Annotated in this window: 33 protein-coding genes; 16 read left to right on the top strand and 17 right to left on the bottom strand. The window is 69.2% G+C overall.

Going from position 1 to position 47,593, the window contains the following annotated elements; genetic code table 11:
• The 6 genes from CS1GBM4_RS19925 to CS1GBM4_RS19950 all read right to left on the bottom strand — a co-directional run.
• Positions 1-3,260 (bottom strand): type I polyketide synthase (locus tag CS1GBM4_RS19925; RefSeq protein WP_186420503.1); only part of this gene is annotated, 3,260 nt, incomplete at its 3' end.
• Complete coding sequence (locus CS1GBM4_RS19930) at positions 3,253-5,256, bottom strand: amino acid adenylation domain-containing protein (protein WP_186420504.1); 2,004 nt, start codon at positions 5,254-5,256, stop codon at positions 3,253-3,255. The genes CS1GBM4_RS19930 and CS1GBM4_RS19925, both read right to left, overlap by 8 nt.
• Positions 5,257-5,413: 157 nt before the next feature.
• Positions 5,414-6,271 carry a methyltransferase, TIGR04325 family gene (locus tag CS1GBM4_RS19935; RefSeq protein ID WP_186420505.1) on the bottom strand — a complete coding sequence of 286 codons (858 nt, stop codon included), beginning with the start codon at positions 6,269-6,271 and terminating at the stop codon, positions 5,414-5,416.
• A gap of 3 nt (positions 6,272-6,274) precedes the next feature.
• The gene (locus tag CS1GBM4_RS19940; RefSeq protein ID WP_186420506.1) at positions 6,275-6,694 is read right to left on the bottom strand and encodes a hypothetical protein; all 420 of its coding nucleotides are present in this window, start codon (positions 6,692-6,694) and stop codon (positions 6,275-6,277) included.
• A gap of 66 nt (positions 6,695-6,760) precedes the next feature.
• Positions 6,761-8,170 (bottom strand): mannose-1-phosphate guanylyltransferase/mannose-6-phosphate isomerase, encoded by a 1,410-nt coding sequence (locus CS1GBM4_RS19945; RefSeq protein WP_186420507.1) that lies wholly within the window; start codon positions 8,168-8,170, stop codon positions 6,761-6,763.
• A 36-nt stretch (positions 8,171-8,206) separates the two neighbouring features.
• Positions 8,207-9,535 (bottom strand): polysaccharide biosynthesis/export family protein, encoded by a 1,329-nt coding sequence (locus CS1GBM4_RS19950; RefSeq protein ID WP_186420508.1) that lies wholly within the window; start codon positions 9,533-9,535, stop codon positions 8,207-8,209.
• Positions 9,536-9,825: 290 nt separating this feature from the next.
• Here CS1GBM4_RS19950 and CS1GBM4_RS19955 point away from each other — a divergent pair, with 290 nt between their 5' ends.
• From CS1GBM4_RS19955 to CS1GBM4_RS20010, 12 genes are all read left to right on the top strand, one after another.
• On the top strand, positions 9,826-10,806 hold the full coding sequence (locus CS1GBM4_RS19955; protein ID WP_186420509.1) for a UDP-glucuronic acid decarboxylase family protein: 981 nt from the start codon (positions 9,826-9,828) through the stop codon (positions 10,804-10,806).
• Between the two features lie 2 nt (positions 10,807-10,808).
• On the top strand, positions 10,809-11,636 hold the full coding sequence (locus CS1GBM4_RS19960) for a WecB/TagA/CpsF family glycosyltransferase (protein WP_186420510.1): 828 nt from the start codon (positions 10,809-10,811) through the stop codon (positions 11,634-11,636).
• Between the two features lie 72 nt (positions 11,637-11,708).
• Positions 11,709-12,719 (top strand): NAD-dependent epimerase/dehydratase family protein, encoded by a 1,011-nt coding sequence (locus CS1GBM4_RS19965; protein ID WP_186420511.1) that lies wholly within the window; start codon positions 11,709-11,711, stop codon positions 12,717-12,719.
• Between the two features lie 46 nt (positions 12,720-12,765).
• On the top strand, positions 12,766-14,241 hold the full coding sequence (locus tag CS1GBM4_RS19970; protein ID WP_186420512.1) for an exopolysaccharide biosynthesis polyprenyl glycosylphosphotransferase: 1,476 nt from the start codon (positions 12,766-12,768) through the stop codon (positions 14,239-14,241).
• 89 nt (positions 14,242-14,330) lie between these two features.
• Positions 14,331-16,511 carry a polysaccharide biosynthesis tyrosine autokinase gene (locus CS1GBM4_RS19975; protein ID WP_186420513.1) on the top strand — a complete coding sequence of 727 codons (2,181 nt, stop codon included), beginning with the start codon at positions 14,331-14,333 and terminating at the stop codon, positions 16,509-16,511.
• Positions 16,508-16,804, top strand: coding sequence for a hypothetical protein (locus tag CS1GBM4_RS19980; protein WP_186420514.1), 297 nt, complete (start codon positions 16,508-16,510; stop codon positions 16,802-16,804). Before CS1GBM4_RS19975 ends, CS1GBM4_RS19980 begins: the two co-directional genes overlap by 4 nt.
• 287 nt (positions 16,805-17,091) lie before the next feature.
• Positions 17,092-19,530 (top strand): right-handed parallel beta-helix repeat-containing protein, encoded by a 2,439-nt coding sequence (locus CS1GBM4_RS19985; protein WP_186420515.1) that lies wholly within the window; start codon positions 17,092-17,094, stop codon positions 19,528-19,530.
• 195 nt (positions 19,531-19,725) lie between these two features.
• On the top strand, positions 19,726-21,459 hold the full coding sequence (locus CS1GBM4_RS19990) for a type I secretion system permease/ATPase (protein ID WP_244607319.1): 1,734 nt from the start codon (positions 19,726-19,728) through the stop codon (positions 21,457-21,459).
• A 17-nt stretch (positions 21,460-21,476) separates the two neighbouring features.
• A complete protein-coding gene (locus CS1GBM4_RS19995; RefSeq protein WP_244607320.1) occupies positions 21,477-22,862 on the top strand; it encodes an HlyD family type I secretion periplasmic adaptor subunit in 1,386 nt (461 codons plus the stop codon).
• A gap of 151 nt (positions 22,863-23,013) precedes the next feature.
• A complete protein-coding gene (locus tag CS1GBM4_RS20000; RefSeq protein ID WP_186420516.1) occupies positions 23,014-24,411 on the top strand; it encodes a mannose-1-phosphate guanylyltransferase/mannose-6-phosphate isomerase in 1,398 nt (465 codons plus the stop codon).
• A gap of 536 nt (positions 24,412-24,947) precedes the next feature.
• Positions 24,948-25,661, top strand: a complete 714-nt coding sequence (locus CS1GBM4_RS20005; RefSeq protein WP_186420517.1) for a hypothetical protein — start codon at positions 24,948-24,950, stop codon at positions 25,659-25,661.
• 153 nt (positions 25,662-25,814) lie between these two features.
• Complete coding sequence (locus CS1GBM4_RS20010) at positions 25,815-28,613, top strand: autotransporter outer membrane beta-barrel domain-containing protein (protein WP_186420518.1); 2,799 nt, start codon at positions 25,815-25,817, stop codon at positions 28,611-28,613.
• A gap of 547 nt (positions 28,614-29,160) precedes the next feature.
• Here CS1GBM4_RS20010 and CS1GBM4_RS20015 read toward each other — a convergent pair.
• The 6 genes from CS1GBM4_RS20015 to CS1GBM4_RS20040 all read right to left on the bottom strand — a co-directional run bounded on the left by CS1GBM4_RS20015 (position 29,161) and on the right by CS1GBM4_RS20040 (position 35,602).
• Positions 29,161-29,625 (bottom strand): MerR family transcriptional regulator, encoded by a 465-nt coding sequence (locus tag CS1GBM4_RS20015; RefSeq protein WP_186420519.1) that lies wholly within the window; start codon positions 29,623-29,625, stop codon positions 29,161-29,163.
• 345 nt (positions 29,626-29,970) lie between these two features.
• Positions 29,971-30,297: a hypothetical protein gene (locus tag CS1GBM4_RS20020; protein WP_186420520.1), complete on the bottom strand. Its 327-nt coding sequence runs from the start codon at positions 30,295-30,297 to the stop codon at positions 29,971-29,973.
• The gene (gene ctaD / locus CS1GBM4_RS20025) at positions 30,294-32,843 is read right to left on the bottom strand and encodes a cytochrome c oxidase subunit I (protein ID WP_186420521.1); all 2,550 of its coding nucleotides are present in this window, start codon (positions 32,841-32,843) and stop codon (positions 30,294-30,296) included. Before ctaD ends, CS1GBM4_RS20020 begins: the two co-directional genes overlap by 4 nt.
• Positions 32,840-33,814 (bottom strand): cytochrome c oxidase subunit II, encoded by a 975-nt coding sequence (gene coxB / locus CS1GBM4_RS20030; RefSeq protein WP_186420522.1) that lies wholly within the window; start codon positions 33,812-33,814, stop codon positions 32,840-32,842. The genes ctaD and coxB overlap by 4 nt, the downstream gene beginning before the upstream one ends.
• The gene (locus tag CS1GBM4_RS20035; protein WP_186420523.1) at positions 33,811-34,968 is read right to left on the bottom strand and encodes a c-type cytochrome; all 1,158 of its coding nucleotides are present in this window, start codon (positions 34,966-34,968) and stop codon (positions 33,811-33,813) included. The genes coxB and CS1GBM4_RS20035 overlap by 4 nt, the downstream gene beginning before the upstream one ends.
• Complete coding sequence (locus tag CS1GBM4_RS20040; RefSeq protein ID WP_186420524.1) at positions 34,949-35,602, bottom strand: cytochrome c oxidase assembly protein; 654 nt, start codon at positions 35,600-35,602, stop codon at positions 34,949-34,951. The genes CS1GBM4_RS20035 and CS1GBM4_RS20040 overlap by 20 nt, the downstream gene beginning before the upstream one ends.
• A 261-nt stretch (positions 35,603-35,863) precedes the next feature.
• Between CS1GBM4_RS20040 and chvE the strand changes: the two genes are divergently transcribed.
• From chvE to CS1GBM4_RS20060, 4 genes are all read left to right on the top strand, one after another.
• A complete protein-coding gene (gene chvE / locus CS1GBM4_RS20045; RefSeq protein ID WP_186420525.1) occupies positions 35,864-36,925 on the top strand; it encodes a multiple monosaccharide ABC transporter substrate-binding protein in 1,062 nt (353 codons plus the stop codon).
• 91 nt (positions 36,926-37,016) lie between these two features.
• Positions 37,017-38,546: a multiple monosaccharide ABC transporter ATP-binding protein gene (gene mmsA, locus CS1GBM4_RS20050; protein ID WP_186420526.1), complete on the top strand. Its 1,530-nt coding sequence runs from the start codon at positions 37,017-37,019 to the stop codon at positions 38,544-38,546.
• Between the two features lie 11 nt (positions 38,547-38,557).
• The gene (gene mmsB / locus CS1GBM4_RS20055) at positions 38,558-39,742 is read left to right on the top strand and encodes a multiple monosaccharide ABC transporter permease (protein WP_280177741.1); all 1,185 of its coding nucleotides are present in this window, start codon (positions 38,558-38,560) and stop codon (positions 39,740-39,742) included.
• Between the two features lie 57 nt (positions 39,743-39,799).
• The gene (locus CS1GBM4_RS20060) at positions 39,800-40,570 is read left to right on the top strand and encodes a FadR/GntR family transcriptional regulator (RefSeq protein WP_186420528.1); all 771 of its coding nucleotides are present in this window, start codon (positions 39,800-39,802) and stop codon (positions 40,568-40,570) included.
• Positions 40,571-40,736: 166 nt separating this feature from the next.
• Here CS1GBM4_RS20060 and CS1GBM4_RS20065 read toward each other — a convergent pair whose 3' ends face one another.
• The 5 genes from CS1GBM4_RS20065 to CS1GBM4_RS20085 all read right to left on the bottom strand — a co-directional run.
• Positions 40,737-41,834: an ABC transporter substrate-binding protein gene (locus tag CS1GBM4_RS20065; protein WP_186420529.1), complete on the bottom strand. Its 1,098-nt coding sequence runs from the start codon at positions 41,832-41,834 to the stop codon at positions 40,737-40,739.
• A 134-nt stretch (positions 41,835-41,968) separates the two neighbouring features.
• Positions 41,969-42,865: a 2-dehydropantoate 2-reductase gene (locus tag CS1GBM4_RS20070; protein WP_186420530.1), complete on the bottom strand. Its 897-nt coding sequence runs from the start codon at positions 42,863-42,865 to the stop codon at positions 41,969-41,971.
• Positions 42,862-44,022, bottom strand: a complete 1,161-nt coding sequence (locus CS1GBM4_RS20075; RefSeq protein ID WP_186420531.1) for an alpha-hydroxy acid oxidase — start codon at positions 44,020-44,022, stop codon at positions 42,862-42,864. The genes CS1GBM4_RS20070 and CS1GBM4_RS20075 overlap by 4 nt, the downstream gene beginning before the upstream one ends.
• A gap of 276 nt (positions 44,023-44,298) precedes the next feature.
• Positions 44,299-45,885 (bottom strand): sulfite reductase subunit alpha, encoded by a 1,587-nt coding sequence (locus CS1GBM4_RS20080; protein ID WP_186420532.1) that lies wholly within the window; start codon positions 45,883-45,885, stop codon positions 44,299-44,301.
• The coding region (locus tag CS1GBM4_RS20085) for a NirA family protein (protein WP_186420533.1) at positions 45,882-47,593 on the bottom strand (1,712 nt) is incomplete at its 5' end. The genes CS1GBM4_RS20080 and CS1GBM4_RS20085, both read right to left, overlap by 4 nt.

Consider the following 47,593-nt stretch of genomic DNA (forward strand, 5'->3'; position numbering starts at 1 on the left):
GGCGCCAGCGCGGGCGAGGCCTGCGGTGCCGGCGCTGCGCTCTGGGCGGCCGGTGCCGCGGCCTGGCCGCTGAAGGCCTGGAGCTGGCGTTCCATCAGGCGCGCCATCACGTCGAGCTGCTCGCGCATCAGCGCATCCAGGCCCGAGCCGCTCGGCCGCCCGGTCGCGATCGCCGGTGCGGCGACGGCGGGAGAAGGAGCGGGGGCCGCCGGCGCAGCCGGTATCGCGGCCTGAGCGGCGGCCGCCGGCTCCGCCGCCTCCTGGGGGCGCAGCGCGGCGATGTGGCGCGTCACCTCCTCGACGCTGGGCAGGTCGTCGAGGAGCTGGCGGAAGCGGATCTGGACGCCGAACGTGGTCTGGAGGCTCTGCGCGGCCTGCGTCAGCAACAGCGAGTCGAAGCCGAGCTCGACGAAGCTCGCCTCCGTTTCGCCCTCGCCGAAAGGACGCCCCGACAGGTTCTCGAAGATCGCCGCGACCCGGCTGCCGAGCTCCGAACGGCCTAGCGGGATATCGGTGTCAGCGTGGCGGTCCATGGCCGGTTCCTGCGCGGGTTGAGTGGGAAGAGGCTGAGCGGGCGCGGCCGCGGGCACGGCCGGGGCGGCGGGGATCGACGACGCGGGAGGTTCGATCCAATGCCGGCTGCGTTCGAACGGATAGGTCGGGAGCGAGACGCGACGCGGCCTGCCGCCGGCCTGGTAGGCCGGCCAGTCCGGCGCGATGCCGACGGTCCACAGGCGCCCGAGCGCTGCGGCGAGCATGCCCTCGGCGTCGCCCTGGGCATCGGGCAAGCAGGAAATGGCGGCCCGGCCCGCGCCGGCGCCCTGCAGTGCGAAACTCGCCAGCGCGGCGCCGGGGCCCACCTCGAGCAGGACGGGTGACAGGCCACGCGCCAGCGTGGCGATGCCGTCGGCGAAGCGCACGGGCTCGCGCGCGTGCCGCGCCCAATAGGCGGGATCGGTGGTCTGCGCCGCCGTGACCCAGTCGCCTGTCACGCCGGAGATGTAGGGCAGCTCGGGCTCGCGGAGATCGATGGCCGATACCGCCTCGGTGAAAGGCGCGATCAGCGGGTCGAGCATGCCGGAATGGAAAGCGTGCGAGGTCTGCAGGCGCCGGTGCGTGATCCCGCGCTGCGCGAGCGCGGCTTCCAGCGCCGCGATCGCCTCGAACGGGCCGGCCAGCACGCTCATGCCGGGCGCGTTGACCGCGGCCACACAGATGCCGCCGCTCGCCAATGCCGCCGCCTCGGCATCGGGCAGGCGCACGGCCAGCATCGCACCGCCCGGCAGGTCCTGCATCATGCGGCCGCGCGTCGCGACGAGCGACAGGGCATCCTCCAGCGAGAAGACGCCGGCGAGGCAGGCCGCGGCGAACTCGCCGACGCTGTGGCCGATCATGGCGGAAGGCTGGAGGCCCCAGCTCATCAGCAACTGGGCCAGCGCGTATTCGACCGTGAAGATCGCCGGCTGGGCGAGCACCGTTGCCGACAGCCGCTCCGGATCGCCGCCATTGCTCGGATAGAGAACGCCGCGCAGGTCGAGCCCGAGGCCGGGCTTCAGCACTTCGCAGCAGAGGTCGACCGTCCGGCGGAAGACCGGCTCGCCCGCATAGAGTTCCCGCGCCATCTGGGGGTATTGGGCGCCCTGTCCGGGGAACATGAAGACGAGGTCGCCGGCGCCAGTCACCGCGGCGGCGCGATCGGCGTTGTGCTTGCGCAGGGCCGCGGCGGCCTCGGCATGGCTGCAGGCGGCGACGGCGAGGCGGTGAGGGAAGGGGCGCCGCCCCGTCTGCGTGGTGAAGGCGATGTCGGAGAGATCCTGCTCGGGATGGGCTTCGAGATGCTCCGCGAGACGGTCCCGTGCCGCAGCGAGCGCGGTCGCGCTGCGGGCCGAGAGCACCAGGATCTGGTTGCGGCGGGCCGGCGCCGCGGCCTCGCTCGCGGGCGCCTGCTCCAGCACGAGATGGACATTGGTCCCGCCGACCCCGAAGGCGCTGACGCCGGCGCGACGCGGGCCGTTCCGGTCCGGCCATTCCTGCCTGTGGTCGGCGATGAAGAACGGGCTCTCCGGCAACTCCAGCGCCGGGCTCGGCCGCGTGACGTGCAGGCTCGCCGGCAGGATGCCGGCCTTGACCGCGAGCGACGCCTTGATCAGGCCGGTGACGCCGGCCGCGGCGTCGAGATGGCCGATGTTGGACTTCACCGAGCCGAGCGCGCAGAAGCCGCGCTCCTCCGTCGTCAGGCGGAAGGCGGCGGTGAGGCCAGCGACCTCGATCGGGTCGCCCATCGGCGTGCCGGTGCCGTGGCATTCGACATAGCCGATCGAGCCCGCATCGATGCCGGCCGCGGCGTGGGCCATCGCGATCGCGGCGGCCTGGCCGTCGACGCTCGGCGCGGCGAAGCCGACCTTGCCGGCGCCGTCATTGTTGACGCCGACGCCGCGGATCACGGCGTAGATCTGGTCGCGGTCGGCGAGCGCGTCCTCGAGCCGCTTCAGCACGACAAGGCCGGCGCCGCTGCCGAAGATCGTGCCGTTGGCACCGCTGTCGAAGGCGCGGCAATGCCCGTCGGTCGAGACCATGCCGCCCTCCTGGGCGAGATAGCCGCGCCGTTGCGGAAAGGTGATCGAGACGCCGCCGGCCAGGGCCATGTCGCAGCCATGGCAGAGCAGGCTCTGCACGGCCTGGGCGACGGCCAGCAGCGAGGTCGAGCAGGCGGACTGGACGGCGACGCAAGGGCCGGTGAGGCCGAGCTTGTAGCCGATGCGCGTCGCGGTGAAATCAGCGGCGGAGCCGACCAGCATCGGCAGGTTGCCGATCTGGAAGTTCGAGGTGTAGTCGGCGACGGCGGACCGGTCCCGGAACAGATTGTGGAGCAGGTAGGTGCTGGAGGTGGCGCCGGCGAAGACGCCGATGCACTGGCCCGGCGCGGCGGGATCGTAGCCGGCGTCCTCGAGCGCCTCCCAGGCGCATTCCAGCAGCAGGCGCTGTTGCGGATCGGTGAGCGCCGCTTCGCGCGGCAGCATGCCGAAGAAGGGCGCGTCGAACAGCTCGACGCCGTCGAGGATCGGCTTCGCCGGGATGAAGTTCGGGAGCGCCCGCGTCGCCGCGTCGAAACCGTCCTCGAGCTCGGCGGGGTCGAAGCTGGTGACGGATTCGACGCCGTCCAGCAGGTTCTGCCAGAACCTGGCGATATCCGGCGCGCCGGGAAAGCGGCCGGCCATGCCGACGATCGCGATCGCACGCTCGGGAACCTGGTCAGTCATGCGAGCCGCCTGTCGTCACGCTTTCGGGAAGGGATGCCGGCAGGCCGCGCGAGCGCAGTCCGCGTTCGCGCGCCGCGGCGAGGCTGCCGAGCGCGCCGGGCTTCCGCGGCGCCAGATGGCCGGCGAGGGCGCGCACGTTCGGATAGCGGTAGAGATCGACCAGGGCGAACCAGGGCAGATCCCGGACGAGGCGCCGGTGCAGTTCGGCGACGAGCAGGGAATTGCCGCCGAGATCGAAGAAATTGTCGTCGATGCCGACGAGGTCGATCTGGAAGATGTCGGCGACGGCATCCGCGAACCGCCGTTCCAGCGCGGTGCGCGGCGCGGCATAGGGGGCGGCGGTTTCCGGCCGTGCCCGGCCGGGGGCCGGCAGCGCGCCGCGGTCGAGCTTGCCGTTCACGGTCAGCGGAATATCCGGCACGAAGACGTAGGCCGCCGGCACCATGTGCTCGGGCAGGGTCTCGCCGAGATGCGCCTTCAGCGCGGCGGAGGAGGGGCGCTCCGCGCCGCCGGCCACGAGATAGCCGACGAGGCGCTCCTGCCCCTCGTCGCAGCGCAGCAGCACGGCGGCCTGCCTGATGTCCGGATGGGACATCAGCGCCGTCTCGATCTCGCCGAGCTCGACGCGGAAGCCCCGGATCTTCACCTGCTGGTCGGCCCGGCCGAGATATTCGTAATCCTGCTCGTCGACCTGGCGCGCGAGGTCGCCCGAGCGGTAGAGCCGCGCGCCGGGCCGGTGCGGGTGCGGCACGAAGCGCGCCGCGGTCAGCTCCGGGCGGTTCAGGTAGCCGCGGGCGAGCCCGGCCCCGGCGACGAAGATTTCGCCGATCTCGCCGCGCGGCACCGGACGCATGCTGTCGGCGTCGAGCAGCAGAAGCTCCAGATCCGGGATCGGCCGTCCGATCAGGCTCGACGGACGGGCCAGGTCGGCGGGAGACAGCGGCCGGTAGGTGACATGGACCGTCGTTTCGGTGATCCCGTACATGTTGACGAGGTGCGCATGCTCGCCGCGGCGGCGGTACCAGTCCGCCAGGCGCCGCGGGTCCAGCGCCTCGCCGCCGAAGACGACGAGCCGCAGCGAGAGCCGGTCGCGCCCGCCGCGGTCCTGATCGGCCCGGTCCAGGGCGGCGAAGGCCGACGGCGTCTGGTTGAGCACCGTGACGCCCTCGTCGGCGAGCAGGCGCAAAAAGGCGGCGGGGTCCCGCGTCGTGCTCTCCGGCACGATCACGAGACGCCCGCCGTGGAGCAGCGCCCCCCAGATCTCCCAGACCGAGAAGTCGAACGAGACGGAATGGAACAAGGTCCAGACATCGGCCGGCCGGAATCCGAACCAGGCCTGCGTCGCACCGAAGAGCCGCGTCACCGCGGCGTGTTCGACGGCGACGCCCTTCGGTCTGCCGGTCGAGCCGGAGGTGTAGATCACATAGGCGAGGTCGCCGGCCGCCGCCCTGCGCCGCGCCGGCTGGCCGGGAGCAGCCTCGGCGCCGCCGGGCTGCCGGGGATCGAGCCGCCGGCGGCCGGGCGGCAGCCAGTCGGCGTGGTCCGATGCGATGATGATCGAGGCGTCGGCGTCCTCGACCATGAAGGCGAGGCGCTCGCCCGGATAGGCCGGATCGAGCGGCAGATAGGCGGCGCCGCTCTTCAGGATCGCGAGCAGCGCGACGATCAGGTCGAGCGAGCGCGGCAGGCAGAGGCCGACGATCGTGCCGGGGCCGGCGCCCATCGCGGCCAGCGCTTCGGCCAGCTGCTCGGCGCGATCGTCGAGTTCGGCATAAGAGAGGCTGGTCGGGCCGAAGGACAGCGCGACAGCGCGCGGCTGGGCGGCGACTTGCGCGGCGAAGAGGTCGACCAGGGTCGCCGCGGGTGGGGCGACGCCTTCCTGGTGCCGGGCGAAGGCTGAGGCGGCGGTCCCTGCGGGAACGGGAGCGGCGAATGCCCCAGGCCGGCGACGACGCGAAGCCTGGCGGGCAGCTTTCCTGTCGGTGGTCTGTGTCATGCCGGAAGGCTATGCGCCCGGGCCGCGCGACGACATTGGAGCAGTTGGAGTAACGCCATCTCGCCAGGGTTGCGGCGTGCGGCGCGCGAACGACGGACGCATGGCGTGCGCAGCCGGACGAGGCACGCCCGAAGGTCCGTGGATCAGGGAAGCGGAGTCAGCGGCCCAATCGGAAGTAGAGCCCGGAATAGGTCTCGACATGGCATTCCGGATGGAACGGCACGTCGAGGCTGCGCGGCTTCTCCCAGGAATCGACGAGCCGGTAGCCGAGCGCGCGCAGCCCGTCGACGAAGCCCGCCCGTGACGCGACGCTGTAGGGGCAGAAGGAGACCTGCCCGGTCCGGGTGATGACGGACTGGATCGTCACGAAGGAGTGGCGCGGGTGGAGCGGCGTGCGCTGGACGATCAGGTGGCGCGGCCGCTCGGCCCAGGCGCTCAGCCGCTCGTGCAGGAAGTTTTCCGGGAGGTATTGCAGCGAACCCGCGGCGAGCAGGATGTCCATGCCGCAGCCGTCGTCGACGGTGGTGGTGAAGCGCAGGCGCTGGTCGGGCTGCCGTGCGGCGAGCGCCTGTCCGGCGCCGATGATGTGCGGCAGGTCGAAGACGGCCCAGCGGAAATCGTCCGGGAAAGCGAGGTACTGATCATATTGACGGAAGGCGTGCCCGACATAGCCGCCGAGATCGAGCAGCGTCCGGGCTCCTTCGTCGAGAGCGCCGCGCAGCCAGAACAGGACGGGATATTCGGTGGCCGGCATCGGCTCGAAGCCGCCGGCCGCCGTGGTGTAGTGGTCGATGTCCGCCATCGCGGCATGATCGAAGCCGGCGAGGCCCGGCGGAAGGGCGCGCTCGGCGGCATCGAAACCGGCATAGCTGCCGCTGTAGCCGCAATGATATCTGCCGGCGCGAAAGCGGGCCTCGTAGAGCTTGCGGCGCAATGCGGCGAGACCCGGCCCGGCGAGCGGGGCCCTGCCGGCGCTCAGGCGCAGGCTCTGTTTCCAGGCGGCGATCACCGACATGGATCAGGCCTCGCCGGCGCGTCTGGCCTCGGGGCGGGGGCCCGCCTTGCCCTGGGGCGAGACCTCGGCCGTGCCAGGGGCTTCCGGCCGCGGCGCGAGCGCGCGCCCCAGCAGCCGCGCCGCCGGCTCGGCGAAGAGCACCGCCAAAGCGAGCAGCAGCAGGACCACCGTCGATCGGAACCGGCTCGGAGCCGGGGCGGGCGGGGCCGGCGGCGCCGGCGGGCGAGGCCGTGACGTTTCGCTCGGGGCGGGCCGCAGCGGCACCCGCGTGGTCGGTCCGAACACCGCCCTGGTCAGCTCCGCGCCTCCCTTGTCGACGGGGAGCCAGTGCCTCGCGAAGGCCGAATGCGGAACCGCCGGAAGCGACGGGGCGGTGCGCGCCTTGCCGCCATCCTCCCGGCTGTGCTTCTCCGAATTCGTCAAGGATCCCTCCGTCTTGGCCAAGGGAGAGCCTTCTCTCCCGATCCGGCCGGGTTCCCGGCGTCGCCTTCAGATCTGTTGCCGCGCCTCGTCGATGCGGATGACGTCGTCCTCGCCGAGATAGCTGCCGTTCTGGACCTCGATGAGCTCGAGCGGCTCGGTGCCGCTGTTCTCCAGCTGATGGGCGGCGCCGAGCGGAATGAAGATGTGCTCGTTCCTGCCGAAGCGACCGATGGTCTCGTCGACCGTGACGGTGGCGGTGCCGCGCACGACCACCCAGTGCTCGGAGCGGAAGCGATGCTTCTGCAGCAGCAGGCGGCCTTTGGGCGCAACCCGGATCCGCTTGACCTGGAAGCCGTCGCCAGCGTCGACGATCTGGTAGGACCCCCACGAGCAATGAACGCTCGCATGCGTCTCGGCCTGGCTGCAGCCCTTGCTGCGCAGCAATTCGACGACCTGCTTGACCTCGGCCGCCCGGTTGCGGTCGGCGACCAGCACCGCGTCGCGATTGGCCACGACGATGAGATCCTCGACGCCGAGGACCGACGTCATCGGCCCGTCGGTCGAGACCAGGCAGTTGTGCGCGTCGACCAGCTCGACATTGCCATGGCGGGCATTGCCGCTGCCGTCATGGTCGCTCAGCGCCCAGAGGGCGTCCCAGCTGCCGATGTCGGACCAGCCGCATGTCATCGCGACGACGGCGGCGCGGTCGGTGCGCTCCATCACCGCGAAGTCGATCGAGCGCCGCTGCGCCGCGGCGAAGCCATCGAGCGCCAGCGCGAAGGCGCCGTCCTCGTCGCTCCCGTTCGCGACCGCCGCTTCGACGGCGTTCACCGTCGCCGGCTCGAAGGTGCGGTACTCCGCGATCAGGTCTCGTGCCCTGAACAGGAAATTGCCGGAGTTCCACAGCCAGCCCCGGCGCAGATACTCCGCCGCATACCGCTCCTTCGGCTTCTCGATGAAGCGGGCGACCCGCCGGGCTTCGCCCTCGAGGATCAGTCCGGGTTCGATCCAGCCATAGTCGGTGCAGGGATGCCGTGCGGCCACGCCGAAGGTGACGAGGCGGCCGGCCCGGGCGGCGGGAACGCCGCCGGCGACGGCCTGGCGGAAGGCCGCCCGGTTGGTCACGATATGGTCGGAGGCGACGACGAGGACGACGCCGTCGGCCTGCCTCGCTTCCGCGACCAGGCAGCCGGCGAGGATGGCCGGGCCCGAATCGCGCCGCTCCGGCTCGAGGACGATCTCGGCCTCGGCCCCGATCTCGGCCAGCTGCCGCTCGGCCAGGACGCGATGAGCGCGGTTTGTCAGGACGATCGGCAGGTCGAACAGCTCGTGCTGCAGGCGCAGGACCGTGTCCTGGAACGTCGAGCGTTCGCCGAGCAGCATGGCGAACTGCTTGGGCAGCGAGTTGCGGGAGGTCGGCCACAGCCGCGTCCCGGCGCCCCCGCACATGATGATCGGACGTATCTTGGCGGGCATCTGGGAGGACCCTCTCGGCGGACGCCGCAATAGCGGTCATTGCTGGCTGGCGAGACCCGTGAGCTTGCGCAGCGGCGTCTGGGCCTCGCCCGGAAGCTGTCCCTCGATCGGCCGCGCCCTCGGTGAGAGCTGGACGATGTCGCCCGGCTGCAGCGGCGTTTCGAACTTCGCCTGGATCGTCACCGGCGTCAGGCCGGCCTGCCGCGTGATCCTGATGTCCCAGTCGGCCGCCACGCCGGAGCCTTCGCTCGCGACCAGCCTGCGGCGCCGGCTCTCGGCGATCTCGCGGGCGACAGGAACGCTGCGTTCGACCTCGAGGATCTTCTGCCTGGTCTCCTGAAGCTCGAGTACGACGCGGCGCATATAGGTGTTGTCGAGCTCGCGCAGGCGCAGCGTCAGCTCCCCGAGCGCCGTTTCGTTCTTGGCGAGCTCGGCCCTGATGCGCGCGGCATCGCTGCGGGCGCGGGCATGTTCGCGCTCGCGCTCGACCTGGACGGTGCGCAGCCCATGGCCGGTCGTCGCCAGCTTGTTGTACTCGGTCGATTGCTCGCGCGTCAGCTCGACCTGGCGCTCGGCCAGCTCGGCCTGCTCGGTCAGCGCCGTCCTTTCCGATCCGAGCCGGGAGATCTGCTGGCTGAGCAGCTCGCGCTCGCCCTCGCGCGCCCGGCGCTGGAAGTCGAGGATCTCCTGCTCGCCGGCGAGGATCTGGGCGCTCGCCGCGGTTCGCGCGTCGGCCACGAGCTGCTTCACGCCGTCGCGCTCGGCTTCCAGCCGCAGGCGCCGTGCGATCAGGGTCTGGAGGGAGGCGTTGAGCAGATGCTCGCGCTCGTCGGCCAGCAGGAGCTCCGATTTCAGCAGGGAGAGCGACTCGTCGCCGACACGGTAGCCGCCGGCCAGCGCGACGGCTCCCAGGACATTGAGGCCGTGCCGGAACGGATAGGTTCCCGGCGAACGCACCTCGCCCATGATGTAGACCGGCTTCAGCTCGGCGACGCGCAGGCTGACGACGGCATCGCGGAGATAGCCGTCCATCAGCGCGCTGCGGATCCGCGCCTCGGCTTCCGGGGCGGTCAGCCCCGCGATCCTGATCCGCCCGGCGAGCGGCATGTTGACCGCGCCCGTCCCGTCGAGGACGAAGTCGCCGGAGAGGTCCGTCTGGCCGAAGACGGAGATCGTGACCTTGTCGCCGATCGCGAGCGTCTCGGCGGCGTCACGCTCCGCCGCCGCGGCCACCGCGATCAGGCCGAGCAGCGCGACGAGCAGCGCCAGGACGGCGGGCCAGAAGCGATGCCTGCCGGAGGGGCCGGAGCGCGGCTGCGTTCCGGCGGCGAGGTGAGCGTTCAGGGAATGGATCGACGTGTCCAAGGCTTGCTCCGACCGTCCTGCCCAAAGCGTGGCGACGAGATGCGGGCAGGATGTCAGCACCCGCGCCGCTTTCCGCATTGGCATTCGGGCCAAGGCGCGTCGCCACGGGATTAATCCCATTGTCGAGCGCGGTGGCATCCTCCCCTCGGCCCGCCATCGCCGCGTCGCGTGGGAAGTAGCCCTTCCTCGTTGCCGCCGGGAGGCTCACCTCCCAAAGCGTCCTTTGAGAACGGGGTGCTTGCGGCAAAGCTTTCGGCTCCTTCCGGTGCACGGTCAGGCGGAGCTCAGACATGCAGAAGCGTATCCTCGTCACTGGCGGCGCCGGGTTCCTCGGCTGCCATCTCTGCGAGCGCCTGGCCGCCCAGGGCCATCAGGTCCTGGCGGTCGACAACTACTATACCGGGCGCCGCGAGAACCTGAGCGCCCTGCTGGGCCAGCCCAATTTCGAGATGCTGCGGCACGACGTGACCTTCCCGCTCTATCTCGAGGTCGACGAGATCTACAATCTCGCCTGCCCGGCCTCGCCAGTGCACTATCAGCGCGACCCCGTGCAGACCACGAAGACCAGCGTGCTCGGGGCGATCAACATGCTCGGCATGGCCAAGCGGCTGGGCATCCCGATCCTGCAGGCCTCGACCAGCGAGATCTACGGCGATCCCGACGTCCACCCGCAGGTCGAGGATTATCGCGGCCTCGTCAGCATCAGCGGGCCGCGCGCCTGCTATGACGAGGGCAAGCGCTGCGCCGAGACGCTGTTCTACGATTACAAGCGGCGGCACGGCGTCGAGATCCGCATCGCCCGGATCTTCAACACCTACGGTCCCCGCATGAGCCTGCAGGATGGCCGGGTCGTCTCCAACTTCATCGTCCAGGCCCTGCGCAACGAGCCGATCACGCTCTATGGCGACGGCCGCCAGACGCGGGCCTTCTGCTTCGTCGACGATCTCGTCGAAGGCCTGATGCGCCTGATGAACGTGACCAAGCCGCTGGACGGCGCGGTCAATCTCGGCAACCCCGTCGAGACGTCCATGGCCGAGATCGCCGAACTGATCGTCTCGCTCACCGGCTCGCGCTCGCAGATCGTCTACCGGCCGCTGCCCCAGGACGATCCGCGCCAGCGCTGCCCGGACATCAGCAAGGCGCGCGAGCTGCTGCACTGGACGCCGAAGGTGTCGCTCCAGGAAGGGCTCGGCCGGACGATCGCCTATTTCGACGCCGTACTGTCGAAGATGCACGACCCGGTGCTGCGGGTCGGTGCGAAGGCGAGCTGACGATGCCCGAAGCTCCCGGAGCGGCTGAAGCCCCCTTGCCGCGGGCGCGGATCATGGGCGTGAACGTCAGCGCCATCACCATGGCCGACGCGCTCCGCACGGTCGAGGACTGGATCGGCCGGAAGGCGCACAATTATGTCTGCATCACCGGCGTCCATGGCGTGATCGAGAGCCAGTCGGACCCCGCGCTCCTGGAGATCCATGAGCGGGCCGGAATGGCCACTCCCGACGGCATGCCCCTGGTCTGGATGGCGCGCAAGCTCGGGCATCGCCAGACCGAGCGCGTCTACGGCCCGGAGCTGATGCTGCGCCTCTCGGCCCTGTCGGCGGAAAAGGGCTACCGCCAATACTATTTCGGCGGCGCCCCCGGCCTGGCCGAGCGCCTGCGCGACCGTCTGGCGGAGCGCTTTCCGGGGCTTGCCGTGGCAGGCACATTCTCGCCGCCCTTCCGGCCCGCCTCGGCCGAGGAGGACGAGGAGATCGTGCGCATGATCAACGCGGCCCGGCCCGATATCGTCTGGGTCGGGCTCAGCACGCCGAAGCAGGAATACTGGATGGCCGGGCATCTCGGCCGCATCGACGCGCCGGTCATGATCGGCGTGGGGGCCGCCTTCGATTTCCTGGCCGGCACCAAGCGCCAGGCGCCGGCCTGGATGCAGAAGCGCGGCCTTGAATGGCTGTTCAGGCTACTGTCGGAGCCGCGGCGGCTCTGGCGCCGCTATGGCAGGATCGTCCCGCACTTCATGGTCGGCGCCGGCCTGCAGCTGCTGCGGCAGAAGGCGGTGTGCGCGGCCGACCCCGAGAGCCGGGCTGCCCCAAAAGGGGTATAGTTCGGTTTAACCACCTGATTTCAAAAGATAAAAACGCTATCGCTGAATTCCGGTTCTCAGTGGAGCGAAGTAATGTCCAGAAAATCTGTACTGGTCACGGGCGCTGGCGGATTCATCGGCTTCCATCTCGTCAATTACCTCAAGGATCGCGGCTACTGGGTCAGGGGCGCCGACCTCAAGGACCCGGAGTACCAGGCCAGCTCGGCGGATGAATTCCGCATTCTGGACCTGCGCGAGATGGAGGATTGCCGCGAAGCCGTCCGCGGCATGGACGAGGTCTACAATCTCGCCGCGGACATGGGCGGCATCGGCTACATTTCCGGTGCGCACGCCTCGATCACCTACAACAACACGATGATCAGCGCGCAGATGCTGAAGGCGGCGCACGACGCCAAGGTCGAGCGCTTCCTGTTCTCGTCCTCGGCCTGCGTCTATCCGCAGCATCTCCAGGACGTCCCGTCGGTGGTGCCCCTGAAGGAGGAGGACGCCTTCCCGGCCGATCCGGAGCCCGGCTATGGGCTGGAGAAGCTCTACACCGAGAAGCTGTGCGAGTATTTCGCCGAGGATTACGGCTTCAAGACCCGCCTCGTCCGCTTCCACAATGTCTACGGGCCGCTCGGGACCTGGGACGGCGGCAAGGAGAAGGCGCCCGCCGCCATCTGCCGCAAGGTCGCGCTGGCGAAGTCCGGCGACGCGATCGAGGTCTGGGGCGACGGCAAGCAGACCCGCTCCTTCATGTACATCGATGACTGCGTCGAAGGCATCTACCGCATCATGCGCTCGGACTACTCCAAGCCGCTCAACCTCGGCACGGACGAGCTGGTCGACGTCAACGGGCTGGTCGACATCGTCGCCGAGATCGCCGGAAAGACGATCCACAAGCGGCACAACACCAACCGCCCGCAGGGCGTCCGCGGCCGCAACAGCGACAACAACCGCCTGCGCGAGGTGCTCGGCTGGGAGCCCTCGATCCACCTGAGACAGGGCCTGGTCCCGACCTATGCCTGGATCTCGGGGGAGGTGAAGGCGAGAGCCGAGCGCGAGGCCGGGGTCGAGGCGATTCCGACGATCGCGGCGCAGTAGCGCGCCGCTCCGCCCGCGCAGCCAGCCAACCTCCCGAGAGCTCGCCATGCCCGACATCGTCACGACCGTCGTTCCCGCTTCGATCGGCATGGCAAAGCCGGGCCGGCGGCTCGGCGCCAATGTCCCTCCGGCGACGCGGCGGCGGCTCGTCGCCGCCGCGCTGCTGGTCGGAGATCTCGTCACATTGACGATCGTCGCCGGCGTCCTCCAGCTCGGCGCGGCCATCGCCGCGTCCGATACGGACACCAACATGGCGGGGCTGATCGTGCTCTGGGCGCCGGCGCTGTGCGGCGCGCTGGCCGGCTTTGGGCTGTACGGCTCGGAGCGGTCCGAGCCCGTCGACCGCCTGCGCAGGCGCACGCTCGGCAACGTCGTGGCCGCCGCATTGATGCTCGTCTGGCTCCTGGTCTCCCAGCCGTCCGGTCATCTCTGGGGCTACGTCGTCGGCGGCGCCGGTCTGACGGTGCTGCTCGGCTATTATGTCGAGGCCCTGATCCGAGGCGCGCTGCTGCGGCGCGAGCTGTGGACCGCCCCCACCGTGCTGTACGGCGCGATGCCGGCCTGCATGGCCCTGGCGCGCGACCTGGCCTCGCGGCCCGAGCTCGGTCTGAAGCCGGTCGCCATCCTCTCTGAGGAGGACACGGACGCGCGCGCCGACGCGGCGGAGATCGCGGACCTGCCCGTGATCACCCCCGGCCAGGCCAATATCCTGTCGCCCGGGATCGAGGTCGCCCTGTGCGCGTCGGGCGATCTCCAGGTCGAGAAGGCGGACTGGCTGGCGCGCCTGCCCCTGCGCCAGATCTTCGTCGTCCACGACGCCTCGGCGCTGCAGGTGCTGAACCCCCGGCTGCGGGCGATGGGCGGGCTGCTCGGCCTCGAACTGCGCAGCGCCATCCACATGCCGCGGAACCTGCGGCTGAAGCGGGCGCTCGATCTCGTCGTCGCCATCCCGCTCGCCCTCCTGGCGCTGCCGGTGGTCGCGGTGCTCGCGCTCGCGGTGAAGGCGGTCGACAACGGGCCCGCCTTCTACGCCCAGCCGCGGGTCGGCCGGAACGGCAACGTCTTCAACGTGTACAAGCTGCGCAGCATGTATGCCGACGCCGAGGACAGGCTCGCCGCGCATCTGGAGGCCGACGGCGCGGCGCGCCACGAATGGGAGCGCTTCTTCAAGCTCTCGAACGACCCCCGGATCCTGCCCGGGATCGGGCCGTTCATTCGCCGCTCCAGCCTCGACGAGCTGCCGCAGCTCTGGAACGTGCTGCGCGGTGAGATGAGCATCGTCGGGCCGCGGCCGTTTCCCGCCTATCACAACCAGTGCTTCGATACCGCCTTCCAGGCGCTGCGGACCAGCGTCCCGCCTGGCCTGACCGGGCTCTGGCAGGTGACGGACCGCAGCGACGGCGACCTCGCCGTCCAGAAGCGGCAGGACAGCTTCTACATCCACAACTGGTCGTTCTGGCTCGACTTCTACGTGCTGCTGCAGACCGTTCCGGCCGTTCTCCACGGACGGGGCGCGAAGTAACGCGTGCGGCTTCTGCCGGAGCCGGCCTCGCGCGGGCCGCCGGCGACGATCGACATCCAAAGGCAAGTCAGCAGGCGAGGCACGGGATCATGGATCTGTTCAGCGACATGCGAGGCCCCCGCGCCCCGGCGCCGCTCGCGAAGCACTACGATGCGATGACCTTCGACTTCCTCGCCATGCTCTGGAGGCGGCGGCTGCTGATCCTGGCCGTCACCGGCGGGACCATGCTGGCGGCGGCGCTCTACCTGATGGTCACGCCCCAGCGCTACACCGCCGATCTGGTGCTGCAGTTCGATTTCACGCGCGAGGACAGCGGCGGGGGCGGCAAGGCCAGCAGCGTCGCGCTCGATGCCTCGACGCTGGTGGAGAGCGAGGCGCGGATCATGCGCTCGCTCGCGACGGCGCGGGCCGTCGCCTCGCGCCTGGGCCTCGACAGGGAGACGAAGACGCAGCCCTCCTCGGTCTCCAGTCTGCTCGCGGGGGCGGGCGAACTGGTCTTTCCCGCGTCGGTGCGCAGGACCTTGCGTCACCTCGCCGGCTTCGGCGACGCGGCGACCGAGCCGACCGCGCGCGACCTCGCCGCCCAGAAGCTGCTCGCAGCGCTCGGCGTGAGCAACGACACCAAGGCCTATCTCGTGACGCTGACCTACCGCGATACCGATCCGGACCGCGCGGCGCTGATCGTCAACGCCTTCGGCAACGAATATCTGCGCCGCAAGATGGAGGCGACCACGAGCGCCTCGCAACGCTCCAGCCAGTGGTATGGCGCGCAGGCCCAGGAGGCACGCGCCAATCTGGCGAGGATCGAGAAGGAGATCGAGGCCTTCCGGGTGAGGACCGGTTTCGTCGAGCTCGGGCAGGACGGCGCCGACATCCAGCAGCAGCAGCTTCGCGACATGCTGACCCAGCTCAATGCGGTGTCTGCCACGCGGCTGGCGGAGGAGACCCGCCTGCAGCGCGCGCAGGTCTCGCTCGCCGCCGGCAATGTCCCGCAGACCAGCGACCTCGGCAGCTCGCCGGTGGTCCAGCAGCTGCTCGACGAGGAAGGCAAGGCGCGCCGGGCGCTCGACGAGATGGTCGCGATGTCCGGCGACCGGCACCCGGCCGTGCAGCGGCTGCGGCTCTCGCTGGCCGCCGTGCAGGAGCGGCTGCAGAAGCAATTGGCGCAGTCCGTCGCCAATATCGAGACGGACGTCCAGGCCGCCCGCGCCGCCGAAGCCGCGCTGCGCGAGCGCGTCGCGGCGTTGCAGACCAAGTCGATCGAGGCGCGGGGGCTGGAAGGGCAGCTGCGCACCCTGCAGGCCGAAGCGACCGCGGCGCGCGACCGGCTGAAGCAGCTCTCCGACGCTCATCAGCAGGCGAGCGCCGTCAGCGAGTTGCGGCCGATCATCGCCCAGATCGTCGCGCCGGCGGATGTCCCGTCGCTGCCGAGCTCGGCCAAGCCGTCGCTGGTGCTCGGCCTCGCCATGCTGGGCGGGCTGGCGGCCGGCGCCGGTGTCTCCTACCTGCTGGAGAAGCGCGATCGCGGCTATCGCAGCGAGAACGAGTTCGTCGCCGAGACGCGGACGAATTGCATCGGTCTCCTCCCCAATCTCGAGCACTATCCCGGCGGGCTGGAGAGCCTCGTCTTCGCCGAGGCGGTGCGCTCGATGGTGGCCGAGCTGTTCCCGTCCAGCAATCCGCCGAAATTCGTGCTGATCACCTCTTCCGCCCCGGGCGAAGGCAAATCCTTCGTCGCCTCGGCCATGGCGCGGGTGCTGGCGATGATGGGCCAGCGGGTCCTGGTCGTGGACGGCTCGCCCCGGCGCCTGCTGTTGGGCCAGAACTTTCCGCACGAGGCGCTGCTCGACCAGTGCCTGCCGCAGGTCGGCGACACGGGCGGCCAGGGCAGCAGCCCGGTCGCCACGGTCCGGCGCGCCTCCGGCCTGCGCGACAGCCAGAACGTCTATTCGAACCCGGCCTTCGAGGCGATGCTGCGCGAAGCGCGGGCGCGATACGACGTCATCCTGTTCGAGGTGGCGCCGGTGCTGCTGTCGGCCGACAGCGCCCTGTTGCGCGAGCATGCCGACACGGTGCTGCACGTGGTCAAATGGAACGACACGCTGAAGAGCACCGTCTCGGCGACGCTCGACCACCTCGCCCGGCTGGGGCTGGACGTGGCGGGCGTCGTGCTCAACGGCGTCGATCTCGAGGAACAGGGCCGCTACGACGTCTCCGATCGCGGGCGGGTCTACCGCAACTACAAATCCTTCTATCAGGCCTCGGCATGAGCAGGCGCTCGCATCGCTACGCCGCGCTGCTGGCTGCCGCGGATCCCGGCGCGCCTTCGCCGCCGCGAAGCGGAGGGTTCGGCTGCCGGGCCTGCGGGTCTCCCGCCGTCCACTTGCCGAGCGACTTGTCGGCCGAGGCGCTGGTGGTCTGCGATGGCTGCCAGCGCCCGGTCGCGACCCTGGCCGACTTCCGGGCCTATGTCAGCCGCCTGGCTGCGAGCGCCCAGTTCTGCGACCATCATCTGACGGTCTGCCATTCGAGTGTCGGAACCGGACCGGACCAGACGGGTTGACCCAGGCGGCGATTTCGCCTTCAGGTTTCGACAATAAGGCCATTTGAGGGCCCCGCCTGCGCGGCGACCCGATGCTTCGGGGCCGATGAGGCCGATCCATCAACAGGGCGGTGGGGCAGCAGCCAAGAAACAATCCATTGATATATTGTGCCAAAAGAGGACGATTAGTTCGAATGAACTAATCCTTCGGAGTAAGAGTTCGTCGGTGCGGGTAGCACCGAATCAGGCCTCAAGGGTATCTAGGCAGCGATCACTTAGAGTGTTCCAGCCAAAAAAGGAGCCCCTTTATGGCCACATTTTACGTCTCGACCACTGGAAACGACAGCAATACAGGACTGGATGAGAGCTCATCTTTCCAGACGCTGGAGCGGGCGGTCGAAGCCATGCACCAGAGCAATGGGGCGGACACGGTCTACGTCGCCGGTGGTACCTATTATGTAGACGACGCCCTCAAGCTCACCTCCGCCGATTCCGGCTCGTCCTTCGTGGCGATGTCCGGCGAGAAGGTGGTGATCAGCGGCGGTACGCAGGTGAGCGGCTGGACGCAAGGCGCCGACGGCATCTGGACGGCGCAGGTCGATGCCGAGGATGTCCAGCAGTTCACCGTCAACGGCGAGAAGCAGACCGAAAGCCGCTACCCCGACGTCGATCCGGACGATCCGGTTCATGGCGGCTGGCTCTGGGGCCAGGATGTGCCGGCAGGCTACGACTCCCAGAAGTCGATGGCGTTCGACCCTTCGGACTATCCCGCCGGCGAGCAGCCGAAGGCCGGCGACAAGGTCACGGTCTTCACCGAGAACGGCTATTCCAGCGAGGTGCTGACCATCGCCTCGGTCGAGGGCAACGTGATGACCTTCACCACGGAGGCCAATTACGACCTGGGCGCCGCGAGCCGCTACTATGTTTCGCAGGACACGCCGGACAATGTCGGCGAATGGTCCTACGACGCCGAGACGCAGACCATTTCGTACAAGGCTCCGGACGGCTTCACCGGGGAGGGCGGAGTCGTATCCAGCGACCACAGCATCCTCGTCGTCGACGGCGCCGACAACGTCTCGATCAAGGGCATGACCTTCACCGACACCGCCTCGAAATCGGGCGACCCGACCACCGCGGCGATCGAGGCGAACGATGCGAGCGGGCTCGTCGTCGAGGGCAACCATTTCGTCAATGTCGGCGTCGGCGTCGCCCTGCACGGCGACAGCAGCGGGAATACCGTCTCGGGCAACAGCTTCGAGCACACCTGGTCGAGCGCCATCGCGATGACCGCCGGAACGAGCGACAACCGCGTCACCAACAATACTGTCGACCATTCGAACGAGGTCTTCGTCCAGTACGGCTCGATCGACATGACGGAGTCGGCGGGCAACCAGATCGACCACAACACGATCACCAACGTACCGCGCTTCGGCATCTCCGAGGTGAATTACGATCCGGACAACCCGTCCGGCGGCAACACCATCGAATACAACGATATCCGCCATTCCGGGCAGCAGACGCCGGACACCGGCGCCATCTACCTGTTCTCGGCCGATGATTCCGGCGCGGACGGCAGCATCATCCGCTACAACACGATCGTCGACACCGGTGGAACCAACACCAAGGACGGCGGCTTCGCCGAGGATTGGAGCTCCGGCATCTATCTCGACAACATGGCGAGCAATGCCCAAATCTACGGCAACTTCGTCCAGGGGACGACGTTCAGCGGCATCCTCATCCATGGCGGCTCGAACAACGAGATCCACGACAACACGCTGCTCGACAACGGCAAGTACGGGATCTCCACGATCGAGGCGGACGGTCATGCGATCGACGGCAACGAGACCTACAACAACTTCATCGAGGTCTCGGGTGACGGCAGCAACACGATCGACACCGACCAGACCGATCCGGGCCTGATCCACGACAACGTCTACTACAACCCCGATGGTCGCGAGCTGACGGTCGCCGACGTCTCGCTCGCGAGCTTCCAGCGCCAGGGCGGCGATATCGGCAGCACGGAGACGAGCCAAGCGGGGTTCACGGACGCGGCCAACGGCGACTACAGCTTCGTTTCCGGATCGGTCGCGCAGGGGCATGGCATCGAGTCGGTGCCGTTCGACTCGGTCGGCTCGACGCTGGCCGGGACGTCGCCCGGGAGCGGCACGCCGTCGAGCGGGGACGGAAGCGGCACGCCGCCGACCACGTCCGAGCCGGTGAACGAGACGCCTCCCGTCACCGCCCAGCCGTCGACGCCGAGCGAGGAGACGTCGACGACGCCGTCGACCGGCGAGGGCGCGACGCCCGGCAGCGAGACGCCTGCGGAGACAGCCCAGCCGTCGACGCCGAGCGAGGAGACATCGACGACGCCCACGACCGGCGAGGGCACGTCGCCCGGCACATCCGAGTCGGGCAGCACGGACCCGGACGTGATCACCATCCCGGATGTCGATACCGGTAGGGGCGGGACGGACACGGAAAACCCGTCGAACCACGGGCATTGGGCGGGCTGGGGCGGCCATTCTGGCTGGGGCGGCCGCGGCGGCCGCGACTGGTCCTGGGATGGCGGCTGGTCGCGCGGCAACGACGACGACCATGGCGGCCGGCACGGGTCGCGCGATACGCAGACGACCAGCGCCGAAACCACCACCCACCTGAACGGTGGCCGCCACGACTGGAGCCAGTGGCGTCATGACGACGGCGACAACGACCACGGCCACGGCCAGCTCTCGCACTGGCACTGGTAGCGCCCAGAGCCCGTTCCGATCAGCTTGAATCAATCTGATCGGATCCGGCGCTAGCCGCTGCCGCGAGGCGACCCGGCCATGGCGGCCGGGTCGCCACTCCCCAGGGGCAACTGCGCTGCCCCTCGGCTCCCATCCTGATCGATGCACTTGGCCGTGGTCCCTTCGCCAGCCACGATCGCATATGGAAACCGACGAATGCTCTCGCACACGGTCCGCAAACTGACGCCCGCATTCGCTTCCCTGTTCGGGCTTTCCTTCGTCCTCAATCTGTTCGTCTTCGTTTCCCCCCTCTACACGATGCAGATCTACGACCGGGTGCTGACCAGCCGGAACGGCACCACCCTGGTCATGCTGTCGGTGATCGTGCTCGCCCTGTTCGCCGCTTACGCCGCGCTCGAGCATTTCCGCAGCCGGGCGCTCGTCCAGCTCGGCCTGTGCGTCGACCGGGCGCTCTCCGAGCCGGCTTTCGAGGCGGCCTTTCACGGCGCGCTCGCCGCGAAGAGCTCGCCGACCCTGCCGATCCGCGATGTCGAGACCCTGCGGGCGACGCTCTCCGGCAGCCTGGTGCCGGCGCTGATGGATGCGCCCTGGATCCCGATCTATCTCGGCCTGTGCTTCATCCTGCACCCGGCGATCGGCGCCGTCGCCACGCTCGGCGCCGTCGCGATCCTCGGCGTCGCCCTGCTGAACGAGCGCATCACCAAGGGCTCGCTGGTCCGCGCTTCCGAGCTCGGCCACGGCGCGAGCGAGCGGCTGGCCGCCTCGCTGCGGAATGCCGAGGTGATCAAGGCGCTCGGAATGGGGCAGCCGATCCGGGGCGAATGGCAACGCCAGCGCGGCCAGGCGCTGGCCTTCCACACGGCCGCCGCCGATTGGGGCGGCACGCTGCTGGCGGCGACGAAGCTGCTGCGCCTCGCTCTGCAATGCGCCGTGCTCGGCGTCGGTGCCTATCTCGCGATCCAGCAGAACATGGCGGCCGGGGCGATCTTCGCCGCCTCGCTGATCATGGGCCGGGCGCTTGCCCCGATCGAGGGCGCGGTCGGCCAGTGGAAGAGCTTCGTCTCGGCCCGCAGCGCCTTCGAGCGGCTCGGCGTGGCGCTGAAGGCGCCGCCGGATGACGCGAAGCCGATGACGCTGCCGCACCCGGCCGGGGCGCTGCGCGTCGAGGGGCTGAGCGTGCGCGCTCCGAACGGCAACGCCCTGCTGCTGCACAACGTCTCGTTCGAGGTGGAACCGGGCGAGATCGCGGCGGTGGTCGGGCTCACCGGCTCCGGCAAATCGTCGCTGGCGCGGGCGCTGGTCGGCGTCTGGCAGCCGGTTCAGGGCGTCGTGCGGCTCGACGGCAACGACATCCGGCATTTCTCCGACGAGCAGCGCGGCCGCATCCTCGGCTATCTGCCGCAGGACGTCGAGCTGTTCGCCGGCAGCGTGCGAGACAACGTGACCCGTTTCGACCCTGCCGCGACCGACGAGGCGGCCGTCGCGGCGGCGACCGCGGCGTCGGCGCACGAGCTGATCCAGAGCTTCCCGGACGGGTATGCGACGCAGATCGGCGAGGGCGGGGCGATCCTCTCCGGCGGGCAGCGGCAGCGGATCGGCCTGGCGCGGGCGCTCTACGGCCAGCCGGCGCTGGTCGTGCTCGACGAGCCCAACGCCAATCTCGACATGGACGGGGATGCGGCGCTGGGCCGTGCCCTGGCCGGCCTGCGCGAGGCGGGAGCGATCGTGGTGGTGATCACCCATCGCCCGCAACTGCTGTCGCAGGTCGACAAGATCATCCTGATGCAGAAGGGGCAGGCGGTCCGTGTCGGCCTGCGCGACGAGATCCTGCCGGTGCTCCTGCAGCCCGCTGGCGCGCGCATCCTGCCGCCGCAACGCGGGCAGACAGGGCAGGTCGAGCCGCTCCAGGCACGGTGGGCGCGCCGATGATACGATTGCCGAGGCCGATGAAATCTCTTCCCGACTGGCCGAGATGGCGCGCGCGCGGCGGTGCCGCGCTGGCGCTCGCCAAAGCATGGCTCCAGCGCATGAGGGGGCCCGTCGAGGCCAGCGGCGATTGGCGCGCCCCGGTCCGGAAGGGCTATGTCGTCGTCGGCGTCGCCCTGGGGGCGGGCGGGCTCTGGTCCGCGACGGCGCGCCTCGACAGCGCCGTCGTGGCGCATGGCAGCGTCGTCGTCGAGAGCGACCGCAAGGCGGTCCAGCATCTCGAAGGCGGCCTGGTCGAGGCGATCACCGTGCGTGACGGCGCCGACGTCAAGGCGGGCGAGATCCTGCTGCGGCTCGACACGACGCAGGCGGCGGCGCAGCGCAGCGTGGCGCGGCTCGGCGTGCTGCAGGCGCTGGGAGAGGAGGCGCGGCTCACGGCGGAGATCGACCGGCTCGACCGCATAACCTTCCCGGCGGAGCTGACCGAGGCCGCCGAGAGCAGGGAGGCGCGCCGGATCATGCTCGACCAGGAACGCCTGTTCAAGGAGAGGCAATCGACCCAGAAGCTGGAAGTCTCGATCCTGAAGGAAAGGCTGACGCAGTCGGAGAAGCAGTACCAGTCGAGCGAGGCGCAGCGCGAGGCGGCCCTGGGGCAGGCGGCCAGCCTCAACGACGAGCTCACCAGCCTGCGGCCGCTCGCCGACCGGGGCTATGTCGCCGCGACCCGGATCAACCCGCTCAAGCGGTCGCTGACCGAGCTGCAGGGCCGGATGGGCTCGCTGGAGGCGGATCTGGCGCGACTCTCGGTCGCCAATGACGAGATCCGGCTCCAGATGAGCCAGATCGGCCTGCGCGCGGTGGAGGAGGCATCGACCAAGCTCGCCGAATGCCGGATGAAGCTCGCCGATGCGCGCGAGAAACTGCGCGTCGCCGAGGATGTGCTGGCGCGCGCGGAAGTCCGTGCGCCGCGGAGCGGGCGGGTCGTGGCGTCGAAGGTCCATACCGTCGGGGCCGTGGTCAAGCCGGGCGAGACCCTGATGGAGATCGTGCCGCAGGACGACGATCTCATCGTGACGGCGAAGATCTCGCCGATGGACGTGAACAATCTGCGCCCGGGCATGGCCGCCGAGGTGCGCCTGCCGTCCTTCAAGGGGCGGACGACCCCCTTCACCGTCGGCGAGGTGAAGTCGGTGGCGGCCGATGCGCTGCGCGACGAGGTCCTGCAGCAGATGGTCTACGAGCTGCGCGTCAGCGTCTCGGCGGCGGGCTTTCCTCCGAAGATCAGGGCCAAGCTCAGGCCGGGCATGCCGGCCGAGGTCTATGTCTCCACGGGAGAGCGGACCGCCATCGCCTATCTGATGCAGCCGCTGACCGATTCGATGCGCGCCAGCTTCAGGGAGGAGTGAGACCGGCTCCGAGGGGGTAGGGCGGTCGGGGGAGCCGCTCGCCGAAAGGAGCGGCCGGCCGCCGGGGATCAGCCGAGATGGCGGGTTGAGCGCGCCGGCGTCTCTTCCAGAATGCGGGCGCGAGCAGCAACCGCTTTCGGGGAGCCGGACCATGTCGCCGAAGATCATTCCCGTCGTGATGTGCACGGGACACGGCGCCGGCCTGTGGCCGACCGCGCGCGCCACGATGCCCAAGCAGTTCATCCCGCTGTTCGGCCGGGACTCGACCTTCCAGCGCACGCTGCGGCTGCTGTCGGACGAGGCGGTCTTCGACACGCCGATCGTGGTGACGGACCCGGAGCAGCGCTTCACCGTCGCCGACCAGTTGCAGGTTCTCGGGCTGCGCGCCGAGATCGTGCCGGAACCCTCCGGGCGCGGCGCGCATTCGGCCGCGGCGATCGCGGCCGAGCTCGGCCTCGCCCGCAGCGAGGCGGCGCTGGTCGGCATCTTCCCCGCCGATCATGTCGTGCAGGACGGCAGGCTCTTCGTCGAGACCTGCGCCAGGGCCGCCGCCGTCGCCGCGCAGGGACGCATCGTCGCGATCGGGGTGCCGCCCTCCTACCCGGCGACCGCCTATGGCTATATCCGTCCCGGGGCGGAGATCGCCGGAGGCGCCCGCGAGGTCGAGGATGTCGCCGAGAGGCCCGACGCGGCCCTGGCGGCGCGCTATCTCGCCGACGGCTATCTGTGGAATTCGGGCAATGTCGTCTTCGCCGCGACGGCGATGCAGGCCAGGCTGCAGGCCGCCGCGATGCCGATCGGCAGCGCCGCCTCGAAGGAGGCCAGTCTCGGAATCCGCATGCTGGAGGCCGATGCCTTCGCCGAGCTGCCGGCGCCCGCGTCCCGGCCGGCGAGCTCCGAGCGGCCGGATGCGGCCGCAGTGATCGCCGGTCATTTCGGCTGGTCGGATATCGGCGACTGGAGCGCGGTCTGGCAGGTCTCCGAGAAGGGGAAGGACGGGAACGTCGTCCAGGGGCGCGGCTATGTGCTGGATGGCGCGAACAATCTGGTGCGCTCGGACGAGGCCGTCGTCGCCGTCGTCGGACTGGACGACGTCGCGGTGATCGCCACGCGCGACGCGGTCCTGGTGACGTCGAGGGCACAGGCCGGCAGGGTCAAGGACGCCGTCGCGCTGGTCGCGGCGAACCATGAGCCCGAGGCCGTCAGCCACCGGGAGATCCACAGGCCCTGGGGCAAGTACCTGTCGGTCGATCTCGACACGCGCCACCAGGTCAAGCGCATCACGGTCAAGCCCAATGGCGTGCTCTCCCTGCAGAAGCATCACCACCGGGCCGAGCACTGGGTGGTGGTGCGTGGCACCGCCGAGGTGACGCGGGACGACGAGACCCTCCTCGTCCACGAGAACGAGTCGATCTATCTGCCGATCGGCTGCGTCCACCGCATGGCCAATCCGGGCAAGATCCCGCTCGAGATCATCGAGGTCCAGGTCGGCTCCTATCTCGGCGAGGACGACATCATCCGCATCGAGGACATCTACCAGCGCTGCTGAGCTTCGGCGGCCGGATGGGCGCGGCCGCTTCGGCGGGGGAACGACCTGCTCGAACGGCACGGCGGCGTGAAAGGCGCCGTCGGCTCCGTCCTCACACCGCGCAGGCGGGCAGAAGCAGGGCGGCCGATGCCGCCCAGGCGATCGAAACCGGCTCTGACGCTCACAATCGGCCTGCCTGCGGCGAGGAGCGCCTCGCGCTCCGGCGACGGCTCGGAAAGGATGAGGTGTGACGTTTTCATTGGAAGAGCGACGATTTCGAGGCGCGCGCTGTTGCTCTCGCGGGTGGAAATTGATAAGGATCGCCAGTTGTCGTCGTCGATTTCTGGATTGCTTGAAGCAATGGCATCAAGTTACTGTGAATATTTGGTATTTGAATGAATCTGGACGTTCTTCCTGAGAGTGTGACTTCTCTGGCGCTGTCTTATAGGTCATCTGATATATTCTATTCCACATCCAATTTGTACGCTAAGAATTATTTAGAATATATGCGAGGAAATTTTTTCCTAAATCATATTACTGCGACGGAAATTCACCATATGATCGCGGCTTATATCTTTTATCTGGATTTCTGCCGCGACCAGAACGATCCGGCGTCCGGTGCCACGTTGACGCGGGTCCAGGACTACTGCGTCAAATACAGGCTGGCTGGACCTCGCAAGGTCGCGGCCCTGCTCGGCGTCATCCAGGCTGCGGGGTATTGCACGAGAGAAGTCGCGCTCGTCGACGCACGGGTCAAGATTTTCGTTCCGACCGCCAAGGCGATTGCGGCCTTGAACGGAATCCTGTCTCCGGCGATCGAGGCAGTACAGACACTGGACGGAACCGACGAATACGGGCGGTTCCTGGATCGAAACCCGAAAGCGATTTGCGCGATTTCGGCCTTCGGATTTCAGCATCTCTATCTGAACGGCCTCAAGATCATCGATGGAATACCGTCGCTCAGGCAATTTTTTGAAATGAGCGGCGGGTTGAAGCTTCTGTTTTCGTTATATGCGCAGCGTAACTCAGAGAATGTGGTCGTCTGCAATGCTAGCAACATAAGCAAATCATTCGGCGTGTCGCGGACCCAGATGCAAAGGGTCATGTCCTTGGCGGAGGGGCTCGGCTATCTGAAGCTGGGCGAGCCTTTGGGCCGCAGGATAGAATTGCTCCCGCCGATCGTCGCACTCATCGAGGCCTATATATCGGTTCATCTTGCCGTATTGGCCATCGGTGCGCGGCGGGCGATCACCGGTGCTTCAGCGACGTAGGTGCTTTCGGCCGCTGAGTCTCCAGCCGCCCGTGCGGCGAATACGTGCCGTTTTGTGCAATTGCCTTCCCTTTTTTGCAGGCGCGGCTGGTTGCCGTTACCGGACCCGAGTGTTGGATGATCCTGATTTCACATTCTCGAATCGGGGTATTCAATGACTGGAGCTTCCCGCGCGGTGCGGCACGAGCGGCTGATCGGTCTCTTTCCTCGCCTGCTCGGCCGCCTGTCGGGGGCAAGCCGTCGCGGCGCGCACCGCGCGGGCGGCAGGCTCTCGATCCAGGCATTGCTTCGGAGTGGGCTGGGCGTCCCGGTCCTGCTCTGCCTGGCGGCCCTGTCGAGCCCGGCCGCGGCCCAGTGCGTGTTGAATGCGGGCACCTGGGATTGCTCCAACACCGTCTTCAACATCCGCCTCAATCAGGCTTCCTCCTTTTTCGTTGGTGGCAACGGGATCACCATCGGCACCGGCGACATCAAGATCCATATCCTCAGCGGCGCGTTGGTGACGAACGCCTTCAGCGGTGGGGTGACGGTCGACGGCATCACGAACAATATTGCCGGGCCCTCGGCGACGAGCCTCGTCATCGTGAACGACGGCACTGTCCAGGCGATCAGTCGCGGCGGTGGGAATTTCGGCGCCGACCTCGCCCTGAACAGCAACATGGGCTCGGTGACGATCGTCAACAACGGCTCCTGGACCGGCTATCAGGTCGGCATGACGATCCGGTCGACCTATGGCTCGGTCAACGTCACCAACAATGCGACCGGGATCGTCAGCGGCACCATTCGCGGCGTCGAGTTCAACGCCGCCCAGGCATCGACGCTAACCAATTGGGGCGAGATCACCGCGACGGATCCCGGCAACGCCAGCGCCTATGCGATCATAACCGCTGCCGAGAACGACAGCATCTACCTCATGGGCGGCTCGGTCAACGGCCGGACCTTCACCGGAGCGGGGGACGACCTGCTCGAATGGCGCGGCGGCACGGTGGCCGGCAACATCTATATGTACACGGGCTCCGACACGATGCTCGTGACGGCCGCAACCTATGACGGCAGCCAGGTGCTCGACGGCGGCGACGATGTCTCTATCGCCGATGGCTGGGTCGACCGGCTGACGTTCCGGGGGCTGACGGTGTCGGCGCCCGGCGCGAACCTCGTCAATTGGGAAGTGGTCACGCTGGACGCGACCCGGCTGACGATCTCGGACGGGGCGCTGACGGTGGGCTCGGATACGGGCTCGGGCCTGTTCCTGAGCAATGGTTCGACGCTCGACGGTCTCAACGCCTTTGCGCTGACGGGCAACATGGCGATCGACGCGACCTCGACCTTCGAGGCGACCGGCGGCGGGACGGGCGTCTACTCGATGAGCGGGCAGCTGGCCAATGCCGGCACGATCAATATGCGGGACGGGGCGGCCGGCGACAGGCTGACGGTCGGCGGCAACTATGTCTCGAATGGCGGGCGGCTGCTGGTCGACACCTTCCTCGGGGCCGACGCCTCGGCCACCGACCGGCTGGTGATCCAGGGCACCAGCGTGCTCGGCTCCGGCGCGACCTCGCTCCTCGTGACGAACACCACGGGCGGCGGCGCGCAGACCACCAGCGACGGCATCAAGGTGGTGCAGGTCGACGGCACTTCGGCGAGCGGAGCCTTCGTGCTCGGCAACCGCGTCGCCGCCGGCGCCTACGAGTACCTGCTCTACCACAACGGCGTCGGCGCCAATGCCGGCGACGGCGACTGGTACCTGCGCTCGACCCTGATCCCGACCACCACGACGACCACGACCACGACGCCGTCGACCACGCCCGCGACGCCGGCGGCGGCGCAGCCGGAGCCGACCCAGCTGCCGAACTATCGCGTCGAGGTGCCGGTCGACATGGCGGTGCCGGCGCTGGCCAACCGCTTCGGCCTGGCGATGCTCGGCACCTATCACGACCGCGCCGGCGAGGATTACACCGACCCGGCCGCCGCGCCGCCGGCGAGGCCGGTCTGGTGCAAGGACCCGGCGAAGGGCTACCGCTGCACGCCGACGGCGCAGCAGAACGGCTATGACGCCGATGCCGCCACAGGCGAGGGCGAGCGGCGCAAGGCGGTCTGGGCCCGGGTCTTCGGCGAGACCGGCGAGGTGGGCTATGGCAGCAAGGGGATGATCTCGCGCTATTCCCGCTTCGAGAAGCACGGGCCGTCCTACGATTTCGGGGTGGCCGGCGCGCAGATCGGCATGGACCTCTACCGCAGGCTCAACGACAACGGCACGCGCGACATCGCCGGCCTCTACGTCGGCGCGGGCCGCGTCGACAGCGAGGTCAAGGCGGTCTATGGCGGCAAGGCCGGCTCGACCACGATGAACGGCTACTCGCTCGGCGCCTACTGGACGCGCAAGGGCGCCTCGGGCTGGTATGTCGACGCCGTGCTGCAGGGCACCTGGTACGACCGCATCCGCGGCAACTCGGTGCTGGGCGAGACGCTGAAGACCAATGGCTGGGGCTTCACCGCCTCGCTCGAGGCCGGCTATCCGGTCGCGCTCGGCCAGGGCTGGGCGCTCGAGCCGCAGGCGCAGCTGATCTACCAGCGCGTCTCGATCGACGACGGCGCCGACAGCTACGGCCTGGTGCGCTATGACGACACCAACGCCGTCTACGGCCGCCTCGGCGCCCGCCTGACCAAGGCGTGGACCCGCGAGGACGGGCGCATCGTCACGGTCTGGGGCCGGGCCAATCTCTGGCACGCCTTCGGCCCCGATGCGAAGACCACCTTCTCCGGCCTCTCCGGCAACAACCCGGTCGCGCTCAACACCGAGCTCGGCGGCACCTGGGCCCAGTTCGGCCTCGGCGTCTCCGGCCAGATCAGCCGGACCACCAGCGTCTTCGCCTCGGGCGACTACAATCTCGCCCTCGGCAACGCCAACGGCCACAGCATCGCAGGACGCCTCGGGCTGAAAGTCGTCTGGTGACCCTCGGACGACTCACGAGCCTGCGCCTTCCTCCTGGAGGGGCGGGCTCGCGGGCCTCCGCCGCGCCGGGACGCGGCGGAGGCCTCCTTGGGCGGCGACGGGCAGTATAGCTGGCTTCAGCGACGCATCCATGATTGTGGAGCTGCGAGATCGCCGCGCTCTCGCCCCCTGACCGGACCGCGCTCTCGATCCGCTCGTCGCGAATCCGTCTCCCGCGCAGCATTGCGCAGCCGCTGACCGGCCCGCTTGACGGGAAAGCCCGCTGGGGTGAGCCGGAGGCCCGGCAGCGCCTGCGCCATTCCTCCCGCCGCAATGAGTTCAGTCTCCAGCCGACAAATCCTCCGGCCACGCCGAAGAGGGCTTCGACGGCGGCGGTGGACAGGAAATTCATCAGCAGTGACCCGTGATGCCCCAGATCATCAGACTGGGTACGATGCCGATGATGAGTATGTTGAGCGCCTTGTTGGCGCCGTTCCGCTCACGCGAGGTCATGACGACGCGTCCAGGCTGGCCAATTTAGGGGTTTCATCATCCGCAACCGAAAAGGTTATAGCCGCGCGCCGGCGATAATGGCTTCGAGCTCGGCGATCGCCTCGGTGGTTTCCCTGTGCCGGTCATGCAGCAGATTGAGCTGCGAGACGATCTGACCACGGGTCAGAAGCAGGCCGTCCAAATCGACCACGACGTCCGCCTCGTGTCCCGCAGGCCTCGGCTCGCCCGCGAGCAGGGCGCGGATCTCCGACAGGGTGAAGCCCAGCTGCTTGCCTTTGAGAATGCGGATCAGGCTGGCCCGATCCCTGGCGGAATAGATGCGCCGTCCCTGCTCCTTGGCCGGCGAGAGGAGTCCGCGGGCTTCATAGAAGCGCAGGGCGCGCCGCGTCAGATGGAATTCGCGCGCCAAGGCTTCGATGGTGAAGCCATCCGTCCGGCCGTCTTCGACCCGAGCTGAAGCGGCGCGCTTCGAAATTTCGCTCGAGCTGAGTGAACCAACGTCTTCGGCGTGTTCTGGCATCGATCCTCTTGCCTCTTTTTCAGGATCTTGGTCCGCGGCTGCGAGGCTGTGAGTTCGGAGCGGGCGACGTCGTCGCGCGTCGCACCGAGCGGGCCGACATGGCATCCAGTGCACAGTCTCTGAGCGGTCTCAGCGAGAGATAGCACCCGGAGGATGTCCGTCACCCCGCGCAGGACCGGCTGCGCCGCACAAAAACAGCATGGATCTGCCAAATTTGCAGCGCTAGAGCCCGTTCCGATCAGCTTGCACCGCAAGCTGATCGGAACGAGCTCTCAGCTAAGAGTGAGAGACGGATCCGGCTCTAAGCCTCGGCCGTGGCCGGAGAGGCCCTCCCCGGCCTCGTGCTCACACCGCGCAGGCGGGCAGAAGCAGGGCGGCGGATATCGTCCAGCCGATCGCAACCAGGCTGAGCCAGTCGAGCGTTGCGCCGGTGCGGGCGAGAAAGCGGCCGGCCGTCTCCTCGCTGCGCCGCGCCGTTCGGCAGAGCCGGGCGGCGATCAGGAGGATGGCGATGCATCCGGCCGCCGCGACGATGGCTCCATGCCAGCCGGGCCGTTCCAGCCGCGTGCAGACGAGCGCTTCCGAGGCATAGGCCGCGAGGAAGACCGCGGCCCAGAGGACGGGGCCGGCGAGCCAGCCGAGCGAGCGCCATGTCCTGGCCGCGGCGGTCATGAGCCGGCCACCCATCGTGGGAAGCCCTGGGTCAGCGCCAGGCCGACGGCGCCCTGGCCGACGGCATAAGCCCAGAGCAGGGCGAGGTTGTCGAAGACGACCCGCCTCGTGCCGTCGACCTGCCCGGTCGCGATGCGCGAGAGCGCGAAGCCGGCCATCACCGCGACCGCCCCGGCGAGCTGCCCCTGCAGAACGGCGTTGGCATAGACCAGGGCGGCGTGTCCGCTGGCCTGCGGCCTGAGGCCGGACGCCCAGTTCGACCAGAGATCGTGTCCGAGCGCCGCGAGCAGGCTCGCCACGCCGGCCGCGACGGTGATCGCGAGCAGGCCGCGGCGCGGCCCTCCCGCGGCGAGCAGGCCGCGCGCCATCAGGAGGGCGCCGGCGCTCACGGCCAGCATGAGCAGGCTGAAGCCGGTCCGGCCGAGCGGCGGCAGGGCCTCGCGCGCCGGCCATTGCTGCGGCGAGACGGTCCAGAGATAGAGATAGCCGAAGAGGTAGGAGGAATAGAGCGCGGCGGCGACCAGCAGCAGCACGACCACCGCCCACCAGGAATGGGAGGCCGGACCCGAGGCGTAGGTCGGCACCGCGACGCCGCCGCCGAGATCGACCATGCCGGCCGGCGGCGGATCGCTCTCGCGCATCCAGACGAGCATCGCGGCGACCGCCGCCACGCCGCAGGCGAGCGCGAGCGCGACCGCCTTGACCGTCAGCAGCAGGAAGAAGCCCGCGGTGAAGACGGCGGCGAAGACGTGCGCCCAGCCGGGGCCGGGCAGACGCAGCAGATGGCCCGGCCTCGCCTCGAGCGAGGAGGTGACGAGGGTCTCGCGACCTCCCGTCGCGGTGCCGGGCAGGTAATGCCGGCCGGCGTCGACGTCGCGGGCCAGGTCCGGCTGATCCCAGAGCGGGTCGCGGCTGTCGATCCGCGGGATGCTGCGCGCGGCGAAGACGTGGTTCGGCAGCCATTCGAGCGTATTGGCCCGCCAGATGTCGCCGGCCGAATCGTGGTTGGTCGGCCGGAGATTGCGCGCGAGGTCTACGAGGAAAACGAGCACGCCGGCCGCGAGGAGGAAGGCTCCCAGCGTCGAGACCAGGTTGAGGCCGTCCCAGCCCATGCCGGCCGGATAGGTATAGACCCGGCGCGGCATGCCGATCAGCCCGGTGACGTGCATGGGCAGGAAGGCGAGGTTGAAGCCGCAGAAGATCAGGCCGAAGGCCCATCTGCCGAGCCGCTCCGACAGCGCCCGGCGGCTCAGCGCCGGCGCCCAGTAGTAGAAGGCGGCGAAGAGCGGGAAGACCATGCCGCCGAACAGCACGTAATGCAGGTGGGCGACGACGAAATAGGTGTCGTGGGCCTGGCGGTCGAACGGCACGAGCGCGACCATCACGCCGGTCAGCCCGCCGAGCGTGAAGATGAACAGGAAGCCGACGACGAAGAGCGAAGCTGCCGTCAGTCTCAGCCGGCCGGCGGCGATGGTCGCGATCCAGGCGAACACCTGGATGCCGCTCGGGATCGCCACGGCCATGCTCGCCGCCGAGAAGAAGCCGAGCGAGCGCGCCGGAATGCCGGTGGCGAACATGTGGTGCACCCACAGGCCGAAGCTGAAGAAGCCGACGGCGATCAGGGCGACCACGATCAGCCGGTAGCCGACCAGCGAGGTGCCGGCCATCGTCGGGACGATCATCGAGACCATGCCGGCCGCGGGGAGGAAGATGATGTAGACCTCGGGATGGCCGAAGAACCAGAACAGATGCTGCCAGAGCAGCGGGTCGCCGCCGCGCGCGGCGATGAAGAACGGCCAGTCGAAGGCGCGCTCCAGCTCGAGCAGGATCGTCGCCAGGATCACCGCCGGAAAGGCGAAGACGACCATGAAGGCGAAGACGAGCATGGTCCAGGCGAAGACCGGCATGCGCGCGAGCGTCATGCCGGGCGCCCGCGTTCGCAGCACGCCGACGATGATCTCGATCGCGCCCGCGATCGCCGAGATCTCGATGAAGCCGATGCCGAGCAGCCACCAGTCGGCGCCGATATCGGGCGAGTAGCGCGTGCCGGTCAGCGGCGGATACATGAACCAGCCGCCCGACGGCGCCGTGCCGAAGAAGAGCGTCGAGAAGAAGACCAGGCCGCCGACCAGATAGGCCCAGAAGGCGAAGGCCCCGAGCCGCGGGAACGGCAGATCGCGCGCGCCCAGCATCTGCGGCAGCAGCAGCACGCCGACCGCCTCGACCGCCGGCACCGCGAACAGGAACATCATCACCGTGCCGTGCATGGTGAAGATCTGGTTGTAGCTCTCCTGGCTGAGGAAGCCGTTGCCGGGCACCGCCAATTGCAGCCTGATCAGCAGGCCGAGGATGCCGGCGAGCAGGAAGAACAGGAACGCGGTGGCGATGTAGAAGCCGCCGATCACGGTGTTGTTGACGGCGCCGAGGATGCGCCAGCCCTTCGGGAGCGCCCAGGCGCGCTTCAGCGCCTCGAGCTCGCCGTCCGGTCGCGGCAGCGGGTTGGGCAGGGGCGCGGCCCGGCCGCCCTCATGGTCGTTCGCGCTCATCTCAGGCTCACCAGATAGGCGGCGAGCGCGTCGAGCTCGGCCGGGGCGAGAAGACGGAAGGGCGGCATCAGATTGCCGGGCTTCAGGTCCTGGCCATGGGCGATGAAGCGGGCGAGATTTTCGCGCCCGGCGGGAATGGTCGCGGCAGCGAGGAAGCGGCGCCCGCCGACACGCGAAAGGTCCGGGCCGATCGCGCCTTCGGCCGCGGTGCCGCGGATCGCATGGCAGCCGCCGCAGCCCGCGGCCAGGAAGAGCTCGGCGCCGCGGCGCTCGGCTTGACCCGCGGGGGCGGGCGCGGGACGTCGCCCCGCCGTGAGCCAGGCCGCGAACTCCGCCTGCGGCATGGCGATGATCTCGAGCGCCATCAGGGCGTGCGGCCCGCCGCAATACTCGGCGCACTGGCCGCGATAGACGCCGGCGCGCTCGGCCCTGAGCCGCAGGCGGTTGGTCCGGCCCGGAATCATGTCGAGCTTGCCGCCGAGGCTCGGCACCCAGAAGCTGTGGATCACGTCGGCCGAGCGCAGCTCGAATTCGACCTCGGCGCCGACGGGGATGCGGATCTCGTTGGCCTCGGCGAAGGCGGCGCCGTCCCCGCCGCGGTAGCGGAGCCGCCACCACCATTGCTCGCCGGTGACCTCGATGCGCAGCGCCGGCGGCGCATCCGCGAGGCTGTCGCGCATCAGCCAGAGGCCGTAGCCGAGCAGAACGCTCAGCGTGATCGCCGGGAAGGCAATGCCGCCGATCCTGATCGCCGTCTCGCCGGCGAGCGCGGCGCGCTGGCTTTCCGAGCCTCTCAGGGCGACCCAGAGCGCGGCCATGACGACGAGCATGATCACGGCCGCGCCGGCAAAGACGATGCCGGCCAGCAGCGCGACGCGCCCAGCCTCGGGCCCGTGCGCGGCCATGACGGATTGCCGGTCCGTGCAGGCGGCGAGCGCGAGCAGCGCGGAGATTGCCACCGGCAGCCTCATCGGCGGGCCTCCTGGGCCGGCGGCAGCGGCAGGCTGGCGAAGTAGGCCGCTGCGTCCGCGGCCTGCTGCCCGGTCAGGCGGCGGGCGATCGCAGCCATCACGGTCCCGCCCGGGGTCCTGGCGTTGAGGCCGGCACGCCAGGCCGCGAGCTGGCCCGAGAGATAGCGCGCCGGCTGGCCGGACAGCCGTGGGTAGGCCGGCAGGCCGGCTCCGCCATGGCAGTTCAGGCAGGCCGGAATCTGCCGGCCCGGATCGCCCTGGGCCGCGAGGACCGCGCCGCGCGCGATCGCCTCCGCGTCCGGCGCGGCCGGCGGCGGCGGGGCCGCCGGGGGCGGCAGCCTCGCATAGAAGGCCGCGAGGTCGCGCACCGCCTTGTCGTCGAGCTCGGCGGCGGCGACCTGCATGATGCCGCTGTCGCGCTCGCGGCGGCGGTAGGCGTGCAGGGCCGTCTCGAGCATCTGCCGTGGCTGACCGTGGAGCACGGGCACGAGCCGGCTGCGCGGCCCTGCTTCCAGGCCATGGCAGCGTGCGCAGGCCTCGATCGTCTCGACCCGGTCCTCGCCGCTGACGATCTGGCGGGCGGTCTCCGGCCTGGGCTCGATCTCGCCCAGCGCGAGCGCGGCATAGGACGCCGCGTCGAGCGACGGCAGGCGGCGCAGGAAGGCGACCAGAGCCCAGACCTCGTCGTCCCGTCCCTGAGCCGGCCAGGCCGGCATGCCGGTGTACTTGATGCCGTGGCGGACGATCCAGAAGAGCTGCTGGTCGGTCCATTCCGAGAGCCTGGCGTCGAGCGCCGGCGGAGGCGGCAGCATCTTCAGCGCCGCCGCGCCGACAGGCGTGCCGGGCGAGCCATGGCAGAAGGCGCAGCCGGCGTGGAAATGTCCGGCGCCGAGCCGGATCAGGCTGTCGTCGCGCAGGTCGGGCGGCGTCAGCGCCGGCGCATGCGTCCTGACCGAACTCTCCATGCCGAAGCGCAGGAAGAGCTCGACGAGCGCCCAATGGCCGCTGCTGGCGGCGACGCTGTAGAGCCCCGACCAGGCGAAGAGGACGATCGCGACACCCCCGGCGGCGGCGAGCGCCAGCAGCGCGGCGCCCAGCCGGCGCCAGCTCCGCAGCAGCCAGTCGGCGGCGGCTCTAGCGTGCGCCAGCGACATGGCGTTCGGGGCCGTCGGAGAGACGGGCCAGCAGGCGCGCCGCGACGGTGACGCCGGCGACGAGGTAGCTGAGCGGACAGGCGGTCACCATCAGCAGGCCGGCGAATTGCTGGTCCGCCAGGGAGGACGGGCCGCTGCTGCAGAAGGCCAAAGCGAGCTCCGGCAGCTGGTAGAGGTCGCGCGGGGCGAAGATCAGCAGCGCGCCGAGCAGGCAGCTGAACTTGCCGGTCGCGAGCAAGCCGGCGACGGCGCGCCAGGCGTTGGCCCGCTCGGCTGCGGCCACCGCGAGCCAGAAGGCCAGAGCGGCGGCGCTCAGCAGCACGAGCAGGCTCGCCTGCAACGGCCCGGATGCGGCGACGGCCTGCTGCAGGGCCGGCAGGTGCCAGGCCCAGAGCAGAAGGAGCTGGGCGAGCGCGACGAGCCACAGGGCCGCGGAGCCGAATTGCGGCGCGCGCGACGCCAGCAGCGCTGCCGTCACCGGCGCGGCGACGTTCATCAGGACGAGGTGCTGGGTCATCTGCAAGGAGAGCGCGCCGAGATCGCTCAGCGGCAGGACGGCGAGGCCGGCGAGCGAAACCGCCGCCGCGCCGAACAGCGGGGCGCCACTCCTGTCTGCGCTCTTGCTGCCCGCCATGCGCTCCCCCGCTGCGACGTCGTGAGGAGCAACGGACTGACCATTCGGAAGTTCCGTCGAGCATGGCCGGAGCAGCGAAAGGGCGCCCGGCGCCCGGCCTGTCCTTCGGTTGCGTATCGATGTCCGTCTATCGCAAAACGGGTGCCGCGCGATTGACAAGCCATGGCGGCTCTGCCCAATTAAGGCTGCCGGTTCGCATATTATATGATTAATCGGCAGGTCGGCCGGAGAGCCGATCGCAGACCGACATGGGAGAGACGCATGAAGGCAATCCGATGGATGATGGCGCTCGCTCTTGGCGCCTTCGCGCTTGCTCCGATGGCGCAGGCCCAGCAGAAGGGCACGATCGGCGTGTCGATGCCGACCAAATCCTCGGCGCGCTGGATCGCCGACGGCGACAACATGGTGAAGTCGCTGAAGGAGAAGGGCTACGCCGTCGACCTGCAATATGCCGAGGACGACATCCCGAACCAGCTCGCCCAGATCGAGAACATGATCACCAAGGGCGTCAAGGTGCTGGTCATCGCCGCCATCGACGGCACTACCCTGTCGGACGCGCTGCAGCAGGCCGCGAACAAGGGCATCAAGGTCATCGCCTATGACCGGCTGATCCGCAATTCCAAGAATGTCGACTACTACGCCACCTTCGACAATTTCCAGGTCGGCGTGCTGCAGGCGAGCTATATCGAGAAGGCGCTCGGGCTGAAGGACGGCAAGGGCCCGTTCAACATCGAGCTGTTCGGCGGCTCGCCCGACGACAACAACGCCTATTTCTTCTACAACGGCGCGATGTCGGTGCTGGAGCCCTACATCAAGAGCGGCAAGCTCGTGGTGCGCAGCGGCCAGCTCGGCATGGACAAGGTCTCGACCCTGCGCTGGGACGGCGCCGTCGCCCAGGCCCGCATGGACAACCTGCTCAGCGCCTATTACGCCGACAAGCGCGTCGACGCCGTGCTCTCGCCCTATGACGGGCTGAGCATCGGCATCATCTCCTCGCTCAAGGGCGTCGGCTACGGCAGCGGCAAGCAGTCCATGCCAGTGATCACCGGCCAGGACGCCGAGGTCCAGTCGGTCAAGTCGATCCTCAACAAGGAGCAGACCTCGACCGTGTTCAAGGACACGCGCGAGCTCGCCAAGGTCGCCGCGAACATGGTCGACGCCATGCTCTCGGGCAAGCAGGTCGAGGTCAACGACACCAAGACCTACGAGAACGGCGTCAAGACCGTGCCGTCCTACCTGCTGAAGCCGGTCAGCGTCGACGCCTCCAACTGGAAGGAGACGCTGATCGCCAGCGGCTACTACACCGAGAACCAGGTGAAGTGAGCCGGGCCCGGCGCGCGCGGCGCGCCGGAATCGGCTGCGTTCTCCGCGCGGGCGCCCTTCGCCCGCGCCTCCTCCGCTGCGGGATGGATCGATGCAGACGATTCTGGAAATGCGCGGGATCACCAAGACGTTCCCGGGGGTCAACGCGCTCGACGACGTCAACCTGACCGTCAGGGCAGGGGAGATCCACGCGCTGGTCGGCGAGAACGGCGCCGGCAAGTCGACCCTGATGAAGGTGCTGAGCGGGGTCTATCCGCACGGCTCCTATTCCGGCGCGATCCATTTCGACGGGCAGGAACGCCAGTTCCGCGGCATCGCCGACAGCGAGAGCCTCGGCATCATCATCATTCATCAGGAGCTCGCTCTGGTGCCGCTGCTCTCGATCGCCGAGAACATCTTCCTCGGCAACGAGCAGGCGCGCCATGGCGTCATCGACTGGTCGGCCGCCTCGGCCCGGGCCAAGGAGCTGCTCGCCAAGGTCGGGCTGAAGGAAAGGCCGGAGACGCTCGTCACCACGCTCGGCGTCGGCAAGCAGCAATTGGTCGAGATCGCCAAGGCGCTGGCGAAGCGGGTCAGGCTGCTCATCCTCGACGAGCCGACGGCGAGCCTGAACGAGCGCGACAGCGACGCGCTGCTCGCGCTGCTGCTCGAGTTCAAGAAGCAGGGCATCTCCTCGATCCTGATCTCGCACAAGCTCAACGAGATCGCCAAGGTCGCCGACGCCATCACCGTGCTGCGCGACGGAGCCACGGTCGAGACCCTCGACTGCCGCGAGCGGGAGATCAGCGAGGACCGCATCATCAAGGGCATGGTCGGGCGCGAGATGGCCGACCGCTACCCGAAGCGCGAGAGCCATCCCGGCGAGGTGCTGTTCTCGGTCGAGAACTGGACCGCCCATCATCCGATCCATGCCGAGCGGCAGGTGGTGAGGAACGTCAACCTCGAGATCCGGCGCGGCGAGATCGTCGGCATCGCCGGGCTGATGGGGGCGGGGCGCACCGAATTCGCGATGAGCCTGTTCGGCCGTGCCTATGGCCAGAAGATCAGCGGCACGGCGAGGCTCGCCGGCAAGGAGATCGACGTCAGCACGGTCGGGCGCGCCATCGCCAGCGGCCTCGCCTACGCCACCGAGGACCGCAAATCGCTCGGCCTCGTCCTCGACGAGGACATCGCCAAGAACATCACCCTCGCCAATCTCGCGGGCGTGGCCGAGGGCGGCGTGATCGACGAGATGCGCGAGCTCGCCGTCGCCAACGACTACCGGACGAAGCTGCGGATCCGCAGCCCCAGCGTCTATCAGCAGACGGTCAATCTCTCGGGCGGCAACCAGCAGAAGGTGGTGCTGAGCAAATGGCTCTTCGCCGATCCGCAGGTGCTGATCCTCGACGAGCCGACGCGCGGCATCGATGTCGGCGCCAAATACGAGATCTACACGATCATCAACCAGCTCGCCGAGGCCGGCAAGGCGGTGCTGATGATCTCCTCGGAAATGCCGGAGCTGCTCGGCATGTGCGACCGCATCTACGTGATGAACGAGGGCGCCCTCGTCGCCGAGCTCGACGGCGCGCAGGCGTCGCAGGAAAAGATCATGCAGGCCATCATGAGATCGGGGAGACGCTGATGGATACGAGCCTGACCGACGATGTGCGCGGCTCGAAGGGCGCGTCCTCGCTGAGCTTCGTCAAGTCGCATTTCCGCGACTACGGCATGCTGCTCTCGCTGCTGGTGATCATGCTGTTCTTCCAGCTGGTCACCGACGGCACGCTGCTGAAGCCGCTCAACCTGACCAACCTGATCCTGCAGAACAGCTACATCGTCATCATGGCGCTCGGCATGCTGCTGGTGATCGTCGCCGGGCATATCGATCTTTCGGTCGGGTCGGTGGTCGGCTTCGTCGGCGGCCTCGCCGCCGTGCTGATGGTGCGGTACGGCTTCCATTTCGTGCCGACCATCATCATCTGCCTGGTCGTCGGCGGGCTGATCGGCGCGGCGCAGGGCTATTGGGTGGCCTATTTCCACGTGCCGTCCTTCATCGTCACGCTCGCCGGCATGCTGGTCTTCAAGGGCCTGACGCTGGCTCTGCTCGGCGGCATGTCGGTCGGCCCCTTCCCGCCGACCTTCCAGAAGCTGTCCTCCGGCTTCATCCCGGACCTGTTCGGCGTCGACGGCTTCAACCTGACCTCGCTCTTCCTCGGGGCGGCCTGCGTCGTCGTGATGGTCTATTTCAGCCTGCGCAGCCGGGCCAACCAGCTGCGTCACGGCGTCGAGACCTCGCCCTTCGCGCTGTTCGCCGCCAAGAACGCGCTGCTCGCGCTGCTGGTCCTCGCCTTCTGCTATCAGCTCGCCACCTATCGCGGCCTGCCGAACGTGCTGGTGATCATGTTCGTGCTGATCGCCCTCTATGCCTTCGTCACCAACCGGACCGTGATCGGCCGGCGCATCTACGCCCTCGGCGGCAACGAGAAGGCGGCGCGGCTCTCCGGCATCAAGACGGAACGCCTGACCTTCCTGACCTTCGTCAACATGGGCGTGCTCGCGGGCCTCGCCGGGCTGATCTTCGCCGCGCGCCTCAACACCGCGACGCCTAAGGCCGGGCTCGGCTTCGAGCTCGACGTCATCGCCGCCTGCTTCATCGGCGGCGCCTCGGCCTCGGGCGGCGTCGGCAAGGTCACCGGCGCAGTGATCGGCGCCATGGTCATGGGGGTCATGAACAACGGCATGTCGATCCTCGGCATCGGCATCGACTATCAGCAGGTGATCAAGGGCCTGGTCCTGCTCGCAGCCGTCTCGATCGATGTCTACAACAAGAAGAAATAGGCCCGGTATGCGCCGCGGCCTCCCGGCGCGACGCTGTGCCCGGCGTGGGGGCACGCCATGAACTCGCCGCAGCCCGGCTTCGCCTCGTCGCTGTCACGCTCGGCGCATGACCTCGTCGTGCACGGCATCGGCCGCCGGATCGTCGCCGGCCAGTACCCGATCGGCAGCACCCTGCCGGGCGACGCCGAGCTGACCGAGCGCTTCTCCGTCTCGCGCTCGGTCCTGCGCGAAGCGCTCAAGACCCTCGCCGCCAAGGGCCTGGTCGAGCCCAAGACCAAGGTCGGCACGCGCATCCTCGAAGAGAAGCGCTGGAACATGTTCGACGCCGACATTCTGAGCTGGCGGTTGCAGCGCGGCGCCGACGCGCCGTTCTTCGAGAATCTCTTCGATATCCGGCAGGCGCTGGAGCCGCTGGCGGCCGCCTCGGCGGCGCTGCGGCGGAGCGAGGAAGACATCTGCCAGATCGAGGCCGCCTGGCATCGCATGGGGCCGCCGGACCAGACGCGGGAAGGGTTCATCGCGGCCGATCTCGCCTTCCACCGCGCCATCCTCGGCGCTTCCGGCAATCCGTTCCTGCATTCGATCGGTTCGGTCATCGAGACGGCGCTCGCCGCCGCCTTCGCCTTGAGCGCGCCGGTCGACGACCCCGAGCGCTTCGCGCTGGCGCTGCGCCAGCACCGCGCCATTCTCGACGCCATCGTCGCCCGCGATGCCGGCGCGGCCAGCGACGCGATGAGCGTCGTCATCTTCGAAGGCACGCGCTGGACCAGCATGGAGTGGCGCGCGGCGCCGAGCATCGCGATCACGCTCAAGCTGTTCGGCCGCTGACGCCCCGCGGCGCCGGCCTTCCTCTCGACCGGGATCGACGGCATGTCGGCCAATAGCGGCATGCCCCCGGACCTTGCCGGGGGCGAGACGCCGATCGGATACCGGCCCCGGGACGACGTCTGGGCCCATCTGCGGCGAGGCCGGACGGCGCTGCCGGCCGCGGCGATCAGCCCTCGGCCCAGCGCTGCTGCAGGGCCGAGACCGACATGTAGTCGTAGGAGAAGTCGGAGATCGCCCAATAGCGCAGGCTGTCCTGCTGGAACGCCCAGAGGTGGTCGTAGATCTTCTTGAAGTTCGGGTTCGCGGCCGACATCTCGGCATAGAGATCCCGGGTGATCTTGTAGCTCGCCTTGAGGATGTCGTTCGGCAGCGGCCGGAGCTTGGCACCGCCGGCCAGCAGCCGCTTCAGCGCCGCCGGGTTGAGCATGTCATATTTCGCCTGCATGTCGTGGCCCGCCGCCATGGCGCAGGTCTTCAGCGCCTTCTGATAGGCCGGCGGCAGGCTGTTCCACTTCTCGAGATTGATGAAGAAGCTCAGCTCGGCCGAGCCGTCCCAGAAGCCCGGATAGTAGTAATAGGGCGCGACCTTGGCGAAGCCGAGCTTCTCGTCGTCATAGGGGCCGACGAACTCGACCGCGTCGAGCACGCCGCGTTCCAGCGCCGGGTAGATGTCGCCGGCGCCGAGCTGCTGCGGGACGACGCCCATCTTCTGCAGCACATTGCCGCCGAGCCCGCCGATGCGCATCTTCAGCCCCTGGAGATCGGCGATCGAGTTGATCTCCTTGCGGAACCAGCCGCCCATCTGCGAGCCGGTGTTGCCGCCCGGAAGATTGTAGAGGTTGAACCTGGCGTAGAACTCGTTGAGCAGTTCGAGGCCGCCGGCCTGGTAGAGCCAGGCCTGCATTTGCCGACTGTTCGGGCCCCAGGGGATCACGGTGCCGAAGGCGAAGGCGGTATCCTTGCCGATGTAGAAATAGGAGCCGGAATAGCCCATCTCGACGGTGCCGTTCGTGACCGCGTCGGCGACCTGAAGCGCGGGCACGATCTCGCCCGCCGCGAAGACCTGGAGCTTGAAGCGGCCGTCGGTGACCGCCGACAGCGCTTCCGACAGGTATGTGCTGGCCCCGTACAGCGTATCCAGCGATTTCGGATAGCTCGATGCCAGGCGCCAGGTGATGGACGGCATGCTCTGCGCGATGGCGGGAGATGCGATGCCCGCGGCGGCGCCGGCGCCGACGCCCCTCAGAAATGATCTGCGCTGCATTGAAGTCGTTTCCTACCTGTTGTTCTGGTTCGCCGGAGCCGGCAGGGGCAGGATGGCATGCGCCGATCGCAGGCCACAATCGGCGCAGCCGGCATCGACGCCCTGCGGGAACGGCGGGGCGGAGGTGGTCCCGCTCAGTCGGAGCCGCGCGCCTCCATCAGCCTGACGACCACCGTGAGCAGGCGATTGGCCGGCGTCGCGACGCCGAGCCGCTCGCCGGTCCGGACGATGTAGCCGTTGAGATGGTCGATCTCGGTCGGCTTGCCCCTGGCGAGGTCCTGGGCGGTCGAGGAGAGCTGATCGGGCATGGTGGCGGCGAGGCCGAGCACCTTGGCGAGAATGCCGTCCTCCACCCGCACACCGCTGGCGCGCGCCACCGCGAGGCACTCCTCGACGATGTCCGTCATGGACGCGGCGATGCCGCTGACGCGCATCATCCGGCCATAGGGCAGCTGGGGGATGGCCGAGAGCGCGTTGTAGGCGCAGTTCACGATCAGCTTGGTCCAGAGGTCGTCGACGACACGCCCGGAGATCTCGGTCCTGACGCCGGCGCGCGCGAACATCTCGGCGAGCGCCGGACTCCTCTCCCCCGCGCCGATGACGAGCTCGCCGCGGCCATGATGCCGGACATGGCCCGGCGCCGGCATCTCGGTCGCGACATAGACGGCGGTCGGGATCACGGGCCGCCCCAGCAGCTGCTGCAGGCGCTCGGCATTGTCGACGCCGTTCTGCAGGCTGAGGATCGTGGCGCCGGGCGCGAGATGGGGCGCCATCTCGCGCCCGGCCGCGACGGTGTCGCCCGACTTGACGCAGAAGAGCACGAGGTCCGCATCGCGCACCCCGGCGGCGTCGGCAGCCGCCGCAATGGCGATGGATTCGGTGAAGGACGCGGTCTCGAGGACGAGGCCGCGATCCAGGATCGCCTTCACATGCTGCGGCCGCGCGACGAGCGTGACGGCATGGCCGGCTCGCGCCAGCATGGCGCCGTAGTAGCAGCCGACCGCGCCGGCTCCCATCACCGCGATCTTCATCGGTCCTCCTCCCGCCCGGCCGGCGCCACCGTCGCATGCGTCCGCGGCGGCCACAGGAAGCCGCCGTCCAGCGCCCCCGGATCCGGGCAACCGAGATGGACGAGCGTGTTCACGAGCTCGTCGCGCAGGATGTCGATGACGGCGCTCGGGCCCTCCGCCGGGCCCAGCGCCGCGACGGCGAAGAGGAAGGGGCGTCCGAGCAGCACGAAATCGGCGCCGCGCGCCAGGCTGCGGGCGATGTCGTCACCGGTCCTGACGCCGCTGTCCAGGATGAGCGTCAGCGCGTCCCCGCAGGCGTCGCGGATGGCCGGCAGGGCCTCGATTGGCGCCGGCGCCGCATCGAGCTGGCGCCCGCCATGGTTGGAGACGACGATGCCGTCCGCGCCCAGCCGCGCGGCCGTTCGTGCGTCCGCGGGGTTGAGGATGCCCTTGATGACCATATGATGTGGCCAGGCCGCGCGAATGCGTTCGATCCGGGGCCAGTCGAGGGCAGCGCAGGAGAGCTGGCGCGAGACGAACTCGGCATGTTTCAGCCCGCTCAGCGCCCCTTTGTTCTCGACGAAATTCGCCATGCCGAGGCGCGGGCCGGACAAGGCTCTCGCCAGCCAGGCCGGATGCCGTGCCACATCGAGGATCGTGCGTAGCGAGGGGCGCAGGGGAATGGCGAGCCCGTTGGCGAGGTCCCTGACGCGCTTGGCCGGAACCGGAATATCCACCGTCACCACCAGCGTGGTGACGCCAGCCCTCAGCGCCCGCACGATCAGCGCGGAGGCCATGGCCTCGTCGGAACCGGGATAGAGCTGGAACCAGAGATTGTCCTGCGCGATATCGCGGATCGCCTCGATCGAGGTCGTCGCCGCCGTCGACAGGACATAGGGGATGTTCCGTTCCTTCGCGGCGCGGGCGAGGGCACGGTCGGTCCCGGGGCGGATCAGATCGGCAAACCCCATCGGCGCGACGCCGAACGGCGCCGCATAGCGCCGGCCGAAGAGCGTCACCTGCGACGTCGCCGCAGCGCAGTCGCGCAGGGCCTGCGGCAGCAGGGCGATCTCCTCGAAGCGTGCGCGATTGCGCGCGAGCGCGATCTCCGATCCCGCGCCGCCCTCGACGAAGTCGAAGATCGCCCGCGGCAGGCGCCTGCGCGCGATCTCAGCCATCTGACCAGTGGTGAAGACGCCCCCGCTCGGCACTGTCCCGTTCCTCCTCCAGCCGGCATCGTGGCTCCGGGCGGATTGCCTGGGAGGGACGGATGCGCGCGAGCCGAAGCCGATCGGACTGAGCAATCCGATCGGCAAACCGGTCTCCAGCCCAGACACATCACGAATACGGGCCAGCCGGAAGATGCCTCGGCGCGAGCGGGACCGGACGCCCGGTCATGCCGCCGCGATCAACGGGCGGGGGTTCGGCCCTGTCCCGGTCGGGCTCGGGGCGCCTCAGTAGACATCGGCCTGATAGCGTCCCGCCTTCTTCAGCGCCGCCACATAGGCGACCGCCTCGTCGACGGAGCGCCTGCCGTGCTCGGCGACGACGTCGACCATGGCGCGCTCGACATCCTTGGCCATGCGCTTGGCGTCACCGCAGACATAGAAATGCGCGCCCTGCTCGAGCCAGGCGAAGAGCTCGGCACCGCGCTCGCGCATGCGGTCCTGCACATAGATCTTGTCCTTGCCGTCGCGCGACCAGGCTAGGGTCAGGCCGGTGAGCAGGCCCTCATCCTTCATCGCGTTGAGCTCGTCCTCGTAGAAGAAGTCTGAAGCCCGGCGCTGATGGCCGAAGAACAGCCAGTTCTTCCCTTTCGCGCCGGTCGCCCGGCGGTCGTGCAGGAAGGCGCGGAAGGGCGCGACGCCGGTGCCGGGACCGACCATGACGATCGGCGTCTCGGAATCGGCCGGCAGGCCGAAGCCATGGGCGCGCTGGACATAGACCGGCACCTTGTCGCCCGGTTGGACGCGCTCGCCGAGAAAGGTCGAGGCGACGCCCCAGCGCGGGCGCGAGCCGACCGTGTAGCGCACCGTGTCGACCGTGAGGGAGATGCGGCCGGGCGTGGCGTTGCAGGAGGACGAGATCGAATAAAGCCGCGGCTGCAGCGGATCGAGCGCCTCGACGAAGGCTTCGGGCGAGAGCCGCGCCGAGGAGAATTTGTGCAGCGTGCCGAGCACGTCGAGCCGGTCGAGATCGCCGTCCGGGTCCTCTCCGGCCGCGAGCCGCTTGGCCTTCTGGCGGGCCTCGCCGCCGGTGACATAGGAAATCAGCTGGAACAGCGCGTCGGGCGCCGGCCCGAGCGCGCGATCGTCCAGCAGCCTCTCGCGCAGGCTCCTGCCGCCGATATCGGCGTCGGGCCGGGCCCCGAGCAGGGCGATGACGGCGTCGACCAGGCGTGGATCGTTCCGGGCGAGGATGCCGAAGGCGTCGCCGACGACATAGTCGAGTCCGCTCTCGGAGAGGTCGAACTCGACATGCCAGGTCTCCTTCTCGGAGCCCTCGCCGTTCAGCCTGCGGCGCGAGAGGAAGGTGGCGAGCGCCGGGTTCTCGCGCGAGCGGCCGGGGGGGCCTGCGGGCGCCGGCTGCTCCGGCGCGGCGGGGGCCGTGGCGGTCGCTCCGCCTCCGCCTTCCTCCATCAGTGCCTTGAGCTGGCGCAGCGTCTCCTTGCCGCCGGGCGCGCAGAGGTTGAGCCGGCCCTCCTTGCCCTCGGCGATGGCGGCGGAATAGGTCTCGCAGACATAGCCGCACTGGCCGCAATCCTGCTGCGCCATCGCAGCGAAGAGCCGGCGCGGCAGCGGCCTGCCTTCGGCGAGCTTCATCCGGTCGGCCAGCGCCATCGCCGGATCGTGCCAGGGCGCGCCGTCATCGGCCTCGCCCATCATCGCGGCGTTCTCGGCCGGCGAGAGCGCGGTGACGCCGGCATTGTCGAGCGAGAGCAGGCCGGCGAAGAAGCCGTTGAGCCAGGAGCGCTGCTCCTCGCTGAAGGGCGCGGTCTCGGGCAGGACCTGGACGAGCGGGTTCGGAGCCTGGACGGTCATGCGGCCTCTCCGGTCGCGGCGACGAGCGCCTGCAGCGCCGCCATGTCATGGCGGCGGGCGAAGGCGACGAAGCTCTCGTCGGGGCCGGCGCGGTGGGTCTGCCAGGTGCGCAGGATCGCCTCGACCAGCGCCGGCGCCTCCTGCGCCTTGACCTTCTCGCGGAAGGGCCGGGCCATGCCGCCGTCGACGCCGTAGCCGCCGCCGACCAGGACGTCGTAGCCGGGCACGGTGTCGCCATCCTCGTTCACCGGCACCTTGGCGCCGATCAGGCCGAGATCGCCGATATAGTGCTGGGCGCAGGAATGGTGGCAGCCGGTGAGGTGGATGTTGACCGGCTGGTCGAGCGTGAGGCGCGGCTCGCAATGGGCGGCGATGGCGAGCGCATCCTCCTTGGTGTGGGCGGCAGCGAACTTGCAGCCGGTCGCGCCGGTGCAGGCGATCAGACCGGCGCGCAGGATCGAGGTTTCGGCCGAGAGGCCGATTGCCTCGAGACTGGCGAGGACGTCGTCTATCTTCGCGTCGGGCACGCCGGAGATCAGCAGGTTCTGCCAGACGGTGAGGCGGATATCGCCGTCGCCGCAGGCTTTCGAGATCGCCGCGATGGTGCGCATCTGTGCGGCGGTGAGCTTGCCGACCGGCAGCGCGACGCCGACCCAGTTGAGGCCTGCCTGGACCTGACGGTGCACGCCGATATGGGCGAGGCGGTCGTAGACCGGGCGCGGCCTGACGCAAGCGCGGTCGACCCGGACCAGCCGGCGGCCGAGCCTGTCCTCGACGGCGGCGAGGAACTTGTCGAAGCCCCAGGCGTCGAGCACGTATTTCAGCCGCGCCTTGCCGCGGTTTGTGCGGTCGCCATGGGCGATGAAGACGCGCACGATCGCATCGGCCACGGCGACGGCATCGGAGGGCGCGACGACGACGCCGGTGTCGCGGGCGAGGTCCCTGTGGCCGGTGATGCCGCCGAGCGCGAGCCGGTACCAGATCCCCGGTTCGACCGGCTGCCCCTCGCAGGAGGCTCCCTCCGCGAGCTCGACCGCCTGGAAGCCGATGTCGTTGGTGTCCTCCAGAGTCGCGATCGAGCCGGCGCCGTCGAAGGCGACGTTGAACTTGCGCGGCAGGCCGTAGAGCGACCGATCGTTGAGGATGTGGTGGTGCCAGGCGCGGGCGTGCGGGCGGGTGTCGAGCAGTTCGCGCGGGTCGATGCCGGCGGTGGCCGAGCCGGTGACGTTGCGGATGTTGTCGGCGCCGGAGCCCTTGGCGGTGAGGCCGAGATCGGCGAGCCCTTCGAGCAGCAGCGGCGCGCCCTGCGCCTCGATCTCGCGGATCTGCAGATTGGCGCGGGTGGTGACGTGGCTGTAGCCGCCGCCGTGACGTTCGGCGAGATCGGCGACGCCCTCGAACTGCCAGGCTTTCAGGATGCCGTTGGGGATGCGCAGGCGGCACATATAGCTGTCCTGCGCCGGGGCGACGTAGAACAGGCCGTGATAGCGCCAGCGGAAATTGTCCTCGGGCTTCGGATAGGCTCCGGACGAGGCCTGCGTCTTGAAGCGGGCATAGGCGTCGAACGGATGCTCGGCCTGCTTCCACTTCTCCTGATCGGCCAGCTTGCCGCCGGCCGCGAGCGTCCTCGCCTGCGCCTCGGCATGCTCCCTGTCCGGACCCGCCGGCGCGGCCGGGCCGGATCGCCGGCAGCGCCGAGCGGGCCGGG

The organism is Allobosea sp. CS1GBMeth4 (genome assembly GCF_900185715.1).
In the GTDB taxonomy this organism is placed as follows: Bacteria; Pseudomonadota; Alphaproteobacteria; order Rhizobiales; family Beijerinckiaceae; genus Allobosea.

Bases quoted from the DNA above. Each gene is read 5' to 3' on its own strand.
- CS1GBM4_RS19930 (WP_186420504.1), bottom strand. From the start codon at position 5,256: ATGACACAGACCACCGACAGGAAAGCTGCCCGCCAGGCTTCGCGTCGT.
- CS1GBM4_RS19935 (WP_186420505.1), bottom strand. From the start codon at position 6,271: ATGTCGGTGATCGCCGCCTGGAAACAGAGCCTGCGCCTGAGCGCCGGC.
- CS1GBM4_RS19945 (WP_186420507.1), bottom strand. From the start codon at position 8,170: ATGCCCGCCAAGATACGTCCGATCATCATGTGCGGGGGCGCCGGGACG.
- CS1GBM4_RS19955 (WP_186420509.1), top strand. From the start codon at position 9,826: ATGCAGAAGCGTATCCTCGTCACTGGCGGCGCCGGGTTCCTCGGCTGC.
- CS1GBM4_RS19960 (WP_186420510.1), top strand. From the start codon at position 10,809: ATGCCCGAAGCTCCCGGAGCGGCTGAAGCCCCCTTGCCGCGGGCGCGG.
- CS1GBM4_RS19965 (WP_186420511.1), top strand. From the start codon at position 11,709: ATGTCCAGAAAATCTGTACTGGTCACGGGCGCTGGCGGATTCATCGGC.
- CS1GBM4_RS19970 (WP_186420512.1), top strand. From the start codon at position 12,766: ATGCCCGACATCGTCACGACCGTCGTTCCCGCTTCGATCGGCATGGCA.
- CS1GBM4_RS19975 (WP_186420513.1), top strand. From the start codon at position 14,331: ATGGATCTGTTCAGCGACATGCGAGGCCCCCGCGCCCCGGCGCCGCTC.
- CS1GBM4_RS19980 (WP_186420514.1), top strand. From the start codon at position 16,508: ATGAGCAGGCGCTCGCATCGCTACGCCGCGCTGCTGGCTGCCGCGGAT.
- CS1GBM4_RS19985 (WP_186420515.1), top strand. From the start codon at position 17,092: ATGGCCACATTTTACGTCTCGACCACTGGAAACGACAGCAATACAGGA.
- CS1GBM4_RS19990 (WP_244607319.1), top strand. From the start codon at position 19,726: ATGCTCTCGCACACGGTCCGCAAACTGACGCCCGCATTCGCTTCCCTG.
- CS1GBM4_RS19995 (WP_244607320.1), top strand. From the start codon at position 21,477: ATGAAATCTCTTCCCGACTGGCCGAGATGGCGCGCGCGCGGCGGTGCC.
- CS1GBM4_RS20000 (WP_186420516.1), top strand. From the start codon at position 23,014: ATGTCGCCGAAGATCATTCCCGTCGTGATGTGCACGGGACACGGCGCC.
- CS1GBM4_RS20005 (WP_186420517.1), top strand. From the start codon at position 24,948: ATGATCGCGGCTTATATCTTTTATCTGGATTTCTGCCGCGACCAGAAC.
- CS1GBM4_RS20010 (WP_186420518.1), top strand. From the start codon at position 25,815: ATGACTGGAGCTTCCCGCGCGGTGCGGCACGAGCGGCTGATCGGTCTC.
- CS1GBM4_RS20015 (WP_186420519.1), bottom strand. From the start codon at position 29,625: ATGCCAGAACACGCCGAAGACGTTGGTTCACTCAGCTCGAGCGAAATT.
- CS1GBM4_RS20020 (WP_186420520.1), bottom strand. From the start codon at position 30,297: ATGACCGCCGCGGCCAGGACATGGCGCTCGCTCGGCTGGCTCGCCGGC.
- ctaD (WP_186420521.1), bottom strand. From the start codon at position 32,843: ATGAGCGCGAACGACCATGAGGGCGGCCGGGCCGCGCCCCTGCCCAAC.
- coxB (WP_186420522.1), bottom strand. From the start codon at position 33,814: ATGAGGCTGCCGGTGGCAATCTCCGCGCTGCTCGCGCTCGCCGCCTGC.
- CS1GBM4_RS20035 (WP_186420523.1), bottom strand. From the start codon at position 34,968: ATGTCGCTGGCGCACGCTAGAGCCGCCGCCGACTGGCTGCTGCGGAGC.
- CS1GBM4_RS20040 (WP_186420524.1), bottom strand. From the start codon at position 35,602: ATGGCGGGCAGCAAGAGCGCAGACAGGAGTGGCGCCCCGCTGTTCGGC.
- chvE (WP_186420525.1), top strand. From the start codon at position 35,864: ATGAAGGCAATCCGATGGATGATGGCGCTCGCTCTTGGCGCCTTCGCG.
- mmsA (WP_186420526.1), top strand. From the start codon at position 37,017: ATGCAGACGATTCTGGAAATGCGCGGGATCACCAAGACGTTCCCGGGG.
- CS1GBM4_RS20060 (WP_186420528.1), top strand. From the start codon at position 39,800: ATGAACTCGCCGCAGCCCGGCTTCGCCTCGTCGCTGTCACGCTCGGCG.
- CS1GBM4_RS20065 (WP_186420529.1), bottom strand. From the start codon at position 41,834: ATGCAGCGCAGATCATTTCTGAGGGGCGTCGGCGCCGGCGCCGCCGCG.
- CS1GBM4_RS20070 (WP_186420530.1), bottom strand. From the start codon at position 42,865: ATGAAGATCGCGGTGATGGGAGCCGGCGCGGTCGGCTGCTACTACGGC.
- CS1GBM4_RS20075 (WP_186420531.1), bottom strand. From the start codon at position 44,022: ATGGCTGAGATCGCGCGCAGGCGCCTGCCGCGGGCGATCTTCGACTTC.
- CS1GBM4_RS20080 (WP_186420532.1), bottom strand. From the start codon at position 45,885: ATGACCGTCCAGGCTCCGAACCCGCTCGTCCAGGTCCTGCCCGAGACC.